Here is a 48,329-nt window from a genome sequence, read left to right as displayed (position 1 = left end):
GTTTTTTTTCTTGATTGATTATTGGTCCTGCGTCGGCAGCCACGTGCCGGGAATGACACGCGAATGTCCGCGGAATTCGGCGATAACGGTATCGCCTGCGGTAACTCGCACGTCATAGATACCGGAGCGGCCGCCGCGCGTGATCTCGCGCGCCTTCGCAACAAGGCGGTCGCCGAGCCTTCCCGGCTTGATGAAGGTGATCTGCCCCTGCGCCGCGATCACGCGTTCGTTGTGCGAGTTGCAAGCAAAGGCGAAGGCGGAATCGGCGAGCGTGAAGATGAACCCCCCATGGGCAATGCGTTGGCCGTTGACCATGTCCGGCCGCACCGTCATCGCGAGCGTCGCGAAGCCGGGGCCGATCTCGACGATCTCCATGCCGAGCCCTTTGGAGGCATCGTCCTCCGCCCACATCGCCTCGGCGCAGGCGCGGGAGATATTCTCGGGCGACAGGGCAGCTTTGACGTTCACGCGCTTCTCCCGGCCAGATGGTTGTCCATGATGTTCTGCTGGTTGGCCAAAACTGTCAAATAATGCGACGCATTTGCATCGTCAGCGTCTGAAGCACCTGCTCAGACATGGTCATAATCGACCACGACGCGCTCCGACGACGGTTTCGCCTGGCAGGTCAGAACGAAGCCCGCCTTCAGCTCCCAGGGCTCCAGCGAATAGTTGATGTCCATCGGCGCCTCACCTTCGACCAGCTTGGCGCGGCAGGTCGAGCACATGCCGCCCTTGCAGGCGAAGGGCAGATCGACGCCGGCGCGCAACGCGGCATCGAGGATCGCCTCGTCCTCGGCAACCGGCACGTCGCGACGCTTGCCATCGATGATCAGCGAGGCGATCGCCTTCGGCGGCGCGTCGGGAGCCACCACCTTCTTCGGCCGCGGCTTGCCGCCGAACTCGGAGACGAAGCGCTCGACGTGGATGCGCTCTTCCGCGATGCCGAGCTCGCGGCAGGTGGTCTCGATGTCCTCGCTCATGCCAAGAGGGCCACAGATGTAGAGATGATCGACGCTAGCCGCCGGCACCAGCGAGCGCAGCAGCACCCTCACCTTGTCGCCGTCGAGCCGGCCATGCAGGATCGGGATGTCCTGCTCTTCGCCGGAGATAACGTGGAAGATGGAGAGGCGGTCGATGAAGCGGTCCTTGAGCTCCTCGAGCGCCTCGAGAAACATGATGTTGTCGGTCGTGCGGTTTCCGTAGAACAGGAAGAAGCGGCTGTCCGGCTCGCGCGCGAGCACGCCCCTCACGATCGACAGGATCGGCGTGATGCCGGAGCCCGCAGCGAAGCCGACATGAATGCGTGCGCTATCCGCCGGCGGGACTGCACCGAAGCGCCCGGTCGGCGTCATCACGTCGAGCTGGTCGCCGCATTTCAGCTCGTCCGCCGCCCAGTTCGAAAACGCGCCGCCGTCGATCTTCTTCACGGCGATACGAATCTCGCCGTCATCAGGGCCGGAGCAGATCGAATAGGAGCGGCGCACCTCCTCTCCCTCCAGCGTGGTGCGGAGCGTGAGGTACTGGCCGGGCGTGAAGGCGTAGTCGCGAGCGAGTTCGGCGGGAATGGTGAAGGTCATCGAGATGGCGTCCGACGCCTCGCGGCGGAGGTCGTTGACGGCGAGGCGATGGAAGCGAGGCGCGGCGGCTGACATGGTCAATGACACTTGAAATAATCGAAGGGTTCGCGGCAAGACTTGCAGCGCCACAGCGCCTTGCAGGAGGTCGAGCCGAATTCAGACAGCAGCTCGGTATTTTCCGAGCCGCATTGCGGGCAGGCCACTGCCTGCTCACCAAACAGCGCCCGGCGCGAGCTTGAAGCTTGCGGCGGCGCGATGCCGTAGGCGCGCAGCTTTTGGCGGCCCTCCTCGCTCATCCAGTCGGTGGTCCAGGCCGGCGACAGCACGGTGCGGACTTTTGACCGGCGAAAACCGGCGCGCTCCAGCGCGACCTCGATTTCCAGCGCGATCATGTTCATCGCCGGACAGCCGGAATAGGTCGGGGTGATCGCGACCTCGACGTGATCGCCGTCGAGCGCAACCTCGCGCAGCACGCCGAGGTCGGCGATGGTCAGCACCGGAATTTCGGGATCGACCACGCTCGCCGCGGCGTCCCAGGCGCGCCGGCGCAGCTCGCTGTCACGGTCGAGCAGGCTCACCATGTCAGCCCCGGAAAGGTGCGCTGCATCGATTGCAGCTCGGACAGGAGATGGCCGAGATGTTCGCTGTGCCGGCCCACGCGGCCGCCTTGCTGCATCCAGTCATTCTGCGGCAAGACCAGCGTGGCTTCGCTGACGACATCGGAAAGCGTCTGCAACCAGCGACCACGCAAGGTGCCGGGATCGATCGCGATACCGGCATGGATCAGCGCGCGCTCGCCGTCGTCGACGGAAAACATCTCGCCGGTAAAGGCCCAGAGATGATCGATCGCGGCTTGCGCGCGGGCGTGGCTCTCATCGGTGCCGTCGCCGAGCCGGATGAGCCACTCCGAGGCGTGGCGCAGATGATAGGCGCTCTCTTTCTCCGACTTGGCGGCAATCGCTGCCAGCGTCGTGTCGCGCGAATTCATCATCGCGCGCCAGTAGAGGTCGGCGAACGCGGAATAGAAGAACTGCCGCACCAAAGTCTGGGCAAAATCGCCGTTGGGCTGCTCCACCAGCAGCAGGTTGCGGTACTGCCTGACGTCACGCAGATAAGCGAGCTTGTCCTCGTCGTTGTTCTTGCCTTCGGCCTTGGCGGCATAGCTGTAAAGCTCGCGCGCCTGACCGATGAGGTCGAGCGCGATGTTGGAGAGCGCCATGTCCTCTTCCAGCATCGGTGCGTGCCCGCACCATTCCGACAGCCTGTGGCCGAGGATCAGCGCATCGTCGGCACGGCGTAACGCGTAGAGCACCAGCGGCGTTTCGGAGACCTCGATGTTGGCGGTCGCCATCACATGTGTCCCACTTCCTCGGGCACCTCGTAAAAGGTCGGATGCCGGTAGATCTTCGATTCCGCCGGCTCGAACATCATGCCTTTTTCGGTGGGATCGCTCGCGGTGATCGCGGTCGACGGCACGACCCAGATCGACAGGCCCTCGCCGCGGCGGGTGTAGATGTCGCGGGCGGCTTGCAGCGCCATGGTGGCATCGCTCGCATGCAGCGATCCCACATGCTTGTGCGCGAGCCCGTTGCGGCTGCGAATGAAGACTTCCCACAGCGGCGTGTTCGGCGTGGCCATATTGATCTCCCTACTCGGCGGCTTGCGCAGTCTGGCGATGCGCACGTTTGGCGGCATAGCTAGCTGCGGCTTCGCGTACCCAGGCCCCCTCCGCATGCGCCTTGCGACGCGCGGCTATGCGGTCGCGATTGCACGGGCCGTTGCCGGCGAGCACCTGCTTGAACTCGGTCCAGTCGATCTCGCTGTAACGCCAGTGCCCGTCGGCATCCTGCGTCATGCCGGGATCGGGGATGGTGAGGCCGAGATATTGCGCCTGCGGCACCGTGGCATCGACGAACTTCTGGCGCAGCTCGTCGTTGGAGAACCGCTTGATCTTCCACTTGGTCGAGGTGTCGCTATGCTGGCTCGTGCTATCTGGCGGGCCGAACATCATCAGCACCGGCCACCACCAGCGATTCAGCGCATCCTGCGCCATCGCCTTCTGCTCCTCGGAGCCGCGGCACAGCGTCAGCATGATCTCGTAGCCCTGGCGCTGATGGAACGACTCCTCCTTGCAGACCCGGATCATTGCGCGCGCATAGGGGCCGTAGGAGCAGCGGCACAGCGGGATTTGGTTCATGATCGCGGCGCCGTCGACCAGCCACCCGATGGTGCCGATATCGGCCCAGGTCAGCGTCGGATAGTTGAAAATCGAGGAGTACTTGGCTTTGCCCGCGAGCATGGCATCGACCAGCTCTTCCCGCGAGGTGCCGAGCGTCTCGGCCGCGGCATAGAGATAGAGCCCATGGCCGCACTCGTCCTGCACCTTGGCGAGCAGCGCGGCCTTGCGGCGCAGGGTCGGCGCGCGGGTGATCCAGTTGCCCTCAGGCAGCATGCCGACGATTTCGGAATGGGCGTGCTGGGAAATCTGGCGCGTCAGCGTCTTGCGATAGGCCGCCGGCATCCAGTCGTTCGGCTCGATGCGCTCCTCCGCATCGATGCGGGCCTGGAACTGCGCAGCTCGGCCTGCGTCCTCAAGACCGCGGTCGTCGGTCTCGGCCGTATTCAGCGCCTGGGTATACATGCGCATCCTCCCGATTTATTGGGAGGCAATATATAACAAAAATCACACCATGCAAGATATTTCTGTAACATAAAACTCAGGCCCCGAACCTCCTTTCCAGCAGCTTTCGCGCCGGCGGCAGTGGCCCCTTCTCGTTGGTTCCATGTCCATCAAGCCATTGTTCGGAGGGGGCGAGCAGCGCGCGATAAATTTCGCCGCACAGGTCCCGTGCGGCCCTGCCCGGCCAGTTCGTCGGCAGCAGGCTTTCGGGCAATAGCGGATCGCGCAGCACGACGCGGCGATAGTAGTGGATCAGGAGGATGCGCGCGGTAAACGCATCGGCCTCGGACAGATCGGCGCCGCGGCCGATCGCGGCGCGCAGCGGCTCGAACGTCTTCATGAATTTCAGATAGGCATCTGCGGTGCGATCCAGCGGCCAGCTTGCGCTGAGCAGACGACGACCGCTGTCATCCTCCGCCGAGACTTCGAGACGGATCGCGCCCGAGGCTTCATCCGGCACCGGCAGGCCCGACGGCGCGACCCAGACCCCCGGCAGCGGACTGCCGAAGCCGGCGTTACGGAGCGCTTCGCGCGAGACGTCGCGATCTCCGCCATTGCCGATCAGGAGCAGCTCGAAGCGTCCGGTCCAGTCGGATGGCGGCGGATCGTAGATGTGGCGCGTCGCGGCCTCGAACGTCTGGCGCCCCTTCTCGGCCAGCCGATAGAAGCTGTTGCGGCCGACCTTCTCGCGCGTTAGCCACCCGTCGGCGGCGAGCCGCGACATCGCCGTGCGCACAACCCCGCTGTCGATGTCGAGCCCTTGAAAGAACTCCAGCAGCGTGCCGAGCCACACCACACCGCCGCGCGGCACGATGGCATCGCCGAACACGGTGATGACGATGGAGCCGGTGCGTGACGGTTCACGCTTGAGCTGGTCGATGATGCGGGACAACGGATGCGCCATGCGCGAGGCATAGCGCGTTTGATGCGGGCGCGACAATGGACGGGTGCGACAATGCGAGAGCCGGGCTCGATCCTTCGAGACGGCGCTTCGCGCCTCCTCAGGATGAGGTCTGACCGCTTTCGCGCGGCGTCAATTACTCTCAACCCTCATGGTGAGGAGCGCGGCAGAGCCGCGCGTCTCGAACCATGCAGGCCCGGCTATCTATGCGGATCGGGATAGGCCAAGCTGCGCCAACCGCTACGGTCGAACGGCCGCCACTGGCCTTCCTTCTGTGCGAGCCGGTCGGCGACCGCGTAGACCACGGCCGGATGATGGCCCATGCCGCAATGGCTGCTCTCGACCTCGATGCTCTCGGTCTGTGCGCCCGACTTCTCCATGCAGCCCTGCCAGGCGCAGACGCCGTCGGTGCGGCTGAAGATGGCGGTGGTCGGCACTGGCGGCGGGACAGCGAGCTCGCCGCCGAACCGCGGATCGACCTCGTCGGACTTCCGCCCGCTCGCCCATTCATAGACGCGCCAGGCATTGGTCGAGCGGGGATTGCCGGCAAAAGGACTGCCGAGCGTGATCACCTGCCGCACGCGCTCGGGCATCATCTTGGCGAGCTGGCGCGCATAGAGGCCGCCAAGGCTCCAGCCGACCAGGCTGATCTTGCGGCCATGGGTGTCGCTGAGCTCCTCGACCAGATCAACCATCGCATGCTGCACGCCCTCGCGCAGGCCATAGTTGCGGCCCTGGCGCCAGCCGCTTACCGCATAGCCCTTGCTGGTCAGAAACGTCCGCAACGCACGCGTGGATGCATCCGAGGCCACGAGGCCCGGCAGCACCAGCACCGGATGCCCATCGCCGCGCGGCGCAAGGCTCAGCAGCGGCAGCGCGCCGAGGAATGCGCCGAACTCGTGGATCGCGCGCCCTTCCAGAAACATCAGTGTTCTCGACGGCGGACGCAGCGTCTGGGCAGTAGCGGTCATCAATGTTTCCCCTGAGAAGACGCCGGGCGCGATGCCGGCAAATGGGCATGAATTCCAATACGCCGGCTTCTTGATCGTTCCGCAGCGCAGCATGAATCAGCTAGGCGGCCGGTTCCCGACATTCAAGCGGGAGAGTCGCGGCGCGACAATAGGCCCGCGCGTTAATGCTAACGGCCGTGACGCAAAAGTCACAGCAGTCGGAGCAGGAATTCTACGGAGTAGAGCGCGAGCCCGGCGAGCCCGCCGATCAGCGAACCGTTGAAACGGATGTATTGCAGGTCGCGCCCGATGTTGATTTCAATCAGCGAAATCAGCTGCGCCATATCCCACGCCTTGACCTGGTCGGAGATGAAGATTGAAACGCCGCTCTTCTGGTCGGCGACGAAGCTGCGCAACACCGTGACCAGCCCCTTGTTGATCTCGCCGCGCAGCTCGGCATCGGCGGCGAGGGCTTCTCCAGCAGCGGCGAACATGCCGGCGAGGTGATGCTGAAGCACCTGTGTCTCACCGCTCGCGCTGCGTTCGATGAACGAGCGCGTGTTGGCCCAGACGGTGCGGGCGAGATCGGCGAGCTCCGGCCGCGCAAGCAGATCGCGCTTCAGGCCGTCGATCCGGTCGATATAGGCCTGGTCGGTGCCGAGCCGGTCGACGAAGCTCAGCACCATGCGGTCGAACTCGCCGCGGAACGGATGTTTGGGATCGCTGCGCACTTCATTGAAGAAGGCGGTGGCGGACGCCACGATCTTGTTCACCAGAAACTTGTCCGCGCGATAGAGCCGCAGCAGGGTCGGCAGTTCCGCGCGCACCTTCTCGCGGATCATCCCCATCGTCTCTTTCTGGTTCAGCGTCTCGTGCATCACGCGCAGGAGATCGTCGAACAGGATCTGATGGCGCCCCTCCGCCACGAAGCCGCGCAGCGTACCGACGGCAAGCGGCGCAAGATCTATTGCCTCCAGCTGCGATGACATACGGCGGATGATGAAGGTCATCAGCCCCGAGCTCTCCGTCGCCGAGACGGCCTCCGGCAACAGGCGGAGCGCGAAGCGCGCGAGATCGTCGCTGCGCTTGCGGTCGCGGAGCCAGTCGGCAACGAAGGAGCCGAAATCGATCTCCTTCAGCTTGGCCTCGACCGGACCGGCCTCGAGGAGATGCACCTGGATGAATTCGCCGAGCTTGTCGGCGATCCGCGCCTGGTTGCTCTGGATGATCGCAGTATGCGGGATCGGCAGGCCGAGCGGCCGCTTGAACAGCGCGACCACGGCATACCAATCCGCGAGGCCGCCGATGGTCGCGGCTTCCGCGAAGGCGGCGATGAAGCCGAACACGGGATGCACCGGCAGCAGCCATTTCGCGACGATGAAGAGCAGAAGCGTCGCGGCCAAGACCAGTGTCGCCAGCGCTTTCACACGGCGCAGCTCGGCCGCACGTTCGGCATCGCCGGGGGTGTCGAAGGAGAAGGTGGCGGGTGCATTCATGACGGATGGGAGATTACGTCATTCCGGGGCGATGCGAAGCATCGAACTATGGTGCGCTCTTGCGCACCTGAGAAGCTCGAGATTCTCTGGTGCGCAATTGCGCACCAGAGTTCGCCCTTCGGGCGCCCCGGAATGACGGTCAGTCACAATGACGGCAGCGTAGAAACAAAAGGCCCGCCGAAGCGGGCCTCAAATTTCAGTTTCGCTCAGGGCGCCGGATCAGGCGGTCTTGTTGTAGACCTTGGCAAAATTGTCCTGAGCGGACTTCGCACCGTTGGCGGCGAGCTGGCCGAAATAGTCGGCGGTCGCCTTGGCACGCGAGACGAACACTTCGCCGCGGGCGCGGAGCAGGCTCGACTGGATCTCGACGGCTTCGCTGACCGACTTGGCTGAAGCAAGCTTGTCGATGCCGGCGAAGAACGCCTGGGCGTCGTCGTAGATCGCCTGCTGGATGTTGCGGCTGATCTTGCCGGCCTCAGTGACGGACTCGGTCACTGCGCTCTCGACGGCGGCGGTCACGCGCTCGGAGCCAGCGAACACCTCGGCAGCACGGTCCTTGGCGGTGTTGGCGGACTTCTTGACGAACTCGCGGGCGGCCTCGGGAACTTCCAGGTTCTGGATGTTCTTGAAAGCGTCCTTGAAGCCTTCGAAAGCGGTGTTGGTCTCGGTAGTCATGGGGTTCTCTCCATCCTCATTGTTTGAGCTATGGGCTCACCCCGTCCGCATTGGCCCGAGGCACGGCCTATATGGCATAGTTAATTGTGCGATGCAATATTCTTATTGCACTGCGATATCACGAAACTGTGAACAGCCTTAACAGAAGGCAATATGATGCCTCCCTGGCCAAACAGGTTCCCGGAAAGCGGTTGGGACCTCTCCCCCGGTGCTGGACGGCGGTCCTAGTGCTGGACGGCGCCTGGCAGCCCGTAGGCCTCCATCTGGGCCTGGACCTGCGCGATGTTGTGGCCGAGCACAACGATGTCGTGGGTCTTGCCGCCGACGTCCCGGACATGGTCGCGCAGCAGCGCCTCGGCCTTGAAACCGAGGCTCTCGAACACGGCGATCGCGGCCTGCTGGTCGACCGTCATCTGGACCGAGAGTTTTTCCAGGCCCGCACCGAGCGCGAGCGCGAAGGTCTCCTGCGACAGCGCCCGCCCTACCCCCTTCCCGCGAACGTCGAGCGAGACCACCATGCGGATCTCGCCGACATGGGGTGACCAGGAGTGCGGATCGCGCACCAGCGTGCCGCAGCCGACGACCTTGCCGTCCCTGACCGCAAGCAGGCTCGTAATCGCGCCACGCTCGATCTCCTTGACCCAGGCCGACAGCACCTTCGGCTCGCTGATGTTGCGCGGCAGAAACAACAGGTCGTGGGTCGGCAGGCCTTTGCCGAAGGCGAGCACCGCGGCTTCATCCGCGGGCGACATCAGGCGAATCTCGATATCGCCGGCGTCGGTCTTGACGTGGCGCGGATAGGAACGCTGCTCGCTCATGTCGATCTCTTCCCTAGCCAGGAATCCAGTTTCGGCCATAGCCGCTTCACGGCGTTGGCTCCCGCGACGAGCGAGACGTGACCGCCCTTCAGCATCACCTCTTCCTTGTCCGCAGATCCAATCTTCGCGATCAGGTGCTTGGCGGCGTCATACGGCACGATGTGATCATGCTCGGCGACCGCATGCAGAATCGGCACCTTGATGTTGTCGAGCTTCGCAGGCCGGCCGCCGACCGACATGGTGTCGTTGAACAGCTTGTTGTCCCACATCAGGTCTTTGGTGATGGCGCGGAAATACTCGCCCGCCAGCGGCAGCGTGTCGGTCGCCCAACGGTCGAACATGCGGTAGGACTTGACGAACTCGTCGTTCCAGATGTTTTCCCAGAGCTGAATCTGGCTCACCGTGCGCGAGGCCGGACGCAGCATCTCGAACGAGGACAGGATCATCTCCGGCGGCACGTTGCCGACACTGTCCACGAGTCGATCGACGTCGAAATAGCGACGGTCGGAGAAATTCGAGAACAGCTTCATCTCGCGGAAGTCGATCGGCGTGGTGAAGCAGATCAGATTCTTCATCGGCCCATCCTTGTGGATCGCGCCGTAGAGCAGTGACAGCACGCCGCCGAAGCAATAGCCGATGACGGAGACGTCCTGCTCGCCGGAATCCGCCTGTACGCGGCGGACGCAGTCCGGGATGAAGTCGAGGACATAGTCTTCCATCCGCAGGCTCTTCTCCTCCGGCCGGGGCGCGCTCCAGTCGAGCATATAAACGTCGTAACCGCGCTTGAGCAGGAATTCGATAAAACTCTGGCCGGGGACGAGGTCGAGGATGTAGCCGCGGTTGGTGGTGGCCATCACGATCAGCACCGGCACGCGGTAGATCTCGTCCGACATCGGCCGATAACGATAGAGATTCATAGTGCCGCGTGAATGCAGCACGTCCTTGGGCGTCGATCCAAGTGATGGACCCGAGGTCGAGAAATATTCAACGCCCTTGATGCTGCGCTGGATGGCGCGCTGCACCTCGCTCTGGATGCGTTCCGGGATAGATGCGAAATCAAGTCCGGGAGCTGCATTCATGCCAGCTCTCCGCCCTCAGACGGCGGACGCTTGGTGCGCGGCGGCCGCAATGCGGAATCGGCCCCCTGAGACACGCCGGCACTTGCAGCCATCTGGCTCAGCAGCGACTTGATCTCACCGATCTGGCCTTCGATAGCTTGCAGCCTTTCGGCAAGGCCTGTGACCTGCTCCCGGCTCGGCAGGTTCATGGAGACGAGGTACTTCTCCATGAGTTCGCCGAGCTGCTTCTGAGCACCTGCAGCAACTCCCCCGGCGCGGTTCATCGCCTGCGAAAACTCGGGCGACGACATGGCCTGGTTGGCGAAGGAGTTGAACCCCTTCTCCATCTCACCAACCATCTTTTGCCACATGGCGACCGGGTCATTGGTCTTGTCGGTCATCGGCGTCCTCCAGATGTCGAGAGCTTCGATGCCCTTCTTTTTTCGCCATACCACACCGTTGCGCGGTGCCGGTCAACCGGCAAGCAGCGGCTCGGTGCCGCGTGCGGCTTTCATTGCAACGGGAAACCGTGCGATACACAATCGAGCAAAAGCCAAGGGAAAGCGCCCGTGAACGCCCATCAGCCGCCTCAGACCGTCCGCGCCAACGGCATCGACATCTGCTACGAGATCTTCGGCAGCGACAATGCCGAACCGCTGCTGCTGATCATGGGGCTCGGAGCGCAGATGATCCATTGGGACGATGCGTTCTGTGAGCAGCTTGCCGCGCGCGGCTTCCGCGTGATCCGCTTCGACAATCGCGACATCGGCAAGTCGAGCCATCTGACGGGCGGCAAGCGGTTGACGCCACTCGAGCTACTGAAGCTGCGCTTCTTCAAGATTCCCGTCGCGGCAACCTACAGGCTGATCGACATGGCGAAAGACACGGTCGGGCTGATGGATGCGCTCGGCATCAAATCGGCGCATCTTGTCGGTGCCTCCATGGGCGGCATGATCGCGCAGGAGGTCACGCTGTCGTTCCCGCAGCGCGTGCGCTCGCTGACCTCGATCATGTCGACGACGGGCAGTCCGCGCGTGCCGCCGCCGACGCGCGAGGCCGCCGCAATGCTGATGGCGCCGCCACCGCGCAGCAAGGAGGAGTTCATCGTCCGCTACGGCCAGACCTGGAAGGTGTTGCGCGCCGGACATTTTCCGGAGGAGGAAGCGCTCGATCCCGAACGTGCCGAGCGCGTGTTCGCGCGCGGGCTCAATCCGGCCGGCGTCGGCCGCCAGCTCCGCGCTGTGCTGGCGTCCGGCAGCCGCAAGGAGCGGCTGCATGCCGTGCAGACGCCGACGCTCGTGATCCACGGCACCGTCGATCCGCTGGTGCGGCCGGAGGGCGGCAAGGACACCGCCGAGTCAATTCCAGGCGCAAAGCTGTTGATGATCGACGGTATGGGCCACGCGCTGCCAATGCGGTTCTGGCCTGAGATCATCGGCGCCATCGACAAGCACGCGCATGGCGCGGCGGCGCAGGCGGCTTAACTCTTCTTCGCCATCCAGATTACGTGGCGCGCGCCGCCGCCTCTGCCGGTGGCGCGGACGGCGACTTCATTGACGCCGAAGCCCGCGCGCTTAAGGCGCTTGGTGAAGGCGGGATTGGGTCCCGACGACCAGACGGCGAGCACGCCGCCCGGCCGCAGTGCTGTCTTCGCCGCCGCCAGCCCACTTGCGCTGTAAAGCGCGTCATTGCCCTTCCGGGTCAGTCCTTCGGGACCATTGTCGACGTCGAGCAGTATAGCGTCGAAGGCCGCGCTCTTGGCACGGATGACTTCGCCGACGTCGGTTTCCCGAATGCTGACCCTGGCATCATCGAGGCTGTCGCCGAAGACCTCTGCCATCGGACCCCGCGCCCACGTGACCACCGCGGGGACCAACTCGGAGACCACGATCTTCGACTTGGCTCCAAGTACGGTAAGCGCCGCACGCAGCGTAAAGCCCATGCCCAATCCGCCGATCAGGACAACGGGCTTGGCGACCGTCTCGATCTGCTTCGCCGCGAGCGTTGCGAGCGCGGCTTCCGAGCCCGACAGGCGGTTGTTCATCAGCTCGTTGGTGCCGAGCTTGATGGAAAACTCCTTGCCCCGCCGCATCAGGCGGAGCTCTTCGTCGGAGCCGGGGATTTTGGCGGTGTCGATTTTTTCCCAGGGAATCATCCCTGACGTTTAGCATGAATAATTCGTAGCCTACCCTCCCGCCCAGACGTCCAGCACATAGCGGTTCTTCGTCCCCATCTCCTCGATCCAGCGCGCACTGACGGCCGCGTCGCTGCCGCTCTTCTCGCGGTGGATCGCGACCAATGCCGCCTTTACGTCCGGCTCCATCTTGCCGCCGTCGCCGCAGATATAGATGATCGCGCCCTGCTCGATCAGCGGCCAGACCTTGTCCTTCTGCGCGGCGAGCAGGTGCTGCACATAGGTCTTCGGTCCGTCCGCGCGCGAGAACGCAGTGAAGAGTTCCGTGATGCCGCTCGCCGCCAACGCCTTCAGCTCGTCCCCGTAGAGAAAATCCTGGTCAGGATGACGACAGCCGAAGAACAGCATCGCGGGTCCGAGGCTGGCGCCCTTCGCCTTGCGCGCGGCGCGTTCCTGAAGGAAGCCGCGGAACGGCGCGAGGCCCGTGCCGGGGCCGATCATGATGATGGGCACCGAGGGATCGTCGGGAAGCCGGAAGCCGGCCTTGGTCTCGCGCACGGTGGCGTAGATCGCATCGCCGGCGCGCCGGTTGGCGAGATAGTTCGAGCAGATACCCTTGTAGGTGCCGCGGCCGGAGGCGGCCGCCCCTTCGACCACGCCGACCGTGACACTGCAGTGCGCCGGCTCGACCGACGGCGAGGACGAGATTGAGTAATAGCGCGGCGCCAGCAGCGAGAGCATTTCGAGATAGACGTGGAACGGCAATTCGCAGGCCGGATATTCGAGCAGCAGGTCGAACACTGATTTGCGCCTGGCCAGGATCTCGCTGCGGTAACGCTCGAGCGGCTCAGCCTCCTCGCCGACGAAGGCGAGCAGCTTCGGCTTGGTGACCGGACAGCGGGTGTGCTCGGCCATGATCTGGATCTGCTTCCGCGTCGCGACCTGCTGCAGCTCGACGAATTCGCTGAGCAGGCGGCCGACGGACACGGCATCCCCCACCGGCAATTGCGCGCGGCGGCCCTCGGCGACCTGAAGCCTGATCTGGTCGGCAGGCAGGAAGCCGAAGCGGCGGGCGACCGAATCCACCAGCGTCGGATCGTTGCGCGGCACGACGCTTAGGTGATCGCCGACGCGGTAAGTGACGTTGGACGGCAGCTGCACCTCGATGTGGCGCGTCGAACGCTCGGAGGGATTGGAGCCGCCCTTGTTCTGAAGCTCGTCATTGACCAGCACCTTCATCGCAACAGCACCGCCCTGGGCCACGATGGTGTTGACGGCGGTCATCGCCACCGGCTCGATCGCATAGAGCGGATCGTCCTCGGCGGTGCGGGTGAAATTCCAGTCGATGCCGAATTCCTTGGTCGCGACCTGGGCCGCCGCCGGGAACCATTTCTGGAACTGGCCGTCGAGATCGCTGCGCGCATCGCCCTCGCCGCGCGGATAGACCGCGCGCGCACCATGCGACGACAATTGCTCGTCAATCAGGCGCGGCACCGATTGATAGGTCGCGGCCCAGTCGCTGTTGCCGCAACCGAACACGGCGTAGCGGACATTGGCAAAAGCATCCTTCGGCAGGTCGCCGCCGAGCCATTTGACGAACTGCGTCGCATTATCAGGCGGCGCGCCGTTATAGGAGGCGCAGATGATCAGAACGCCGCCCTCCTGCGGCAACTTGCCGACGTAATCGTCGAGCGGGCCGAGATGCACGGCAAAGCCATTGATCTCGGCGAGATCAGCCATGCGCGTCGCGAGCTCCTCGGCGGTGCCGAGATTGGAGCCGTAAAGCACCAGCATCGGCGTGTTATGGCCGGGCCGGGCCGTCGGCTGGCGCGGCGCCTTCGGCGCCGAGGACGCAGCCGCGACAGGCCCGCCATAGGCGCCACGCTCGCGATCGGCGCGCGGGCGCACCCTGATCTTGAAGCCTTCCGGCTTCATCGTCAGGGTTTCCTTCAGGTGCATCTGGTAGCGCTGGTGATCGATCAGCTTGAAGCGCTGCAAGATCATGCCGAGCGCGAGCGCGGCCTCGTGCATGGCAAAGCCGCGGCCGATGCAGGCGCGCTGGCCGTTGCCGAACGGCTTCCAGGCATTGACCGGCCGCTTGGCTTCCGCCTCGCGGCTGAAATTCTCGGGATCGAACGCATCCGGATTTGGCCCCCAGACGCTGGGATCGCGATGCAGCGCGGTCACCAGGATGGTGGTGAAGGTGCCCTTGCGGAGCTTGTACTTGCCGCCACCGAGCGTCTCGTCCTTGAGCGGCGAGATGCCATAAGCCGGCGCCGGCGGCCACAGCCGCAGCGCCTCTTTCAGGATCTGCGTGATGTAGGTGAGCTGCGTCACCTGCTGGTAGGTCGGCTTCGCGTTGACGTCGGGGCCGAAGACACGATCGACCTCGTCATAGGCCCTCTTCAGGATCTCCGGATGCTTGAGCAGCGCATAGAGCGTGTAGGACAACAGGCCGCTGGTGGTCTCGTGGCCCGCGATCAGGAAGGTGTTGATCTGGTAGCGGATGTTGACGTCGTCGAGCTGCTCGCCGGTCGAACGATCGACGCCGGTCATCATCGCGGCGAGCATGTCCTTCTTGTCGTCGATCCCCTCGGCGCTCTTGCGGCGCTCGGCAATGATCTCGTCGACCATCTTGTTCATGAAGGCGACGTCTTCGGCGAGCGTCTTGCGCCGCTTCTGCATCCAGATCTGCTCGAACGGCAGGCCGCGGGTCATCATGATGGTTTCGAGCGAGCGCACCAGCGACTCGACGAAAGGATGGTAGTCGCGCCGGTAGAACGAATTGAAACGGTACTCGAAGCCGCACAGGCCGATCGTGTCCAGCGTCAGCGCCGTCATGTCGTGGACGACGTCGATCTCGTCGTCGGCGTTGAGCCGCTCCCATTTCTGGACGAGCTGCTCGGCGATATCGACCATGCTCGGATGATAGGACTGCATGGCTCGGTTGCCGAACGGCTGGAGCAGGATGTTGTGCGCCTTGCTCCAGTTCGGCTCGCGGGTGTCGGCCGTGAACAGCCCGTCCCCGCCGACCGCGCGTACGCGCCGCAATGCACCGCGCACCGTCTTGTCGAAGCGCTTCTCGTCGGACAGTTCATCGACGAGATCGTGGCCCGAGACGACCACGATCGGCGAGCCCATCATGTCGAGCCAGAAGATCGGACCGAGCTCCTTGGCGAGCCGCGTCAAATGCTGCACGGGGGCGGCCGAGTCCAGCGACAGCATGTTGCCGACCACCGGCTTGGTCGGCGGATGCGGAATCGGATCCAGACGGTTCTTGGATGACATTGACGTGCGTTTCCCCCTCAGTAACCCTCGTCATTGCGAGGAGCCCTTGCGACGAAGCAATCCAGATTGCCTCTGCGGATACATTTCTGGATTGCTTCGCTCCGCTCGCAATGACGAGCGCTAGCCAAACCGCCTTCTACGCCATTCGATCAGCTTGGCGCTGACCTCTTCCGGCTTCTCCTGCTGCGTCCAATGGCCGCTGTCCTTCACCAGATACTTCTCGAGATCGGGGATCAGCTTGTCCATGCCGTCGGCGGAAGACGGCGGCAACACCGCGTCGTTCTCGGCCATGATCATCAGCGACGGCACCCGCACCGTATGATCGAGCCCTTCGGCGCGCGTCCAGTTGCGCGACATGTTGCGGTACCAGTTGATGCCGCCGGTAAAGCCGGTCCTGGTGAAATTGTCGACGAACACCTTCTTCTCTTCCGGCGACAGGATCGGCGTACGCGGATCATGCTTTGCGTCATAGCTGGCGATCATCTGCGGAAACGCCAGATTGACCCGCGGAGAAGCGCCGACGCCGGCAACCACCTCCTCTGCCGGCGCGTCGGCTGGGCGCGGCGCCGGCTTGCGCATGAACGCGTCAAAAGTCTGTTCGACGCGACTTCCGAAAATCCTGTCGGGCTCACGCGCCGGGTCCTGGAACTGCACGATGTACATCTTGTCGCCGAAGCGCGCGCGCAAGAGCTCGATCGGATCAGCCCAGGCACGGTTGGTATGCGGCGTGTTGATGCCGACCACGCCAGCCACCCGGTCGATGTGCCGCAACGGCATCTGCCAGACGATGAAGCCGCCCCAGTCGTGACCGACGAAGACTGCCTTGTCGATCTGCAAATGGTCGAGCAGCCCGACGAGATCACCGGTCAGGTGCTCGATGTCGTAATCCTCGACCGCCTCGGGCCGGTCGGTCGCGCCATAGCCGCGTTGGTCGGGCGCGATCACGCGGATGCCGGCCTCGCTCAGCGCCTTGATTTGGTGACGCCAGGAGAAGGCGAGCTCGGGCCAGCCGTGGCACAGCACGATCGGCGGCGTGTCCGTGATCGGGCCCGCCTCGTAATAGCCCATGCGGATTCCGTTCGTCTGGACGAACTTGAGCTGTGGCATTTCAATCATCGAACCATTCCTACTCAGCGGCACCCTTGATGTCGGTCGCCGGCGGCGCGTAGGCCGCCTCCAAAGCGGCGAACTCCTCCGGCAGCATGTCGCACATCACCTGCACATGCGGAATGATGTTGGCGCCGACGATGAAGCCGAAATCGAGCTGGTCGCGATAGCTCTGCACGGTGATGTTGAGCGCCTGCCCGTGCGTCGAGATCGACACCGGGAAGATGTGCAATAGCTCCGCACCGGCGGCGTAAAGAGTCTGCCGCGGCCCGGGCACGTTGGACACGGTGATGTTGGCGGCCGGCGGCAGCACGTCCGACAGGTTCGAGCGGCTGTAGAGCAGCGCCAGGATCTGCACCATGATCGGCGCGCCCAGCATCGAGATGTTGGAGACCTGGGGCATCAGTGCGCGCAAGGGGTGCGACATCTCCTTGGACTTGGTCGATTGCGCGATGATGGCTTCCAGCCGCGCCTTGGGATCGTCGATGTTGGTCGCGATGGCGCAGATCATGCCGAACACCTGGTTGTTGGCCTCGGTGTTGCCCTCCTCGCGCAGCGAGATCGGCACCGCCGCGGTCAGCGATTTCGCAGGCAGCGTGCTGTACTCCTTCAGGTAACGCCGGACCACGCCGGAGGCGAGCGCCAGCACGACGTCGTTGAGCTTGCCGCCGGCCTGCTTGGCCAGCGCCTTGGCCCGCGACAGCGGGATCGACACGCCGGCGAAGCTCCGCTCCGAGGAGATGGTCTTGTTGAGCATGGTCGGCGGCGACACCATGCTGGCGAGACTCTCGCGCGACTTGGGATCGGCAACCTTGCCAAGCACCTCGGAGACGCTCTTGACCATTGTCGGGATATTGCCCGCGAAGCGCACCGCGCTCTCGATCTGATACATCGCGTTGTCGAACAGAATTGAGCCGATGTCGCTCTTGCCAGTGCGCGGCAGTTGCAGGTTCTGGGCGGCCTTGCCGGCGTCGAGCGGCTGGTTGAACAGCTGCTGGTAGGAATCGAGCAAGTTCGCCGCGATGTCGCGCGGCTCCTGTCCAGGCTTGCTGCCAGCCGCCGGCGGATCGACCTTCCGCGGGATCGGCGAGATGTCGTAGATCATGTTGGTCAGGGCGGCACCGGCACCGCCGTCGATGGCGGCATGGTGCATCTTCGAATAGAGCCCGACCTCGTTGTCCTTCATACCCTCGAACACATAGAACTCCCAAAGCGGGCGAGCGCGGTTCAAGAGCTTGGCGTGCATCCAGCCGACGATGCGCTCCAGCGTGGCGCGGTCGCGCGGCTGCGGCAGGCTGGCGCGGAAGATGTGGCGGTCGATGTCGAACTGATCGTCCTCGACCCAGGAGGGGTGATCGATGTCGAGCGGCGCCTTCTCCAGCCGCGCTTTCAGGATCGGCGCGATGTGCAGGCGCGAGACGATCATCGCCTTGAAGTCTTCGAAGAAGTCGCCCTTGTAGTCGTCAGGCAAGCGAAAGATCGCCATGCTCCCGACATGCATCGGCATTTCCGGCGTTTCCAGATAGAGAAACGACGCGTCCAGCGACGACAGCTTCTTACCGTCAGCCATAGTTCCCTCCCGCAAGATTTGACGGGCGCCTTGGCCAGCGCTTCTCGTCAGGCCGATACTGCCTGTTCCGGCGGGGCATATGCAATGGCAAACGGCCCTGCCCGGTCAAATGGCGAGAATTCCCCCTCCGGTTGCGCCAGCCGGTCGGCCACGGCCCACAATGCCGCGGGGTTCACCCCCAGCCCGATATGGCTCGCCAGATACACCTCGATGTTCTCGGCGCGGTCGGAGGGACGGAGCAGACAGGTCCGCCAGTTCACGACACCGTCGGCCCGCGAATAGATCGACGTCGCCGGCACCGGCAGATCGCCGGCGATCGCCTCGCGCAGTTCGGCGAAATCTTCGACCCGTTCGCCGGACAGCGCCTCGTAGAGCCGCGTGGCGTTAGTCGCCCGCACGTCATTGGCAAAAGGGCTGCCGAGCGTGATGACATAACGGACCATGTCGGGCGCCTGGAGCGCGAGATCGCGAGCATAAACGCCGCCAAGGCTCCATCCGACCAGGCTGACCTTGCGTCCGCTCGCAGCATGGATTTCGGCCAGACGCGCGCGCAGCGACTCCCGCATCCGCCCCAGCCCGCCGAGATTGCGGCCCATCCGCCAGGCATGTGCCTCATAGCCGAGCTCGCTGAGATAGCGTCGGATCGGGGCCATCGAGAGGTCACTGGCCAGAAAGCCCGGCAGCGCCAGCACCGGATGACCGTCACTCCTAGGCGCGCGCATCAGGACTGGCGACAGCAGCAGGCTCGCATTGAATTCGAACAGGCCGCGCGCCTCCGCAAGCAGCAGGGCGAGGCTCGGCGGACGAAGCCCGCCCGGCGCCTGCCGCCCGTCCGGCCCGGACGGCATTATTTCTTCTTGTCGCTGCTGCGCGTGCCGCCGAGGCCCGCCATCGTGACGAACATGTCCTGAAACCGCTCGGCGATCTTGGGATCGAAGGTGAACCAGCTCTGGATGAGCGATTCCGGCGAGACCTTCTCGATGTTGCTGAGCACCTGCTGCTGCAGCTTGTCCATCACCGCCGTCTGCATCGGCCCCACGTCAGGCAGACCGAAGAACTGGCGGGCCTCGAGGGGGGTGCAGTCGATTTCGATATTAACTTTCATGTCCCCTCCGGATGAGATTCGAGTGGCCTGTCGGCAGTATCGCCGCGAGTTGTGGTGCGACGCAAGCGACCTGATGCCGGCGCGACATGCCCCGTCCCGCAATCGGCCGATATAGTCAACCAAAGTCGAAAGACGCGGTCCTCCATGCCAGGCGGCACGGTCAGCATTGCTGCACAGCGGTGCAACTTGGCGCGTTCCTTGCTGGAATGGCGCTTGCACCGGTCGAGAACTCTGGGCAACATGGATCAATCAGCCCTGCCGAACAATCAAAAATCATCGGCAGGGCAGAGTGGAGAGGGTCAAGAATGTCAGTCGGTCGAAGTCTGTTTGCGGCGACGCTCGCCGGTACGCTTGCGTTGACGGTCGCGCCGGCGTCGAGCCAGACGCTGCGTTATGCCAACCAGGGTGACCTGAAATCCCTCGATCCCTATACGCTCAACGAAAGCACCACCCACGCCCATCTCGGTCACGTCTATCAAGGCCTCACCGCGCGCGACAAGGACCTCAAGATCATTCCGGCGCTGGCGGAAAGTTGGGAAACTCCGGAGCCGACCCGCTGGCGCTTCCATTTGCGCAAGGGCGTGAAATTCCACAACGGCGACCCCTTCACCGCCGACGACGTCGTATTCTCCGCCGATCGCGTCCGCAAGAAAGGGTCCAATATGCAGACCCGCCTTGCGCCCGACGTCAAGGTCGTGAAGGTCGACGACTACACCGTCGACTTCGTCCTGCCTTCGCCCAATCCCATCCTGCATAACTCGTGGGATGTCTGGTACATCATGGACAAGAAATGGGCCGAGGAGAACAACGTCGTCGATCCGACGCCGGTGGCGGCGACCACGCCGAGCTACGCCTCGCTCCACGAGAACGGCACCGGTCCGTTCACCATCGAAAGCCATCAGCCCGGCGTGAAGACGGTTTTCAAGGCCAACCCCAACTACTGGGGCAAGGTCGAGGGTAACCTGAAGGAGATCGTCTTCACCCCGATCGCTTCGGACGCCACCCGTGTCGCTGCGCTGCTCTCGGGCGAAGTCGACGTCATCGAGCCGGTGCCGATCCAGGACATCTCCCGCGTCGATTCCAGCCCCAACGCCCAGGTGCTGAAGGGGCCGGAGCTGCGCACCATCTTCATCGGCTTCGATCAGACCCGCGACGAGCTGCTCTATTCCAACATCAAGGGCAAGAACCCATTCAAGGACGTCCGCGTCCGCGAGGCCTTCTACAAGGCGATCGACATCGAGCTGATCAAGAAGCGCGTGATGCGCGAGCTGTCGACGCCATCGGCGCTGATGATCGCTCCGGAATTGTTCGCACTGTCGAAGGAGTTCACGCGGCCAAAATTCGACCCTGATGGAGCCAAGAAGCTCCTGACCGAAGCCGGCTATCCCGACGGCTTCGAGGTCACGATGGATTGTCCGAACGACCGATACGTCAACGACGCCGCGATCTGCCAGGCCGTCGTCGGCATGCTTGCCCGCATCGGCGTCAAGATCAACCTGCTGGCGCAGCCGAAGGCGCAGTACTTCGCCAAGGTGTTGAAGCAGGGCGGCTACCAGACCTCGTTCTACCTCCTGGGCTGGACGCCGAGCACGATGGACTCCCACAACGTGCTCTACGACATCATGGGCTGCCGCGACGATGCGAAATCCTCACGCGGCGAGGCCAATCTCGGCGGCTACTGCAACAAGGAGTTCGACGCCATCACCGACAAGGTGCTGGTCGAAACCGATACTGCCAAGCGCAACCAGCTGATCAAGCAGGCTTACGAAATCGGCAACAAGGACTGGTCCTACATCCCGCTGCACCAGCAGGCGCTGGCCTGGGGCGTGTCGAAGAAGGTCAACCTGCCGCAGCGCGCCGACAATCTGGTCATGTTCCATTGGGCGACCAAGAAGGAATAGCACCAGTTGAACACGAGGTCCCGGCGGCGTCAGGCATCCGGGACCTTTCCTTTTCCGGCTGACAAAGACGTCGACCGCACGCACACCCAAGGATAGTGGAAGGCATGCTCGCTTTCACTCTTCGCCGCGCCGTTCAGGCCATCGGCGTCATGTTCGCCGTCGGCATCATCGCCTTCTCGATGTTCCGTTTCGCCGGCGACCCCGTCAACCAGATCGTCTCGATCGACACGTCGGCGGCCGAACGCGAAGCCGTGCGCAAGTCGCTCGGCCTCGACGATCCCGTGCCGGTGCAGTTCGTGCGTTATTTCGCCGACGCCGCGCAATTCAAGTTCGGCGTCTCCTACCAGTTCCGCCAGCCGGTCTCGACGCTGTTGATGGAGCGTATGCCCGCCACGCTAGAACTTGCGATCTGCGCCACCGTATTTGCGATGGTGTTCGGCATCCTGATGGGCGTCTATTCGGCGCTGAGGCGCGACACCGTGCTCGCCAAATTATTCCAGGCGGTTTCGCTGATCGGCATCTCGTTGCCGACTTTCCTGATCGGCATTCTCCTGATCTATCTGTTCGCGGTGACATTGGGCTGGTTGCCCTCGTTCGGCCGCGGCGAGGTGGTCAAGCTCGGCTGGTGGAGCACAGGCCTGCTCACGCTGTCGGGACTGAAGGCATTGATCATGCCCTCGATCACGCTCGGCCTGTTCCAGATGACCCTGATCATGCGGCTGGTGCGCGCGGAGATGCTGGAAGTGCTGCGAACCGACTATATCCGCTTCGCCCGCGCCCGCGGGCTGACTACTCGCGCCATCCATTTCGGCCACGCGCTGAAGAACACGCTCATTCCCGTCATCACCGTGGCCGGCCTTCAGTTTGGCTCGGTTATTGCATTTTCGATCATCACCGAAACCGTGTTCCAATGGCCGGGCATGGGACTGCTGTTCGTGCAGGCCGTGCAAAACGTCGATATCCCGATCATGGCGGCCTATCTGCTGATGGTCTCGCTGATCTTCGTCACCATCAATCTGGTGGTCGACATTCTCTACACCGTGGTCGATCCGCGCCTGCGCGCGACCGTCGGCCGCGCTACATAAGGCCCCTGCATGTCCGACGCCGTCGCCTCCAATTCCGACAAGCAGAGCGCGCCGCCCGCGCATGCCGGTCGCAGCTGGCTCAGCCGCGCCCTCGACAGCGACATCTTCTATTCATTCCGCCGTTCCAAGCTGACCATGGTGGCGGCGGCCATTACCGTGCTGCTTTTCCTGCTCGCGATCTTTGCATCCGCGCTCGCGGTGCAGAACCCATTCGATCCGGCGCAGCTCCAGTTGATGAACTCGCGCATCTCGCCGCTCTGGACCGCCGACGGCCAGAGCCCGTTCCTGCTCGGCACCGACGAGCAGGGCCGCGACGTGTTCTCCGCCATTCTCTACGGGATGCGCATCTCGCTCGCCGTCGGCGTGGCCGGCGTGATCTTCGCCGGCGCGCTCGGCATCGCGCTCGGCCTGATCGCCGGCTATTTCGGCGGCGCGATCGATGGCGTGATCATGCGGATCGCCGACGTGCAACTGACCTTTCCCGCCATTCTGATCGCGCTGCTGGTCAATGGCATCGCGAAATCGATCCTCGGCAACCGCCTTGATGCCACCAGCATGCTCGTGGTGCTGGTGATCTCGATCGGCCTCAGTTTCTGGGTCGGATATGCAAGGACGGTGCGCGGCTCCGTGATGGTCGAGAAGAACAAGGACTACGTGGCCGCCGCGCAGCTGATCGGCCTGCCCGCGCCAAAGATCATGCTGCGGCACGTGCTGCCGAACACGATGGGCCCGATCCTGGTCATCGCCACCATCAACCTCGCGCTGGCCATCATCACCGAGGCAACGCTGTCCTTCCTCGGCGTCGGCCTGCCCGACACCATGCCTTCGCTCGGCACGCTGATCCGCATCGGCAACAATTATCTGTTCGCGGGCGAATGGTGGATCGTCGCTTTCCCCGGCCTCGCGCTGGCCGGGCTGATCCTGTCGATCAACCTGCTCGGCGACTGGCTGCGCGACGCGCTCAACCCGAAGCTCCGATGAGCAAAACCTCGACAAGAGCGCCTCACTCATGACCGAGCCTATCCTCTCCGTCCGCAACCTTCAGGTGGAGTTCGCCTCCCGCCGCGGCACGCTGCGCGCCATCGACGGCGTCTCCTTCGACATCGCCAAGGGCGAAGTGCTGGGCGTGGTCGGCGAATCCGGCGCCGGCAAATCTGTCACCGGCCTCGCCGTGATCGGCCTGATCGACCCGCCCGGCCGGATCGCGGGCGGCGAGGTTCGCCTGGCCGGCCTGCGCATCGACAATCTGCCGCCGGAGGAGATGCGCCGCATCCGTGGCAAACGGATCGGCATGATCTTCCAGGACCCCCTCACCTCGCTCAATCCGCTCTACCGGGTCGGTGACCAGATCATCGAGACGATCCGGACGCACCTGAACCTGTCCGAGACGGCCGCACGCCGACGCGCCATCGACCTGCTTGCCGAGGTCGGCATTCCCGCGCCGGAAAAGCGCATCGACGGCTATCCGCACGAATTCTCCGGCGGCATGCGCCAGCGCGTCGTGATTGCGCTCGCGATCTGCGCCGAGCCCGAGCTGATCATCGCGGACGAGCCGACCACCGCGCTCGACGTCTCCGTGCAGGCGCAGATCATCTCGCTGATCAAGCGGCTTGGCCGCGACCACGGCACCGCCGTGATGCTGGTGACGCACGACATGGGCGTGATCGCGGAGACCTCCGACCGCGTCGCCGTGATGTATGCCGGCCGTGTCGCCGAGATCGGTCCGGTGCAGGATGTCGTCAGAAATCCGCTGCATCCCTATGCCAAGGGCTTGATGGGCGCGATCCCGACGCTGGCCGGCGACGACAAGCGTCTCATGCAGATCCCCGGCTCGATGCCGCGGCTGTCGGCGATCCCGCGCGGCTGCTCGTTCAACCCGCGCTGCGCGTTCGCGTTCGACCGTTGTCGCGTTGATCGACCGGAGCCGCTGCCGCGCGGTGCGCAATCGGTCGCCTGCCATCTCTATGACAGCGTGCCGGCGGAGAGCGCGGCATGAGCGCTTCCTTCGTCCAGGCCACAAATCTGCGCCGGGTGTTCGACGTCTCGAAGCCCTGGCTCAACCGCGTGCTCGAAGGCGGGCATCTCGAATATCTCAAGGCGGTCGATCACGTCACCTTCGACATCAGAAAGGGCGAGACCTTTGCGCTGGTCGGCGAGTCCGGCTCGGGCAAGACCACGGTGGCGCGGATGGTCGTCGGCCTGTTGCCGCCGAGCTCGGGCGACGTGCTGATCGACGGCGTCTCGATGACGGATCCGCGGCAGGCGCCGGCGCGCCGAAAGCTGCGCCGCCGCATCCAGATGATCTTCCAGGATCCCTATGCGAGCCTGAACCCGCGCTTCCGGGTGGATGCCATCATCTCCGAGCCGATCCGCGCTTTCGACCTGATCCAGGGCGAGCGCGACATCCAGGCCCGCGTCGGCGAGCTGCTCAGCCTGGTCGGCTTGCATCCCGACGACCGGCTGAAGTTTCCGCACGAATTCTCCGGCGGCCAGCGCCAGCGCATCGCGATCGCCCGGGCGCTCGCATCGGATGCCGAGTTCATCGTCTGCGACGAGCCGACTTCGGCGCTCGACGTCTCGGTGCAGGCGCAGATCCTGAACCTGATGCGCGACCTGCAGGACAAGTTCGGCCTGACCTACATGTTCATCAGCCACAACCTTGCCGTGGTCCGCCACATGGCGAGCCGCGTCGGCGTGATGTATCTCGGCCGCATCGTCGAGATCGCGGAGGGGCGCGAGCTGTTCGCCCGTCCGCGTATGCCCTACACCAAGATGCTGCTGGGCGCCGTGCCCGACCTCGCCATGAGCGGCCGCCAGCGCATTCCGGTGAAAGGCGAGATCCCGAACCCGATCAATCCGCCGCCCGGCTGCGCCTTCAATCCCCGCTGCCCGCTGGCGTTCGATCTCTGCCGCAAGGAAACGCCGGAACTGATTGACGGCGTCGCCTGCCACGCCGTCAACACCGCGCCGGTCCCGGCGTGACGCGCGCGTGCCATGCTGGCAGCGCATTGGCGGCGCGGCATCGCCTGTGATCAATTGCGCGCGCCGCAAATGAGGTAATCCATGGCCAGCAATGTCAATCCCGATCCGTTCACGACCCGCCCCGAGATCGAGGGCACGTTCGGGGTCGTCGCCACAACGCACTGGATCGCGACCGCCGTCGGCATGGCCATCCTGGAAAAGGGCGGCAATGCCTTCGACGCCGGTGTCGCCACCGCCTTCACGCTGCAGGTGGTCGAGCCGCATCTCAACGGCCCCGGCGGCGACGTGCCTGTCATCGTCCACGACGTGAAGCGCGGCCGCACCGAGGTGATATGCGGCCAGGGCCCGGCACCGGCACGCGCCACCATCGCGCATTACAAGAGCGAAGGCCTCGACATGGTGCCCGGCACCGGCCTGCTCGCGGCCTGCGTCCCCGGCACCTTCGAATCCTGGATGCTGCTGCTGCGCGACTACGGTACGATGCGTGTGCGCGACGTGCTGGAGCCCGCGATCTCCTATGCGCGCGACGGCTACCCGCTGGTGGAACGCGCCTGCGCCACGATCCAGACCGTCGAACAACTATTCCGCAAGCATTGGCCAACGTCGGCCGCCGTCTACCTGCCGAACGGCGAGGTGCCGAAGCCCGGCACGCTCTTTACCAACAAGACGCTGGCCGCGACCTACGCACGAATTCTCAGCGAAGCCGAGAGCGGCGGCGGTGGCCGCGACGCCGAGATCGAGCGCGCGCGCAAAGCCTGGTCGCAAGGCTTCGTCGCGGAAGCCATCGACAAATTCTGCCGCACCCAGGAGGTGATGGACGTCAGCGGCTCGCCGCATCGCGGCGTGCTCTCTGCTGACGACATGGCGCGCTGGCAACCGACGATCGAAGCGCCGCTCACCTACGACTATGGCCGCTATACCGTCTGCAAGGCCGGCGTCTGGAGCCAGGGTCCGGTGACGCTGCAACAGCTCGCGCTGCTGAAGGGCTTTGCCCTCGACGGGCTCGACCCGACCGGGCCTGAGTTCATCCACCTCCAGATCGAATGCGCAAAACTCGCCTTTGCCGACCGCGAGAAATTCTACGGCGACCCCAAGTTCAGCGAGATCCCGATCGCGACGCTGCTATCGGACGCCTATAACGACGAACGTCGTAAGCTGGTTACCGAGAAGGCTTCGCTCGATCTCCGGCCCGGCGCGATCGAGGGCTTTGGCGGCGTCGTCAAGCTGCGCCGCGCTGAAGGCCAGCGCGAGGCCGTTGGCGCGCTCGGCGCCGGTGAACCAACCGTGGGGCGCTTCGGCGAGGTGCGCGGCGACACCGTGCATTTCGACATCATCGACCGGGACGGCAACATGGTGTCCTCGACGCCGTCGGGCGGCTGGCTGCAATCCTCGCCCATCATTCCCGAGCTCGGCTTCTGTCTCGGCAGCCGCGCCCAGATGTTCGATTTGGAGGAGAACCAACCCGGTTCGCTCGCGCCGGGCAAGCGGCCGCGCACCACGCTGTCGCCGACCATGGCGCTGCGCGACGGCGAGCCTTACCTCGCATGGGGTTCGCCCGGCGGCGACCAGCAGGACCAGTGGATCACGCAGTTCTTCCTGCGCCACGTCCATTGCAACCTCAATCTCCAGGAGGCGATCGACGCGCCGGCCTGGCATTCCGAGCATTTCCCGATCTCGTTCTGGCCGCGTACCGCGCGCCCCGGCGTGCTCGTGGTCGAGAATCGCGTGCCCAAGGCGACGATCGAGAACCTTCGTGAGCGCGGACACATCGTGGAAGTCGGCCCCGACTGGTCCGAAGGCCGCCTCACCGCGGCCTCGCGCGTGGGTCGGCGTCGGCGCGCCGCCGCCAATCCGCGCGGCATGCAAGGTTACGCCGCGGGACGCTGATAGGCAGAACATGACCTGGTCGATCATCGCGCGAGACCCTGCCACCGGCCAGTTCGGCATCGCTGTTGCGACACGCTTCTTCGCCGTCGGCGCACGCGTGCCGTATATTGCCGCCGGCGTCGGCGCCATCGCGACGCAGGCCTTCGTCAATCCCTATTACGGCATCGACGGGGTCAGGCTGCTGCAGGAAGGCCTCAATGCGCACGACGTGCTGGCCGCGTTGCTCGCGACCGACGATGGCCGCGAGAGCCGTCAGATCCACATCATGGATGCGAGCGGCGAGATCGCCGCCCATACCGGGCGCGACTGCGTCGACTGGTGCGGGCCCATCGCAGGCAGCGGGTTCTCCATCGCCGGCAACATGCTGACGGGCGCCGACGTGCTCGACGAGACCGCAAAGACCTATATCGCCAACGACAGCCTGCCTTTCCCGCGCCGTCTGCTCGCCGCGATGCGCGCCGGGGAAGCCGCCGGCGGCGACAAGCGCGGCAAGCAGTCCGCCGCGCTGTTGATCCATGGCGAGGAGGAATGGCCGGCACTGGACATTCGCGCCGACGACCATCCCGATCCGCTCGGCGAGCTCGAACGGCTCGAGCAGGTCAGCCACGAGCTCTGGGTGCATTTTCGCGATTCCATGCCGACGCGACGGAACCCGGCCGGCAACACCGACCGCAGCGTCATCGACGCCAGCATCGCCGCCGCGCGTGCAAGGCAATCATGAGCGCGGCTCCTCTCATCGAGATCAAGGATCTGCGCATCTGCTTTCACGGCGACGACGGCCGTGTCACCCATGCGGTCGACAGTGTCGACCTCAGTGTCGCCAACGGCGCGACGCTCGGCCTCGTCGGGGAATCCGGCTGCGGCAAGAGCGTGACGTCGCTGGCGATCATGGGCCTGTTGCCGAAGCAAAGTGCGGAGATATCGGGCGCGATCCGCTTCGACGGCCTCGACCTCCTGCAGACGCCGGACCAGACCCTGCGCAATCTGCGCGGCAACCGGCTCGCGATGATCTTTCAGGAGCCGATGACCTCGCTCAACCCGAGCTTCACCATCGGCGACCAGATCATCGAGACCATTTTGCGCCACCGCGGCGGCTCGCGGAAAAGCGCGCGCGAGCGGGCGATCGAGCTGCTGCGCCGCGTCCACATCCCCTCGCCTGAGCGGCGAATCGATGAATATCCGCACAAGCTCTCCGGCGGCATGCGCCAGCGCGTGATGATCGCGATGGCGCTGGCCTGCGATCCGCGCCTGCTGATCGCGGACGAGCCGACGACCGCGCTCGACGTCACCTTGCAGGCGCAAATCCTGGAGCTGATGCGGGAGTTGAAAGCGGCAAGCGGCGCCGCCATCATCCTGATCACCCACGACCTCGGCGTGGTCGCCGAGGTCTGCGACGAGGTCGCGGTGATGTATGCCGGCGAGATCGTCGAGCGCGCGCCGGTGGACGAATTGTTCTCGGCGCCGCAGCACCCTTACACCGTCGGCCTGCTCGGCTCGATCCCGCGGCTCGACCACCGGGCCGAACAGCTTGCGACGATCGAGGGTATGGTGCCGAACATGGCGCAGCCGCCGGCAGGCTGCCGCTTCGCCGCGCGCTGCCCGTTCGTGCTGGACGCCTGCACCACGGCGCCGCCGCCGCTGATCGAAGTCAGCCCCGGCCACCTCTCGCGCTGCATCCGCGCGCCGCTCGAACGCCTGGTGTCGTGATGGCCCTGCTCTCTCCTCTCGTGCCCCGGGCGCGGCGCAGCACAAGCGAAGCGCAGTGGTGCGCCGCTGAACCGGGGCCCATGCGGCGACAGGCTGGGTCCCGGTTCAGCGTCGCAACATTTCATGTTGCGCCGCGCCCGGGACACGAGATCGGGCTTTGTAAGGGGCAAAGACGATGACCGCTCTTCTCGAGGTCGATGGCCTGGTTAAGCATTTCGTCGCCGAGCGTTCGCTGTTCGGCCGGCCACTGGCGCACGTCAAGGCGGTCGATGGCGTCAGCTTCTCGCTCGAGGCCGGCAAGACGCTGGCCCTGGTCGGCGAATCCGGTTGCGGCAAATCCACCGTCAGCCGCCTGGTGCTGCGGTTGATCGAGCCGGATGCGGGCACGATCCGGTTCGACGGGCGCGATCTCCTCTCGCTTGATCCCAATACGCTCCGCGCCTTCCGCCGCGAGGCCCAGATCATCTTCCAGGACCCCTACGCCTCACTCAACCCGCGCATGACGGTCGGCCAGATCCTGACCGAACCGCTGGCACTGCACGATCTCGTGCCGCCGGCAGAGCGGCGCGCGCGCGTCGCGGAGCTGCTGCGGCTGGTCGGGCTGGAGCCGCGCCTTGCGCGTCGCTATCCGCACGAATTCTCCGGCGGCCAGCGCCAGCGCATCGCCATTGCTCGCGCCCTCGCGGTTGAGCCGAAGCTGATCATCTGCGACGAGCCGGTCTCGGCGCTGGACGTCTCGATCCGCTCGCAGATCCTCAACCTGCTGCGCGAGCTCCAGGACCGGCTCGGCCTCGCCTATATTTTCGTCTCGCACGACCTCGCCGTGGTCAAGCACATCGCCGACCACGTCGCGGTGATGAATCTCGGCCAGGTCGTCGAGACGGCGGAGGCGGACGCGCTGTTCGCCTCGCCCCGCCATCCCTATAGCCGCGCGCTGTTGTCTGCGATTCCGCTGCCACAACCGAAGGCGAAGCGCGCGACGGTCCTGCTGGAGGGCGAGATTCCGAGCGCGCTCAATCCGCCCGCCGGCTGCCGCTTCCACACCCGCTGCCCGTTCGTGATCGAGCGCTGCCGCAACGAGGCGCCGGCGCTCTTGGCCGACGGCTCGGGCCACGCCACCGCCTGTCACCGCACGGCGGAGCTGCCGTCTGCCGACGCCTTATTGCCGGCAGCCGGCGGGTTTTCGCCGGCGCTTGCAAAATTGGTCGCCGCCTTCAGCCAAAAGACGGAAGGCGCTGCCACCGCCGGGGTTGGTATACAAGGCACCGCGCCCACAACGACATAGCCGAAGCAATGGGGATTGTCCGATGAAGATGTTTCGCCTGGCCGCAACGGCCGCCGCTGTCCTGCTGTCGCTTGGAGCCGCGCAGGCCCAGACCACGCTGCGCATCGGCCTCGCCGAGGATCCTGATATCCTCGATCCCACGATGGCGCGCACCTATGTCGGCCGCATCGTATTCTCCGCCTTCTGCGACAAGCTGTTCGACATCGACGAGAAGCTCAACATCGTGCCTCAGCTCGCGCTGTCGAGCGAAACCGCCGACGACGGCAAGGCGCTGGTCATCAAGCTCCGGCCCGGCGTGAAATTCCACGACGGCGAGCCATTCGACGCCGAAGCCGCAAAGTTCTCGCTGGAACGGCATCTGACGTTCCCCGGATCCTTCCGCAAGCCCGAGCTTGCCTCGGTCGATCACATCGACATCGTCGATCCCCTCACGGTCAAGCTGGTGCTGAAGTCGCCGTTCTCGCCGCTGCTCGCTCAGCTCACCGACCGCGCCGGGATGATGGTGTCGCCGAAGGCGGCGAAAGAAGCCGGCGACAAGTTCGGCCTGCGCCCGGTCTGCGCCGGCCCGTATAAATTCGTCGAGCGCGTGCAGCAGGACCGCATCGTGTTCGAAAAGTTTGCGGACTATTGGAACAAGGACAATGTCTTTATCGACAAGATCGTGTTCCAGCCGATCGTCGATGCCACCGTGCGGCTTGCGAACTTGAAATCCGGCGGCCTCGATCTGATCGAGCGCGTGCTCGCCACCGATCTGAAGGAGGTGCGCGCGGATTCACGGCTGAAGGTCGCGACCGCCATCGAGCTCGGCTATCAGGGCGTCACGCTCAATATCGGCAAGGACAAGGCCAAGGGGCCGCTCAGCCAGTCCGCCAAGGTGCGGCAGGCGCTCGACCTTGCGATCGACCGCGACGCCATCAACCAGGTCGTGTTCAACGGCGAGTTTCAGGTCGGCAATCAATGGGTCAATCCTGATCATCCATACTATCAAAAATCCCTTCCGGTCCGTCCCCGCAACGTCGAGAAGGCCAAGGCACTGCTGAAGGAGGCCGGCGTAACGCCGCCGGTCAGCGTCGATTTCCTTGTGCCCAAGGGCGCGGAGACCGAGACGCCGGCCCAGGTAATCCAGTCGATGGCGGCCGAGGCCGGGTTCGACATGAAGATCCGTGTCACCGAATTCGCGACCGGACTGAAGCAGGCCGAGGCCGGCGATTACCAGGCCTATATGCTTGCCTGGAGCGGGCGCGTCGATCCCGACGGCAACACCTTTGTATTCCTGCACAGCGGTGCGCCGCAGAATTACGGCGCGTGGAACAACCCGCAGGCCGACAAGGCGCTGGAGGACGCGCGATCGGTCACCGATCCCACCAAGCGCAAGGCCAGCTATGAGGCCTTGGCCAAGCTGGTCCAGGACGAGGAGCCGCTGCTGTACCTCTACCACCGCCGCATCATCATCGCGCACACGACCAAGCTCGAAGGCTACAAGCAGATGCCCGACGGCCTCGTGCGCGTGATCGGGCTCAAGCTGAAGTGACGCCGCCAGAATGCTGAACTTCCTCGCCCGCCGCCTTACGCAGATCGTGCCGACGCTGTTCTTCGTCTCGGTGCTGATCTTCTCGCTGCAGCAATTGCTGCCGGGCGATCCCGCGCTGGTGATGGCGGGCGAAGAGCGCGACCCGGCCGTGATCGAACAGATCCGTCATCAGTACCGGCTCGATCAGCCGGTCCCGGTGCAGTACGCCTACTGGATCAAGGGCGTGCTCTCAGGCGATTTCGGCGAGTCGCTGCGCAACAAGATGCCGGTGCGCGAGCTGATCGCTCAGAAGCTGCCGGTGACGCTGCAGCTCGGCGGCATGGCGATCGTGATCGCGTTCCTGATCGGCATCCCCGCCGGCATCGTCGCCGCCGTGAAGAAGGGCTCGGCCTGGGACTACGGCGCGAACCTGTTTGCGCTGTGGGGCATCTCGACGCCGAACTTCTGGCTCGGGATCATGCTGATCTTCCTGTTCTCGATCGAGCTCGGCTGGCTGCCGGCGTCCGGCTACGTGCCGCTCACCGAGAACTGGCGCGCGAGCCTGGCGGCCACCATCATGCCGGCTTTCGTGCTCGGCAATGCCATTGCCGCGGTCCTGATGCGGCATACCCGCAGCGCCATGCTGCAGGTGCTGGAGAGCGACTACGTCCGCACCGCCAGGGCCAAGGGACTGTTGGAGCGCTCGGTGATCCTGAAGCACGCCATGCGCAATGCGCTGACGCCTGTCATCACGCTCGGCGCACTCGAGCTCGGCACGCTATTGTCAGGTGCAGTCCTGACCGAGCAGATCTTCTCCATCCCCGGCTTCGGCAAGCTGATCGTGGATGCCGTCTTCAACCGCGACTACGCCGTGGTGCAAGGCGTCGTGCTGGTGACGGCCACGATCTATATCACGCTGAATCTCGTTGCCGACATCGCCTATATCCTCGTCAATCCGCGGCTGCGGGGTTAGAGCATGACCGACGCCGCGCTGCCGGGCCCTCTCACGCAAGCCGACGAGCTGGATAGCCCGGCCCGCCGCGCGCGCCGGCGGCTGTTCAAGCGCAAGGCGGCGATATTCGGGCTCGTCGTGCTCACGATGTTCATCGTGCTCGCAATGCTGGCCCCGCTGATCGTGCCCTATGATCCCATCGCGACGAGCTGGAGCCTGGTGCGCAAGCCGCCCACCGCGGCGCACTGGTTCGGCACCGATGAGCTCGGCCGCGACATCTTCAGCCGGATCGTCTACGGCGCGCGGGCTTCGCTGCTCGCGGGCCTCATCTCGGTTGCGATCGCGCTCGGCATCGGCGTGCCGCTCGGCCTGCTCGCCGGCTATCGCGGCGGCTTCGTCGATGCACTGATCAGCCGGATCACGGATGCGATGCTGGCCTGCCCGTTCCTGATCCTGGCGATCGCGCTGGCGGCGTTCCTCGGGCCGAGCCTCGGCAATGCCATGATTGCGATCGGCATCTCCGCAACACCGATCTTCATCCGCCTGACGCGCGGCCAGGTGCTCGTCGTCAAGGCCGAGGACTATGTCGAGGCCGCGCGCGCGCTCGGCAATCCACCATGGCGGATCGCGCTGTCGCATATCCTGCCGAACATCCTGCCCGCGCTGCTGGTGCAGGCGACACTGTCGATTGCCGCCGCCATCATCGCCGAAGCCGCGCTGTCGTTCCTCGGCCTCGGCCAGCAGCCGCCGGCGCCGTCCTGGGGCAGCATGCTCAATGCCGCGCAACGCTTCCTGACCCAGGCGCCGTGGATGGCGATCTGGCCGGGCCTTGCGATCTTCCTCGTGGTGCTGTCGCTGAACCTGCTCGGCGACGGCCTGCGCGACGCGCTCGATCCGCGGCAGCGCTGAGGTCTGATCAGAGGAAACTCAGCTAGCACCTCCAGCGGAGGTGCGTTCCCTCCCCCACAAGGGAGAAGGAACCGAGAGAGCGCCGTCGACACATCAAATCACCACTTCCCGCAATACCCGACGGCAATCCATCTCGTATTCGAGATCGACCACGGGCGGGCGGGCGAAATGCCAGGTCAGACCGGAGCGCAACGCGCCGCGGCGAACCAGTTCGTCGACGAGTGCGTGGTGGAAGTCGTGCACGGAGTAGGCCTGCACCGCGGTGGTGTCGCTCCAGCCGAAGCCGAAGGCTGCCATCCGGCTTTCCATCTGCGACGTCGTCGTGAAGCGCACCTTCTCCCGCAGCCCCTCCGGGCTGAGGTCGCGGTAGCGCACGGTGCGCTCGACATAGGTGCCGCTGCCCTCGCGCGCCTCGGCACCGCCTGATATCACGAAGGACGGCGCTTTCGAGCGGGTCGGACGCGTGAACAAGAACGCATAGAACGACGGCTCGGACGGCGGATCGATCTCGGGACAGACATTGCTGCGCGCCACCGGATTGGTGGTGCCGTCGAAGATGCCCCATTCGGACAGCGTCTTCACATAGTGCAGGTTGAAGGCGCGAAAGCCTTCCTCGCTGAAGGCCGCCGGTGAACGCAGCTCGCAGGCGCAGAACGCCGTCAGCGGACGCCCTGCCTCCTGAATGAACTTTGCAGCCAGTGCGAACCCTTCCGCGAGCGGGACGACACGGTCGAAGCGGACGCGTTCGATTTCGTAGCCGTCGTCCGCGGCCGCGCCCGCCGAATACTGGAACACGGACGGAATGAAACGATAATTGCCGGCGGAGAAGTCACGCATCATGTCGAACCCCTATTCCAGTTGCATGCGAATGCCCTTGGCGCCGTTGAGCAGGCGCTTCAGGTGAAAGCCGGCCAGAGAATCGTCGGCGTGCATGCCGACCAGCGCGGCAAAGGCCGGCATGGCTGCGGCATCGCCGGCCTCCATCTTGGCGAACGCCTCCGAATACAGCGCCGTTTCCGGCGCTTCGAACTTGCCCGGTGGCAGCGGCTCGAAGGCGCGCAACGGCTCGCTGCGCCCGCGCAGCATCAGTTCACCCACGGGGCGGCCTTGAAAATTCTCGGCCGCCTCGGCGACGCTGGCGCTGACGCAAATGCGGGTGCCCAGATGCTTGTTGGCGGCCTCCAGCCGCGCCGCAATGTTGATGGAGTCCCCATAGGCGGTGTAGTCGAAGAAGCGATTGCCACCGAAATTGCCGACCAGCGCGGGACCGGCGTGAATGCCGATGCGGGTGGCACCGAAGGTCACGCCCATGGCGCTCTGGCGCGCGCGAAAGTCCTGCGCCCAGGCGTCGAGCTCATGGGCGCAGGCGACCGCACGCGTGGCATAATCCGGCTGATCGCCGGGCGCGTTGAAGAGCACCTGGATCGCGTCGCCGATGATCTTCGCGACCGTGCCCTCATGCACGAAGACGATTTCGGTCATGCCGCCGACATACTCGTTGAGCAACTTACCCAACGTCTCGGGTGGCGCGCTCTCGACCAACGAGGTGAAGCCGGTAATATCGGTGAAGATGGTGGCGACATCGCGCCACTGTACTTCGATGCCCTCGCCGTCGCCGCTGGCGGCCAAACGCTTGGCAAGCTCGGGCGAGAAATGGCGCGATAGCGCGGCATGGGCGCGCTCGGCTTCCATCTGGCGCCGCCGCACCTCGCGCAGCATCTCGATATGGCGGATGGTCTTCTCGATCGTGGCCTCCAGATCGGCGAAGTCGATCGGCTTGGTCAGGAAGTCGAACGCGCCGCGGTTCATGGCGGTGCGGATATTGCTCATGTCGCCATAGGCCGAGACGATGATGGTCGACTTCTTGTCCTCGGCCTCCTGGAGTTTCGCGAGCAGCGATAGCCCGTCCATCCTGGGCATGTTGATATCGGAGACCACCATGTCGACCTGCGGATTCTGCTCGAGCGAGGCCAGCGCCTCGAGACCGTCGCGAGCGAATATGATGGCGACCTGTCCGTCGCGGATCTGCCTGCGAAATTTTTGCAGGACCAGCGCTTCGAGATCCGGCTCGTCGTCGACGAAGAGGATGGTCGCGCTCATGCGGCTTGCTCGAGCCTCGTGTCGATCTCCTGCCGCAGCAGCGCGAAGTCGATCGGCTTGGTGAGGAGCCCAACGGCGCCGCGCTCGATCGCCTTCCGCCGCGTATCGGCGTCGCCATAGGCCGTGATCATGATGACGGGAACGTCCGGATGCGCGGCACGCACCTTCGGCAGCATGTCCAGCCCGCTCATGCCGGGCATGTTGATGTCGGACAGGATCAGGATCAACGAGGGATCGCGAACCTCGGCGGCCCGCTTGAGCGCATCGGGCGCGGAGGAGGCGAACTCCATCTGGAAGCGGCCGGCGCGCAGCTCGCGCCGGAATTGCTGCCGGAACAGCGCCTCGACGTCGGGCTCGTCGTCGACGACCAGGATGTAAACGTTCACGACTTGCCTCCGGAAGTGCCGTCCGCCGCCATCGTGCGCGGCAGGGTGATGATGAACTCGGTGAATACACCTTGTGTGGTGTTCACGTCGATGGTGCCGCCGTGCTGCTTCACGACGATATCGTGGCTCATGGACAGGCCGAGCCCGGTGCCCTCGCCTACGGGCTTGGTGGTGAAGAAGGGATTGAACATCTTCTCCTTCACCTCGGGCGGAATTCCCGTGCCATTGTCACGGATCCGGATCTCGACCCTGCCGCCGAGATCCTTGGTTGCCGCGCTCAAGGTCGGCTCGAAGGCCTCACCCCCGCTCTCCTTGCGTTTGGCGGTGGCATAGAAGCCGTTCGAGATCAGGTTGAGCAAGACGCGCGTGATCTCCTGCGGATAGATGTCGACCATGCCGGCAGCGGGATCGAACGTGCGCTGGAGCGTGACGTTGAAGGAGGGACGTTCTGCGCGCGCACCGTGATAGGCGAGATTGAGGCTCTCCTCCACGACCGCATTGATGTCGACCGCCCGATGCTCGCCGGAGCCCTCGCGCGAATGCAGCAGCATGTTCCTGACGATGGAATCGGCTCGCTTGCCGTGCTGCACCACCTTCTCGAGATTGCTCCTGAGCATGCCGGTCAGCTCGTCGACCTCCTCCCTGGACTTGTCGTCGAGCGCAGCCGATTGCAAGGCCTCCTTGAGCTCGTCGATCAGCTCGGTGGAGACCGCGGAGAAATTGTTGACGAAGTTGAGCGGATTCTTGATCTCGTGCGCGATGCCGGCGGTGAGCTGACCGAGCGAGGCAAGCTTCTCGGTCTGGATCAGACGATCCTGGGCGGCGCGCAGGTCGTCGAGGGATCGCGACAACTCTGTCGTGCGTTCCTGAACCTCCTCGAACAATCGAACATTTTCGATCGCGATAAGGGCTTGGTCTGCAAAGGTCGTGGCGAGTTCGATTTGCTTCTCGCTGAAGGGACGCACCATATGTCGCGTCAAGACGAACACGCCGATTGGCGATCCTTCTCGAAGCAGGGGGACACCGAGCATCGTACGCACATTGGACCGCCTTCGCGCGGATGAGGGTGCAAAGTCCGGATCGGCCTGCACATCGGGGACGTGCACCGTCTTGGCCTCGAGCAGCGTGCGCCCGACCACGCTTCCCCGTTCTGGTAAAGAAGCAAAGGTCCGAAGCTTGCCTTCCTGCTCCGCATCGAGGCCGAAGCTTGCCGCCAAATAGAAAACGCCATCGCGCGGTCGAAAGATCGTTCCCTCGTCGGCGTCACACAAGCGGGCGGCCGATCCGACGAGCGTATTCAGCACGGTTTGCAGATCGAACGCCGAGCGGCTGATGACCTTCAGCACGTCGGCGGTCGCCGTCTGCTGCTGCAGGGACTCGCTCAATTCCGCAGTGCGCTGCTCGACCTTGTTTTCGAGGTTGGCATAGGATTCCTGCAAGCGCGCGCCCATGTCGTTGAACTGGTCGGCGAGCCCTTCGAGCTCGTCGCCCGTCCGGATCGAGATGCGCTGGGAGAAGTCGCCACCGCCGATCCGTTCGGCGCCGCTGCGCAGCGCCTGGATCGGCCCGACCATGCGGCGAGCCAAAAATATCCCCGCAAGCACCGCGAAGATCGACGCCGCGAGCAGCACGATCGCAAGCCGCTGCAGCGAGGCGTAGAGCGAGGCATAGGCCTCCTCGACCGGCAGCTCGACGAACATGGTCCAGTGCAGCGGCTCGATCGGCGCCGATGCGGTCAAGACCTTCTGGCCCTGGATGTTGCGCGCTTCCTCGAGCGCGTTCGGCATGGTGCCGCCGGCGGCCTGCGCGGCGCGCACCTGCGCGAGGCCAGACATGTCGGTGTTGCGCAGTACGAGACTGATATCGGGATGCGCGATCAGGCGCCCTTCCGGGCCGACCACATAGGCATGCCCGTGCTGGCCGACCTTGATCTGCGAGACCACGTCCCAGATCAGCTTGAGATTGACCTCGGCAATGCTGACGCCGGCATCCCTGCGCGCGCCGGCCAGCGCCAGCGTCATGTAGGGCTCGGACTCCCGGCGGAAATAGACCGGGCCGTAATAGACCTTGTGCGCGACCGCCTCGGTGAACTTCGGATCATTGGATAGGTCGATCCCGCTCTCGATCGCGTCCATCGCCAGCCGCGAGACCCGCAACCGTTCCTTGCCGGTCGAGTCCACCTGGGCAAGCTCGGTAATCCCGGGCACCTGGCGCAGCAGCCGCAGCGCGTCGAACCGGCGCTGCTCGATCGAGCCCGCCGACCACGACAGTTGCGTCGTCCATCCGAGCTGGCTCTCGATCTCCTTGATGAACTGGCCGATCTTGGCCGCGGCCGCCTCGGCCTGCTCATGCTGGACCCGGATCAACGAAGCCTTGTGCTCGCGATAATAGAAGAAGACCTCGAAAAGGCCGTTGGCCAGCAGCGCGATGGCGACGACAGCCACGAACAGCGCGACATATTTGGTGAACAGCCGGGTCCTGATCCCCCGCCCCGCGGCCGCGCCGGAGGCAGCGTCAGCCGGAGCCGCGCTCGGCAGCGTCCTGGCTTGCGGGGCGTCGGGATGGAGGGAGAGGCTCATGCCCCCAAATCTAGCAAGAAGCCGGCACCTTGTCTTTCGCTAGCACGGGGCAAGGCCCTGTCCATTGGACCCCGCGCCAGCGCCCCCGGGCACAACGAAAAAGGCGGCAGCGGATTGACCGCTGCCGCCCTCTGGTTCGCTTGCTAGTTAACGGCGTCAGGTCGGCCGCAGCGCCTTGGAGCCGAGGTCGAGCTCGTTGACCTGCTTGTTCCGCTCGGAATCGGCGGCCGCGCGATGGTCGGTCGCCAGCACCACGTAGACCGCGGGCAGCACGAACAGCGTGAACAGCGTGCCGATCGACATGCCGGCGACGACGACCAGGCCGATCGAGAAGCGGCTGGCTGCCCCCGCGCCGGTCGCGGTCAGGAGCGGAATCAGTCCGGTTACCATCGCGGCCGTCGTCATCAGGATCGGCCGCAGGCGGATGCGGGCCGACATTTCGATGGCGGAGCGGCGGTCGAGCCGCTCGTTGACCTGGAGCTCGTTGGCGAACTCCACCATCAGGATGCCGTGCTTGGTGATCAGGCCGACCAGGGTGAGCAGACCGACCTGGGTATAGATGTTCATGGTCGCCATGCCGAAGAACAGCGGGATCAGCGCACCGACGATCGCCATCGGCACCGAGATCATGATCACCAACGGGTCACGCAAGCTCTCGAACTGCGCGGCCAGCACCAGGAAGATGATGATCAGCGCGAAGCCGAAGGTGATCGCGAGCTGATTGCCTTCCTGCACGTACTGCCTGGAGTCCGCGAGATAGTCGTGGCTGAAGCCTTGCGGCAGCTTCTTGGCCTCGCTTTCGAGGAAGTCGACCGCCGCCCCGACGGTCACGCCGGGCATCGGCACGGCCGAGAACGTCGCCGAATTGAGCTGATTGTAGTGCGTCAGCGAGTTCGGATCGGTCTTGGTCTCGATCGACACCACCGTCGACAGCGGAAGCTGTTGGCCGGTGTTGGTCGTCACATAGAAGCCACCGAGCGATTCCGGCGAGAGCCGCTTGGCGCGCGGAACCTGCGGGATCACCTGGTACGACCGGCCCTCCAGATTGAAGCGATTGACGTAGTTGCCACCCAGCAGGACCGCGAGCGTGGCGCCGAGGTTCTGCATGTTGACGCCGAGATCCTGTGCCTTGGTGCGGTCGATCGTCACCTTCACGTTCGGCTGGTTGTAGGCAAGATCGCTGTCGGAGACGATGAACATGCCGCTCTTGCGCGCAGCGTCCTTCAGCTTCTCCATCTGCTCATAGACGGTCTGGAACCCGGCGGTGGAATTGATCACCATCTGCACCGGAAGACCGCCCGGCCCGCCCGGCAGCGGCGGCAGGTTGAACGCGAAGGCCTGCACGCCCTCGATCTTGGAGAGCTCGGCCTGCACCAGCGGCTTCAACTGGATCGACGAGCGCTTGCGCTCCTCCCAGGGCTTGAGCAGCATGCCGGCGATGCCGCCCTGCGGGCCGTTGATGCCGTTCAGCACGAAACGCAGATCGGTCTCGGGGAATTTCGAAAATTCGTGGTCGAGCTTGTCGCCGTAGAAATCGACATAGTCGATGTTGGCGTATTTCGGCGCCTTGGTCACCGCGAACACGATGCCCTGGTCTTCCTCAGGCGCCAGCTCCTTCGACGTGTGCATGTAGAGGAAGCCGACGAGTCCGAGGATCGTCACCGCGAACAGCCCCGTGATCGCCTTGTAGTCAAGCGAGCGGTCGAGCCTGCGGCCATACCAGCGTGTCAGCGCACCGAACACCTTGTTGACGGCCTTGGCGAAGCGGCCCTCTTCGGTGTTCTTCAGCAGCACCGAGCACATCATCGGCGACAATGTCAGCGCGATCACGCCCGACACGATCACCGAGCCCGCCAGCGTGAATGCGAATTCGCGGAACAGCGAACCGGTGAGGCCGCCAAGGAAGCCGATCGGCGCGTACACCGCGGCGAGCGTGATGGTCATCGAGATGACCGGGCCGACGATTTCACGCGCGCCTTGCAGCGACGCCTGGACCGGCGTCTTGCCCTCCTCCAGATGGCGATGGATGTTTTCCACCACGACGATGGCGTCGTCGACCACGAGGCCGATCGCGAGCACCATCGCAAGCAGGGTCAAAAGGTTGAAGCTGAATCCCAGCGCCAGCATCAGGGTGCAGACGCCGATCATCGACAGCGGGATGGTGACGACGGGAATGATGACCGACCGCAGCGACGCCAGGAACAGGAAGATCACCACGATCACGATGATCACGGCTTCGCCGAGCGTCTTCTCCACCTCATCGATCGAGGATTGGATGAACTTGGTCGAGTCGTAGGCGACCTTCATCTTCATCGACGGCGGCAGATTGCGCTCGAGCTCGGGGAACAGCGCGCGCACGCCCTTGACCAGTGTCAGCGGGTTGCCCTGTGGGGTTGCCTGCACACCGATGAAGATCGCGTGCTCGCCGTTGAAGGCGACGCTCGCGTCCGTGCTTTGGGCGGCAAGCTCGACGGTGCCGATGTCCTCCATCCGCACGAAGCCGCCGTCCTTGGCCTTGACGATCATCTTCTTGAACTGGTTGACGTCGGTCAGGCCCGTGTTCGTCGAGACGTTCGAGACGATGAGATAGCCCTTGGTCTGGCCCGCCGCGGACTGGAAGTTGTTGGCGGTGATCGCCGCAGCGACGTCAGCCGGCGACACGTTGCGGCCGGCCATCTTCTCGGGATCGAGCCACAGCCGCATCGCGAAGGTCTGGCCGCCGAGAATGTCGGCGGAAGCCACGCCGTCGACGGTCGACAGCACCGGCTGCACCACGCGCGTCAGATAATCCGAGATCGCCGAGCCCGAGAGCTCCTCGGACGAGAAGCCGAGATACATCACGGCCGTGGTCTGGCCCGTGGTCTTGGTGACGATCGGGTCGTTGGATTCCTTCGGGATCAGGTATTTGACCGAATTCGTCTTCGCCAGCACCTCGGTGAGAGCCTGGTTCGGATCGAAGTTCAGCTTGATGTAGACCTGGATCGTCGAGGTGCCGAGCACCGAGGACGAGGTGATGTAGTCGACGCCCTCGGCGGACGCGACCGCCTGCTCGATCGGCGTCGTGATGAAGCCCTGGATCAGGTCTGCGGACGCGCCGGGATAGACGGTCGTGATGTTGATGACCGTGTTCGACAGCTTGGGATATTGCCGGATCGGCAGCACCATCGCCGCGCGCAGGCCGATCAGCAGGATCAACAGGCTGACGACGACCGACAGGACCGGGCGTTTGATGAAAATGTCGGTAAAGCGCATCGCGGCGATCTCGATTTATATGTCTCAAGAAAAGTGATCCGGCCGAGCCGGATCACTTGAGTGTCAATGGATCAGTAGCGCGGCGGCTGCGCCGGGATCTGCGGAGCCGGGTCGGTCGAAATCGACACCGCCGCGCCCGATTGCAGCTTGAGCTGGCCAACGGCGACGACCTTGTCGCCCGCCTTCACGCCCTTGATGATTTCGACGCGACCTTCGACCCGGTTGCCGGTCTGCACGAAGGTGCGCACCGCGGACAGGCTGGTCTTGCCGTCGGCTTCCTTCTTCTCCGTGATCACGAACACCGAGTCGCCGTACAGTGTGTAGTCGACCGCCGTCTCTGGAACGGTGATCACGGCCGGCTTGTCCGGCAGCACCACCGTGGTGGTCACGAACATGCCGGGCTTCAGGATCTTCTCCGGATTGGCGATCGTCGCCTGCACGCGGATATTGCGGGTGTCGGTCGAGATTTGCGGTTCGATCGTGGTGATCTTGCCTTCGAAGATGCGGCCCGGATAGGCATCGACCTTCAACTTGACCGTCTGGCCGACCTTGAGGTTGCCGGAATCCTTTTCCGTCACGGTGAAGTTGGCCCACAGCTCCGACAGATCGGTCAACGACACGATCGCCGTACCCGCAGTCAGATACTGACCAACCTCGACCTTGCGGACGCCGAGATCGCCGGAGAACGGTGCGCGCACCAGCTTCTGCGAGATCAGCGCCTCGGTCTTGGCGATGCCGGCCTGCGCCTGGTCGTAGGCGGCCTGCGCGTTATCGACGGTCGCCTGCGGACCGAACTGGCGCGAGGCCAGCTGCTTGGCGCGATCGAGTGACAGCTGTGCCACGGTCGCCTGGGCCTTGTAATTGGCAAGATCGCCCTGCTCCGGCGCGTCGAACAGCTGGACCAGCGGCGTGCCGGCTTCGACCCGCGTGCCCGGCGCGAACTTGATCTCGGTGACGCGGCCGTTGACGTCGGCGCTGACGTCGACCTGGTGCACGGCGACGAGGCCGCCGACCGCGGTGAGCAAGTTCGGCACCACCTCGGACTTGGCCTCTGCCGCGCTGACCGCGGTCGGCGGCGGCTTGTTGTTGGCGAAGAACTGCTTGATCATCTGGCCGCGGAAATAATTGAACCAGACGAGGCCGCCGACCAGCACCGCCAGGAGCGTGCCGACGATGATGAACCAGAGCACCGGCCGGACCGGACGCTTGGGAGCCTTGTTGTCGATCGGTTCGCCCGAAATCTTGTGTTCGGTTACGATGTTCATGTCATGCACTTTCTGCAATCGCCGCCTTGCCGGCATCCGCGGCCTGATTGTGGCCCAGATGCGAAGCAATTGCGGCGTCGTTAAGTCCGATACCCCTCAGGAGAAACTCACACAGCTGCCGCTCGAGGTCTTCAGCCTTGCCGTAAGCGAGGCAAGGCGTGGCCGGCAGCCTGGTCAGCGCCGCAGTCATCACCGAGTGATGCGCAAACCAGAACAGATTGAGCGGATCGCCGCTGCATAGCCGCGCGTCCCCGGCGGCAACGGCACGATCGAGCGAGGAGACGAAGATCGCCCCGATCAGCGTCTCGATCTTGGCATACAGCAAACGGGCGAATTCGCCATCATCCAAATGGCTGGTGGCCATCAGCCGCAGGCGCTGGGCCTCTTCCTGATCGGGACCATCTGCGATGTGCAGGAAATGCTCGACCATGCCGCGGATCACCTCGACCAGCGTCGCGGTCGAAGGCTCCCGCTCGAGAAGCTCGGTGAGCGCCGGGTCCGCCTCGCATTCGTCGCTGAGGATTTCGGCGTAGAGGGCCGCCTTGGACGGGAAATGCTTGAACAGCAACGCCTCGGAAATGGCAGCAGCGGCAGCCACGCTCTTGGTCGTGGTGCCGGTATAGCCATGTCGGGCAAAGCAGCGTTTCGCAGCTCCGAGGATCAATTGACGCCTCAGGTCGCTCGTCATACGCAATGAGCTCATGCTAGTGAGTAAGCACTCACCCACGCAAAAGTCAAGCACTATGTTGCATCGCAACCTGAGTGCGTCGTTAATTCAGTGGAAATTGGCCCCGCCTGCACGGCTTCCGTGCAGGACCTGGGCGCCGGTGGGAATGGACAGGCCCGCCCTAGATCGGCTGGAAGCCGAGGTCGCCGCGGATCCGGTTGACGATGTAAGTCCCGTCCCGAATTGGCAGAATCCGCTCCAGGCTGGCGCTGTCGATCTTCATATTGGCAAAGCGTGGCCCCGCAGAGACGTCGTGGACGGCTTTGGCGAAGGCCTCGACCTCGGCCATGGTCGTGACCGCCCGGCTATCCCCGATGCCGCAGGCCCTGGCGACGCCGACGAGGTCCGCGGCGGCCGAGGTGTGGCTGGTCTGGCCGCCCGTTTCGCCATAGGCCTCGTTGTCGAGCACCGCGATCGAGAGGTTGGACGGTTTTTGCAGGCCGATCGTGGCAAGGCTGCCCATGCCCATCAGCATCTCGCCGTCGCCGGTGATGACCAGCACCGGCAGTTTTGGCTGCGCCAGGGCGAGGCCGAGCCCGATCATCGCGGCGCCGCCCATGCCACCCCAAAGGTAGAAATTGCGGGCGTGGTCGCCGGCCGCGCACATGTCGTTGGTCGAGGCCCCGAGGCCGCCGATCGCGACGACGTCCTTGCGGTTCGTAAGCAACGTGGACACCACCTGCCGGCGGTCGAGGAGATTGGCCTTGCTCATTTGGTGAAAACCTTGGCGCCGATCAGGCGCTGCGACAGAAGGACGGCGGTGGGCGTCAGCGCGTTGTAGGCTTGCGACGCAGCGGCTTCGAGCACGGCCGGCACCTCGGCTGAGTTCGAGGCCCGCAGCACCTGGACACCCGACAGTTCGAACACGCCCTGCGTGGTCGATCCCATCGGCACCTGCCAAGGATTGAACTCGCCCCACTCGCCGCGCATGGTCACCAGCGTCAGGAACGGGAAGCGCAGGATCGGGATCAGCGACAGCATGTTGATGCAATTGCCGACGCCGCTCGACTGCATCAGCAAGACGCCGCGCTGTCCGCCGGCCCAGGCGCCGGCAAGAAGCGCCACGCCCTCCTCCTCCGTCGTGAGCGGAATGCCGCGCATGGTAGAGGAGGCCAGGACGCGCTGGATCAGCCTCGAATGGCCGGCATCCGGCACGTAAGGCACCTGCCTGATGTCGAAGCGTTGCAGGGTCGCGAAAATATCGTCGGGCCAATTCGGCGCCGTGTCGGCAGCGTCAGCGCGTGCGTGCATTTTCCTGTCCGGTCGGCTAGCAAGGTGGGAAGACTGTAGACGCATGCATGCGCCGACCAGAACAACAAAAACGGCATAACGGCTTTAACCGGCGAGTATAACGGGATGAACGCAGATGCGAAGGCGCTGGCGGCAAGCTTCGACCTCGAGAAGCTGACGCCGGAGTTTTACGACGACCCCTACCCGACCTATCGTGCACTGCGGGAGAACGGGCCGGTCAAGCGCCTGCCGAACGGCACCGTGTTCCTGACCCGCTATGACGATCTCGTCACCACCTACAAGAACACCAAGTCGTTCAGCTCGGACAAGAAGCGCGAGTTCGCGCCGAAATACGGCGACACCCCGCTCTACGAGCATCACACCACCAGCCTCGTCTTCAACGATCCGCCGGCGCATACCCGCGTGCGCCGCCTGATCATGGGCGCGCTGTCGCCGCGGGCGATCGCCGGCATGGAGTCTGACATCGTCAAGCTGGTGGACGGCTTGCTCGACGCCGTCACGGCCAAAGGGGCTTGCGAGCTGATCGAGGATTTCGCCGCATCCATCCCGATCGAGGTGATCGGCAATCTGCTCGACGTGCCTCATGAGGAACGCGGGCCGCTGCGCGACTGGTCGCTGGCGATCCTTGGTGCGCTCGAACCTGTGGTGTCGCCCGAGGTCGCCGCGCGCGGCAACAAGGCGGTGACGGATTTTCTCAGCTATCTCCAGACGCTGGTGGCACGCCGGCGCGACAAGCCGGGCAATCCCGAGCGCGATGTGCTGACGCGCCTGATCCAGGGTGAGGAGAATGGCGAGCGGCTGACCGAGAAGGAACTGCTCCACAATTGCATCTTCCTGCTCAATGCCGGCCACGAGACCACCACCAATCTGATCGGCAACGGCCTCGTCGCGCTCGACCGCAATCGCGACCAGAAGCAGCGGCTGATCGGCAATCCCGACATGATCAAGACCGCCGTCGAAGAGATGCTGCGCTACGAGAGCTCCAACCAGCTCGGCAACCGCATGACCACGGAGAAGGTCGAGCTCGGCGGCGTCATGCTCGATGCCGGCACGTCGGTGACCCTGTGCATCGGGGCGGCGAACCGCGATCCCGCGCAGTTTCCGGACCCCGAAAGCTTCGACATCGCGCGCACGCCGAACCGGCATCTCGCCTTCGCCACCGGCGCGCATCAATGCGCGGGCATGGCGCTGGCGCGGCTCGAAGGCGCGATTGCGATCTCGCGCTTCCTGGCGCGCTTCCCGAACTATGCCGTGAGCGGCCAGCCGGTGCGGGGCGGACGGGTGCGGTTTCGGGGCTTCTTGAGCGTGCCGTGTGCGCTTCGCTGAGGGCGCGACACCAAAAACTGCGAAAACAACCCCATGCACAGTAGAGAACCCTCTGATACTTTTGGCAAATCAGATCGGGCTACACCATCGGACGCATGAAGACTTCCAAGGTGGCAAGTTGATACCCAGATCAAGCTGAGGCCGGCGGTGCAGTCGGTTGGCACCGCCGCGCGCAGCAATGGAGTGACGACAGATGAGCTCGTCGGTCATTGATTTCGTCGCAACGGAAGCACGCTTTGGGGCCCATAACTACGAGCCGATCGGGGTCGTCCTGTCGCGCGGCGAAGGTGTCTGGGTCTGGGATACCGAGGGCAACCGCTATCTCGATTGCCTCTCGGCCTATTCGGCGGTCAGCCAGGGCCACTGCCACCCCAAGATCCTGGCGGCGATGGTGGAACAGGCGCACAGGCTGACGCTCACCTCGCGCGCTTTCCACAACGACCAGCTCGCCCCCTTCTACGAAGAGATCGCGGCACTGACCGGGTCCCACAAGGTGCTGCCGATGAATAGCGGCGCCGAGGCGGTCGAAAGCGCGATCAAGTCGGTGCGCAAATGGGGCTACGAGGTGAAGGGCGTTCCGGACGGCCAGGCCGAGATCATCGTCTGTGCCAATAATTTCCACGGACGCACGCTGGGCATCGTCGGCTTTTCAACCGACCCCGACACACGCACACATTTCGGGCCGTTCGCGCCGGGCTTCAAGATCATCCCGTTCGGCGACGCCGCGGCACTGGCGGAGGCAATCACCCCATACACGGTCGCCTTTCTGGTCGAGCCGATCCAGGGCGAAGCCGGTGTCATCCTTCCTCCAGCCGGCTATTTCACTGAGGTGCGGGAGCTCTGCACCACCAACAATTTGATGCTGGTGCTCGATGAGATCCAGACCGGGCTCGGCCGCACCGGCAAGCTTCTCGCTGAACAGCACGAGGGAATCGAGGCGGATGTGACGCTGCTCGGCAAGGCCTTGTCCGGCGGCTTCTATCCGGTGTCGGCCGTGCTCTCGAACAACGACGTGCTCGGGACATTGAGGCCCGGCCAGCACGGTTCGACGTTCGGCGGCAATCCGCTTGCTTGCGCGGTGGCGCGCGCGGCGCTGCGCGTGCTGACCGAGGAAGGCATGATCGAGAACGCGGCCAGGCAGGGCGCGCGCTTTCTGGAAGGCTTGAAAGACATTCGTGCCAACACGATCCGCGAGGTGCGCGGACGCGGCTTGATGCTGGCGGTCGAGCTGCATCCCGAGGCTGGCCGCGCCCGCCGCTACTGCGAGGCGCTTCAGGGCATGGGCATCCTCGCCAAGGATACCCACGAGCAAACGATCCGCATCGCTCCGCCGCTGGTGATCACAAGCGACCAGGTCGACTGGGCGCTGGAGCGGCTCGCCACCGCCCTGACGCAGGATTTCTCCTGAGCGGCCTGCGTCGGAAGATCGCAATGCCGGCCGCGGCCAGCAACGAACGATTCCGCCAGCTGCGCGTTGAACGTCGTGGGCGATTACGAGCTGGGAGCGACAATCATGCTTCCGCATGGCGCTTGCCTTACGGCTGCTTTAGTTGGTGTCTCGATGCTGGCGACGAGCGTCGGCGCGTTCGCCCAAGGACCCGGCCAGGGACATGGAAGGGGCGGACCTGCCGGTCCAGCCGCAGCGCCGGCAGCACGGCCAGCAGCACCACCGGCCATGGCCCGTCCGGCGGCGCCGCCGGCCATGGCACGTCCCGCCGCCCCGGCGTTCCATCCACCGGCCATGCCGCAGCGACCGGCCATGGCGCCGCACCGCCCGGCGCCCCACATCGCCGCACCGCCGCCGCGTCCGGCCCCCCGCTTTGCAGCACCACCGCCGCGAGCAGCCCCGCACGTGGCGGCGCCGCG

At 64.6% G+C, this 48,329-nt stretch carries 43 protein-coding genes; 15 read left to right on the top strand and 28 right to left on the bottom strand.

What is annotated here, in order from left to right:
* Positions 1-18: 18 nt before the first annotated feature.
* From paaI to CV770_RS27525, 13 genes are all read right to left on the bottom strand, one after another.
* Complete coding sequence (gene paaI / locus CV770_RS27590; protein WP_104464607.1) at positions 19-468, bottom strand: hydroxyphenylacetyl-CoA thioesterase PaaI; 450 nt, start codon at positions 466-468, stop codon at positions 19-21.
* Between the two features lie 101 nt (positions 469-569).
* Complete coding sequence (gene paaE / locus CV770_RS27585; protein WP_091953609.1) at positions 570-1,652, bottom strand: 1,2-phenylacetyl-CoA epoxidase subunit PaaE; 1,083 nt, start codon at positions 1,650-1,652, stop codon at positions 570-572.
* A 2-nt stretch (positions 1,653-1,654) separates the two neighbouring features.
* Positions 1,655-2,158: a 1,2-phenylacetyl-CoA epoxidase subunit PaaD gene (paaD, locus tag CV770_RS27580; protein ID WP_104464606.1), complete on the bottom strand. Its 504-nt coding sequence runs from the start codon at positions 2,156-2,158 to the stop codon at positions 1,655-1,657.
* The gene (gene paaC, locus CV770_RS27575) at positions 2,152-2,928 is read right to left on the bottom strand and encodes a 1,2-phenylacetyl-CoA epoxidase subunit PaaC (RefSeq protein WP_201760069.1); all 777 of its coding nucleotides are present in this window, start codon (positions 2,926-2,928) and stop codon (positions 2,152-2,154) included. The genes paaD and paaC overlap by 7 nt, the downstream gene beginning before the upstream one ends.
* On the bottom strand, positions 2,928-3,215 hold the full coding sequence (paaB, locus tag CV770_RS27570) for a 1,2-phenylacetyl-CoA epoxidase subunit PaaB (protein WP_091953618.1): 288 nt from the start codon (positions 3,213-3,215) through the stop codon (positions 2,928-2,930). Before paaB ends, paaC begins: the two co-directional genes overlap by 1 nt.
* Positions 3,216-3,225: 10 nt before the next feature.
* Positions 3,226-4,218: a 1,2-phenylacetyl-CoA epoxidase subunit PaaA gene (gene paaA / locus CV770_RS27565; RefSeq protein ID WP_201760068.1), complete on the bottom strand. Its 993-nt coding sequence runs from the start codon at positions 4,216-4,218 to the stop codon at positions 3,226-3,228.
* Between the two features lie 76 nt (positions 4,219-4,294).
* Positions 4,295-5,161, bottom strand: a complete 867-nt coding sequence (paaX, locus tag CV770_RS27560) for a phenylacetic acid degradation operon negative regulatory protein PaaX (RefSeq protein ID WP_104464608.1) — start codon at positions 5,159-5,161, stop codon at positions 4,295-4,297.
* A gap of 197 nt (positions 5,162-5,358) precedes the next feature.
* The gene (locus CV770_RS27555) at positions 5,359-6,129 is read right to left on the bottom strand and encodes an esterase/lipase family protein (protein ID WP_165637126.1); all 771 of its coding nucleotides are present in this window, start codon (positions 6,127-6,129) and stop codon (positions 5,359-5,361) included.
* 188 nt (positions 6,130-6,317) lie between these two features.
* Positions 6,318-7,604, bottom strand: coding sequence for a DUF445 domain-containing protein (locus CV770_RS27550; RefSeq protein WP_104464603.1), 1,287 nt, complete (start codon positions 7,602-7,604; stop codon positions 6,318-6,320).
* Positions 7,605-7,823: 219 nt separating this feature from the next.
* Positions 7,824-8,279, bottom strand: a complete 456-nt coding sequence (locus CV770_RS27540) for a phasin (protein WP_104464602.1) — start codon at positions 8,277-8,279, stop codon at positions 7,824-7,826.
* 224 nt (positions 8,280-8,503) lie between these two features.
* On the bottom strand, positions 8,504-9,097 hold the full coding sequence (locus CV770_RS27535; RefSeq protein WP_201760067.1) for a GNAT family N-acetyltransferase: 594 nt from the start codon (positions 9,095-9,097) through the stop codon (positions 8,504-8,506).
* Positions 9,094-10,176, bottom strand: coding sequence for a PHA/PHB synthase family protein (locus CV770_RS27530; RefSeq protein WP_104464600.1), 1,083 nt, complete (start codon positions 10,174-10,176; stop codon positions 9,094-9,096). Before CV770_RS27530 ends, CV770_RS27535 begins: the two co-directional genes overlap by 4 nt.
* Positions 10,173-10,556: a hypothetical protein gene (locus CV770_RS27525; RefSeq protein ID WP_104464599.1), complete on the bottom strand. Its 384-nt coding sequence runs from the start codon at positions 10,554-10,556 to the stop codon at positions 10,173-10,175. The genes CV770_RS27530 and CV770_RS27525 overlap by 4 nt, the downstream gene beginning before the upstream one ends.
* Positions 10,557-10,724: 168 nt before the next feature.
* Here CV770_RS27525 and CV770_RS27520 point away from each other — a divergent pair, with 168 nt between their 5' ends.
* Positions 10,725-11,639 (top strand): alpha/beta fold hydrolase, encoded by a 915-nt coding sequence (locus CV770_RS27520; RefSeq protein WP_091953636.1) that lies wholly within the window; start codon positions 10,725-10,727, stop codon positions 11,637-11,639.
* On the opposite strand, the gene CV770_RS27515 is transcribed toward CV770_RS27520, so the two are convergent.
* From CV770_RS27515 to CV770_RS27490, 6 genes are all read right to left on the bottom strand, one after another.
* The gene (locus CV770_RS27515) at positions 11,636-12,310 is read right to left on the bottom strand and encodes a spermidine synthase (RefSeq protein ID WP_091953638.1); all 675 of its coding nucleotides are present in this window, start codon (positions 12,308-12,310) and stop codon (positions 11,636-11,638) included. The two genes, CV770_RS27520 and CV770_RS27515, sit on opposite strands and share 4 nt — an antisense overlap.
* A gap of 30 nt (positions 12,311-12,340) precedes the next feature.
* Positions 12,341-15,577, bottom strand: coding sequence for a bifunctional cytochrome P450/NADPH--P450 reductase (locus CV770_RS27510; protein ID WP_104464598.1), 3,237 nt, complete (start codon positions 15,575-15,577; stop codon positions 12,341-12,343).
* Positions 15,578-15,697: 120 nt separating this feature from the next.
* Positions 15,698-16,693 carry an alpha/beta fold hydrolase gene (locus CV770_RS27505; RefSeq protein ID WP_091953642.1) on the bottom strand — a complete coding sequence of 332 codons (996 nt, stop codon included), beginning with the start codon at positions 16,691-16,693 and terminating at the stop codon, positions 15,698-15,700.
* Positions 16,694-16,703: 10 nt separating this feature from the next.
* Positions 16,704-18,254 carry a WS/DGAT/MGAT family O-acyltransferase gene (locus CV770_RS27500; protein ID WP_104464597.1) on the bottom strand — a complete coding sequence of 517 codons (1,551 nt, stop codon included), beginning with the start codon at positions 18,252-18,254 and terminating at the stop codon, positions 16,704-16,706.
* A gap of 47 nt (positions 18,255-18,301) precedes the next feature.
* Positions 18,302-19,102, bottom strand: coding sequence for an esterase/lipase family protein (locus CV770_RS27495; RefSeq protein ID WP_104464596.1), 801 nt, complete (start codon positions 19,100-19,102; stop codon positions 18,302-18,304).
* Entirely contained in the window at positions 19,102-19,359 is a 258-nt protein-coding gene (locus CV770_RS27490; RefSeq protein WP_028135213.1) for a DUF6489 family protein, read from the bottom strand. The genes CV770_RS27495 and CV770_RS27490 overlap by 1 nt, the downstream gene beginning before the upstream one ends.
* 305 nt (positions 19,360-19,664) lie before the next feature.
* On the opposite strand from CV770_RS27490, the gene CV770_RS27485 reads away from it, so the two are divergent.
* The 12 genes from CV770_RS27485 (at position 19,665) to CV770_RS27430 (ending at position 33,577) form a co-directional block, all read left to right on the top strand.
* Positions 19,665-21,260, top strand: a complete 1,596-nt coding sequence (locus CV770_RS27485) for an ABC transporter substrate-binding protein (RefSeq protein ID WP_104464595.1) — start codon at positions 19,665-19,667, stop codon at positions 21,258-21,260.
* 104 nt (positions 21,261-21,364) lie between these two features.
* The gene (locus CV770_RS27480) at positions 21,365-22,345 is read left to right on the top strand and encodes an ABC transporter permease (protein WP_026201522.1); all 981 of its coding nucleotides are present in this window, start codon (positions 21,365-21,367) and stop codon (positions 22,343-22,345) included.
* 9 nt (positions 22,346-22,354) lie between these two features.
* Entirely contained in the window at positions 22,355-23,326 is a 972-nt protein-coding gene (locus CV770_RS27475; RefSeq protein ID WP_091953649.1) for an ABC transporter permease, read from the top strand.
* A gap of 28 nt (positions 23,327-23,354) precedes the next feature.
* Entirely contained in the window at positions 23,355-24,341 is a 987-nt protein-coding gene (locus tag CV770_RS27470; protein WP_028143437.1) for an ABC transporter ATP-binding protein, read from the top strand.
* Positions 24,338-25,327: an ABC transporter ATP-binding protein gene (locus CV770_RS27465; RefSeq protein ID WP_091953652.1), complete on the top strand. Its 990-nt coding sequence runs from the start codon at positions 24,338-24,340 to the stop codon at positions 25,325-25,327. The genes CV770_RS27470 and CV770_RS27465 overlap by 4 nt, the downstream gene beginning before the upstream one ends.
* 81 nt (positions 25,328-25,408) lie before the next feature.
* Positions 25,409-27,214: a gamma-glutamyltransferase family protein gene (locus tag CV770_RS27460; protein WP_104464594.1), complete on the top strand. Its 1,806-nt coding sequence runs from the start codon at positions 25,409-25,411 to the stop codon at positions 27,212-27,214.
* 10 nt (positions 27,215-27,224) lie between these two features.
* Positions 27,225-27,935: a DUF1028 domain-containing protein gene (locus CV770_RS27455; RefSeq protein WP_104464593.1), complete on the top strand. Its 711-nt coding sequence runs from the start codon at positions 27,225-27,227 to the stop codon at positions 27,933-27,935.
* Complete coding sequence (locus CV770_RS27450) at positions 27,932-28,921, top strand: ABC transporter ATP-binding protein (protein ID WP_104464592.1); 990 nt, start codon at positions 27,932-27,934, stop codon at positions 28,919-28,921. The genes CV770_RS27455 and CV770_RS27450 overlap by 4 nt, the downstream gene beginning before the upstream one ends.
* A 175-nt stretch (positions 28,922-29,096) precedes the next feature.
* Positions 29,097-30,206, top strand: coding sequence for an ABC transporter ATP-binding protein (locus tag CV770_RS27445; protein ID WP_104464591.1), 1,110 nt, complete (start codon positions 29,097-29,099; stop codon positions 30,204-30,206).
* A gap of 22 nt (positions 30,207-30,228) precedes the next feature.
* Positions 30,229-31,737 (top strand): ABC transporter substrate-binding protein, encoded by a 1,509-nt coding sequence (locus CV770_RS27440; protein ID WP_091953667.1) that lies wholly within the window; start codon positions 30,229-30,231, stop codon positions 31,735-31,737.
* 10 nt (positions 31,738-31,747) lie between these two features.
* A complete protein-coding gene (locus tag CV770_RS27435; RefSeq protein WP_091953670.1) occupies positions 31,748-32,689 on the top strand; it encodes an ABC transporter permease in 942 nt (313 codons plus the stop codon).
* Between the two features lie 3 nt (positions 32,690-32,692).
* Entirely contained in the window at positions 32,693-33,577 is an 885-nt protein-coding gene (locus tag CV770_RS27430) for an ABC transporter permease (RefSeq protein ID WP_104464590.1), read from the top strand.
* 93 nt (positions 33,578-33,670) lie between these two features.
* On the opposite strand, the gene cnbZ is transcribed toward CV770_RS27430, so the two are convergent.
* The 9 genes from cnbZ to CV770_RS27385 form a co-directional block, all read right to left on the bottom strand.
* Positions 33,671-34,417, bottom strand: coding sequence for a 2-amino-5-chloromuconate deaminase CnbZ (gene cnbZ, locus CV770_RS27425; protein ID WP_104464589.1), 747 nt, complete (start codon positions 34,415-34,417; stop codon positions 33,671-33,673).
* Between the two features lie 9 nt (positions 34,418-34,426).
* Positions 34,427-35,677, bottom strand: a complete 1,251-nt coding sequence (locus tag CV770_RS27420; protein WP_104464588.1) for an adenylate/guanylate cyclase domain-containing protein — start codon at positions 35,675-35,677, stop codon at positions 34,427-34,429.
* A complete protein-coding gene (locus CV770_RS27415; RefSeq protein WP_104464587.1) occupies positions 35,674-36,063 on the bottom strand; it encodes a response regulator in 390 nt (129 codons plus the stop codon). Before CV770_RS27415 ends, CV770_RS27420 begins: the two co-directional genes overlap by 4 nt.
* Positions 36,060-38,642, bottom strand: coding sequence for a sensor histidine kinase (locus CV770_RS27410; RefSeq protein WP_104464586.1), 2,583 nt, complete (start codon positions 38,640-38,642; stop codon positions 36,060-36,062). Before CV770_RS27410 ends, CV770_RS27415 begins: the two co-directional genes overlap by 4 nt.
* A 156-nt stretch (positions 38,643-38,798) precedes the next feature.
* On the bottom strand, positions 38,799-41,894 hold the full coding sequence (locus CV770_RS27405; RefSeq protein ID WP_104464585.1) for a MexW/MexI family multidrug efflux RND transporter permease subunit: 3,096 nt from the start codon (positions 41,892-41,894) through the stop codon (positions 38,799-38,801).
* A 71-nt stretch (positions 41,895-41,965) separates the two neighbouring features.
* A complete protein-coding gene (locus CV770_RS27400; RefSeq protein ID WP_165637128.1) occupies positions 41,966-43,159 on the bottom strand; it encodes an efflux RND transporter periplasmic adaptor subunit in 1,194 nt (397 codons plus the stop codon).
* Position 43,160: 1 nt separating this feature from the next.
* Entirely contained in the window at positions 43,161-43,847 is a 687-nt protein-coding gene (locus tag CV770_RS27395) for a TetR/AcrR family transcriptional regulator (RefSeq protein ID WP_201760066.1), read from the bottom strand.
* A gap of 160 nt (positions 43,848-44,007) precedes the next feature.
* A complete protein-coding gene (locus tag CV770_RS27390) occupies positions 44,008-44,598 on the bottom strand; it encodes a thiamine pyrophosphate-dependent enzyme (protein ID WP_104464583.1) in 591 nt (196 codons plus the stop codon).
* Entirely contained in the window at positions 44,595-45,137 is a 543-nt protein-coding gene (locus tag CV770_RS27385) for a phosphonopyruvate decarboxylase (protein ID WP_201760065.1), read from the bottom strand. The genes CV770_RS27390 and CV770_RS27385 overlap by 4 nt, the downstream gene beginning before the upstream one ends.
* A 105-nt stretch (positions 45,138-45,242) precedes the next feature.
* Here CV770_RS27385 and CV770_RS27380 point away from each other — a divergent pair, with 105 nt between their 5' ends.
* The gene (locus CV770_RS27380; protein ID WP_104464581.1) at positions 45,243-46,463 is read left to right on the top strand and encodes a cytochrome P450; all 1,221 of its coding nucleotides are present in this window, start codon (positions 45,243-45,245) and stop codon (positions 46,461-46,463) included.
* Positions 46,464-46,656: 193 nt separating this feature from the next.
* Entirely contained in the window at positions 46,657-47,871 is a 1,215-nt protein-coding gene (gene rocD / locus CV770_RS27375) for an ornithine--oxo-acid transaminase (RefSeq protein ID WP_104464580.1), read from the top strand.
* Positions 47,872-48,329 lie beyond the last annotated feature (458 nt).

This window comes from Bradyrhizobium sp. AC87j1 (assembly GCF_002936975.1).
Taxonomy (GTDB): domain Bacteria; phylum Pseudomonadota; class Alphaproteobacteria; order Rhizobiales; family Xanthobacteraceae; genus Bradyrhizobium; species Bradyrhizobium shewense.
This window is presented reverse-complemented; position numbering and strand designations above follow the sequence as displayed.

Excerpts from the sequence above, each read along its gene's own strand:
- paaE (WP_091953609.1), bottom strand. The coding sequence starts at position 1,652 with ATGTCAGCCGCCGCGCCTCGCTTCCATCGCCTCGCCGTCAACGACCTC.
- paaD (WP_104464606.1), bottom strand. The coding sequence starts at position 2,158 with ATGGTGAGCCTGCTCGACCGTGACAGCGAGCTGCGCCGGCGCGCCTGG.
- paaC (WP_201760069.1), bottom strand. The coding sequence starts at position 2,928 with ATGGCGACCGCCAACATCGAGGTCTCCGAAACGCCGCTGGTGCTCTAC.
- paaB (WP_091953618.1), bottom strand. The coding sequence starts at position 3,215 with ATGGCCACGCCGAACACGCCGCTGTGGGAAGTCTTCATTCGCAGCCGC.
- paaA (WP_201760068.1), bottom strand. The coding sequence starts at position 4,218 with ATGTATACCCAGGCGCTGAATACGGCCGAGACCGACGACCGCGGTCTT.
- paaX (WP_104464608.1), bottom strand. The coding sequence starts at position 5,161 with ATGGCGCATCCGTTGTCCCGCATCATCGACCAGCTCAAGCGTGAACCG.
- CV770_RS27555 (WP_165637126.1), bottom strand. The coding sequence starts at position 6,129 with ATGACCGCTACTGCCCAGACGCTGCGTCCGCCGTCGAGAACACTGATG.
- CV770_RS27550 (WP_104464603.1), bottom strand. The coding sequence starts at position 7,604 with ATGAATGCACCCGCCACCTTCTCCTTCGACACCCCCGGCGATGCCGAA.
- CV770_RS27540 (WP_104464602.1), bottom strand. The coding sequence starts at position 8,279 with ATGACTACCGAGACCAACACCGCTTTCGAAGGCTTCAAGGACGCTTTC.
- CV770_RS27535 (WP_201760067.1), bottom strand. The coding sequence starts at position 9,097 with ATGAGCGAGCAGCGTTCCTATCCGCGCCACGTCAAGACCGACGCCGGC.
- CV770_RS27530 (WP_104464600.1), bottom strand. The coding sequence starts at position 10,176 with ATGAATGCAGCTCCCGGACTTGATTTCGCATCTATCCCGGAACGCATC.
- CV770_RS27525 (WP_104464599.1), bottom strand. The coding sequence starts at position 10,556 with ATGACCGACAAGACCAATGACCCGGTCGCCATGTGGCAAAAGATGGTT.
- CV770_RS27515 (WP_091953638.1), bottom strand. The coding sequence starts at position 12,310 with ATGATTCCCTGGGAAAAAATCGACACCGCCAAAATCCCCGGCTCCGAC.
- CV770_RS27510 (WP_104464598.1), bottom strand. The coding sequence starts at position 15,577 with ATGTCATCCAAGAACCGTCTGGATCCGATTCCGCATCCGCCGACCAAG.
- CV770_RS27505 (WP_091953642.1), bottom strand. The coding sequence starts at position 16,693 with ATGATTGAAATGCCACAGCTCAAGTTCGTCCAGACGAACGGAATCCGC.
- CV770_RS27500 (WP_104464597.1), bottom strand. The coding sequence starts at position 18,254 with ATGGCTGACGGTAAGAAGCTGTCGTCGCTGGACGCGTCGTTTCTCTAT.
- CV770_RS27495 (WP_104464596.1), bottom strand. The coding sequence starts at position 19,102 with ATGCCGTCCGGGCCGGACGGGCGGCAGGCGCCGGGCGGGCTTCGTCCG.
- CV770_RS27490 (WP_028135213.1), bottom strand. The coding sequence starts at position 19,359 with ATGAAAGTTAATATCGAAATCGACTGCACCCCCCTCGAGGCCCGCCAG.
- CV770_RS27485 (WP_104464595.1), top strand. The coding sequence starts at position 19,665 with ATGTCAGTCGGTCGAAGTCTGTTTGCGGCGACGCTCGCCGGTACGCTT.
- CV770_RS27480 (WP_026201522.1), top strand. The coding sequence starts at position 21,365 with ATGCTCGCTTTCACTCTTCGCCGCGCCGTTCAGGCCATCGGCGTCATG.
- CV770_RS27475 (WP_091953649.1), top strand. The coding sequence starts at position 22,355 with ATGTCCGACGCCGTCGCCTCCAATTCCGACAAGCAGAGCGCGCCGCCC.
- CV770_RS27470 (WP_028143437.1), top strand. The coding sequence starts at position 23,355 with ATGACCGAGCCTATCCTCTCCGTCCGCAACCTTCAGGTGGAGTTCGCC.
- CV770_RS27465 (WP_091953652.1), top strand. The coding sequence starts at position 24,338 with ATGAGCGCTTCCTTCGTCCAGGCCACAAATCTGCGCCGGGTGTTCGAC.
- CV770_RS27460 (WP_104464594.1), top strand. The coding sequence starts at position 25,409 with ATGGCCAGCAATGTCAATCCCGATCCGTTCACGACCCGCCCCGAGATC.
- CV770_RS27455 (WP_104464593.1), top strand. The coding sequence starts at position 27,225 with ATGACCTGGTCGATCATCGCGCGAGACCCTGCCACCGGCCAGTTCGGC.
- CV770_RS27450 (WP_104464592.1), top strand. The coding sequence starts at position 27,932 with ATGAGCGCGGCTCCTCTCATCGAGATCAAGGATCTGCGCATCTGCTTT.
- CV770_RS27445 (WP_104464591.1), top strand. The coding sequence starts at position 29,097 with ATGACCGCTCTTCTCGAGGTCGATGGCCTGGTTAAGCATTTCGTCGCC.
- CV770_RS27440 (WP_091953667.1), top strand. The coding sequence starts at position 30,229 with ATGAAGATGTTTCGCCTGGCCGCAACGGCCGCCGCTGTCCTGCTGTCG.
- CV770_RS27435 (WP_091953670.1), top strand. The coding sequence starts at position 31,748 with ATGCTGAACTTCCTCGCCCGCCGCCTTACGCAGATCGTGCCGACGCTG.
- CV770_RS27430 (WP_104464590.1), top strand. The coding sequence starts at position 32,693 with ATGACCGACGCCGCGCTGCCGGGCCCTCTCACGCAAGCCGACGAGCTG.
- cnbZ (WP_104464589.1), bottom strand. The coding sequence starts at position 34,417 with ATGATGCGTGACTTCTCCGCCGGCAATTATCGTTTCATTCCGTCCGTG.
- CV770_RS27420 (WP_104464588.1), bottom strand. The coding sequence starts at position 35,677 with ATGAGCGCGACCATCCTCTTCGTCGACGACGAGCCGGATCTCGAAGCG.
- CV770_RS27410 (WP_104464586.1), bottom strand. The coding sequence starts at position 38,642 with ATGAGCCTCTCCCTCCATCCCGACGCCCCGCAAGCCAGGACGCTGCCG.
- CV770_RS27405 (WP_104464585.1), bottom strand. The coding sequence starts at position 41,894 with ATGCGCTTTACCGACATTTTCATCAAACGCCCGGTCCTGTCGGTCGTC.
- CV770_RS27400 (WP_165637128.1), bottom strand. The coding sequence starts at position 43,159 with ATGAACATCGTAACCGAACACAAGATTTCGGGCGAACCGATCGACAAC.
- CV770_RS27395 (WP_201760066.1), bottom strand. The coding sequence starts at position 43,847 with ATGACGAGCGACCTGAGGCGTCAATTGATCCTCGGAGCTGCGAAACGC.
- CV770_RS27390 (WP_104464583.1), bottom strand. The coding sequence starts at position 44,598 with ATGAGCAAGGCCAATCTCCTCGACCGCCGGCAGGTGGTGTCCACGTTG.
- CV770_RS27385 (WP_201760065.1), bottom strand. The coding sequence starts at position 45,137 with ATGCACGCACGCGCTGACGCTGCCGACACGGCGCCGAATTGGCCCGAC.
- CV770_RS27380 (WP_104464581.1), top strand. The coding sequence starts at position 45,243 with ATGAACGCAGATGCGAAGGCGCTGGCGGCAAGCTTCGACCTCGAGAAG.
- rocD (WP_104464580.1), top strand. The coding sequence starts at position 46,657 with ATGAGCTCGTCGGTCATTGATTTCGTCGCAACGGAAGCACGCTTTGGG.